Here is a 57671-nt window from a genome sequence, read left to right as displayed (position 1 = left end):
AGAGCATTTATTTTACTCATTAATTTCACCTCCAAAAGCTTTAACTACCCTCTGGTAGTTGTTTTTGTTTAGTATGTTCCAATCCATAAAGTTATCTAGCTTTGAGGTAGTAATTATCATATCATCCGCCTGTACATAATTTATAAGTCCTTGATTTTCTAAAAAATTAAGTATAGTATATATAAACCCTTCCTTAGTGGTTCTAGAAGTAGTTTGCTTGTCCGAACTTTTAAGTGCTTCAAAACGCTCTAAAATATTGGTATAGGCAATACCAGTTTTGATTTGCTCCTCTTCTAGGTTTTCTTTTTCCACGCTCTCTTTTAATCTATTACTTATTATGTTTAAAAGCTCCCCACCCTTTAAAAAGTCTCTAGATTTACTTGTTCTACCTTGAGAACCATAAAACTCGACTAGCATAGTAAGTATTACAAACTGTGATAAATAGTAGTCCTTATCATTGCAATTAGACTTACAAAGTTCTTTTTTAAGCGCGCCTTTAGAGTACCCTAAAAAATCGTTTTCCTCGCTGGGTATAAGATATATAACTCCACTGTACTTTTCTACCCTGCAGCCAGAGTTTTCTCCTTGTATTTTCACTAAATTCATTACCTGCTCACTTTCAGAATACATTCTAAAAAGATCTTTTTCCTTTTCCTCTGAAAGTTCTCCACTTTGAATTAAGTAATAAAATATTTTGTTGCTAGTATTTATATCATCTATATTGTACATAACTTGTCCTCACTACCTTTCTACTTTAAAACACACATCTGAGCATATAACAGTTTTAACTATACCTTTATCACTTGGAAGTCCGTAAAACTTAATCTTTTCCACACTATCCACTATTTTAGAAATATAAATATTTTTAATATCACTAAGTTCTATTTGACCGCATACTAAATCTAGTATAGTTTCATTTAACTCAAATTCGAATTTTTCTTTTTCTGATATGGTTTCTTCTTTTTCTTTTTTAAGCTCTGCTATATCAATATGTTTATACTTTAAAAGTTCAATTATTATTTCTCTAAATATCTCAACAGTTGGTATTAATACTTCCTTACTATTACTATCATTTTTGATTTTTTCTGATATTTCTTTAAGAGATATTTCTTCTTTTTCGCTAGCAAATTCTAAAATCACTTTTAAGGAGCTTCTGTATTTCGCTAGCTTTGCTCTTGCTTTTTCTCTTTTTTCCTCTATAAAATGACCTTCTTCAAAAGATACTACCTCATCTTCTTCAAGTTCTTTTGCCTTTATGGTTTTCTGATACTGAAGGCACTTATTAAGGTTATATATTTTAGTAATAGGTGATCTATATAACGGCCTTAAAATGTAATCTATAGTATCCAGCTTTGAGCTGTCCTCCATAATCTTGTCATATATATCCGTCCCTATATTAAATCTCTTTATAAGCGACATTGAAGCCATTTCCTCTAATTCTTTTGAGTAAACACTTTTAAAATCAAAATGAGTGTTTAATATCTTTTGCTGCTCTTCAATTGCGCGACCAAGATACTGCTCAATTATTCCTAAGAATTTCAGATTTTCTAGTTCCTTGCCACTAAGCTTTTTAACGTTAATATCCTGCTCTCTAATCTCTTGTATTTTAAGGTTAACCATATTTCTATATTCATTAAATTTCTTTCTTGTTGTATTTAAAGAATCCATATTACCTTCTAATAATTGTCTATATTCTTCTACAGAATAGTTAAGAGCATTTTGCCTAATTCTACGTATGGCATCATGCATTTTTTGAAGCTGTATTCTAAGAAGATTAAATATATTCTTAACATCATCTACAGCCTTATCATAACTAGCTTTTTCAAGATGAAGCTTAAATATCATTTCATGTATGGTGAGCTTCATATTGCTTTCAATTTCTAAGGTAGACAAAAGCAGTGAATAACCATCATCCGTTAAATAATAAGAGGTTCTTTTTACCACATCATCAACATAAACTATCTTATTAGAAACAAAACTTATATATATATCCGTGTATTCCCCTTCTTTAAAATCAAAGCCCTTAAAATACATTGCACGTCCTTCATCACATAGCACTACATTTACTATAAATTCCCCTAGTTCCTTGCATTCTTCATAACTTAGAGACTTTTTAAAGTACTTCATATTAACATCATCAATAAAGCTACCTATGCTATCCATAGTGCAGTATTCATCCTTTAGTGACTCCTCCATTATGTAAAGCATAACTGCAAAAATTAAATTTATATATTCATGAGTTTCCTCAAAACCATAATTCTTCCATACATTCTTAAACATACTATTTTTACAAAGCAGAACATAGGCTCCAACTTTCTTCATTCTTACATCAAAGTCTTTAAGAAAATCTACTCGCATTTTTTTAATTCCCCCTATTCAGCCTTCTAAAAATCCCCAATATTCAATATTTCCTGAGGGATATACTTATTTGAGCTAAGTATATTCATTATAACATCTCTATACTCCTGCGTAAATTCCCTTAAAAATACTCCACTTATATTTCTATTTTGACCTTCTTTTGTATTTGGTAAGCTTATATTTTCTTCAATAAATTTATCTAGCATAAATTCATATCCTTTAACAAAAGGTTTTATATTAAAACTTCCTTTAAAGATTTCATATAGCCCCTCATAAATTATTATACCTTCATAATCCAAATCTCCAAGATATAAAATTTCATTATCTCTATGTAAAAGGTAGGGCTCAGCGCAAAGCTCAAAGTCTCTAAAGGTCTTATATATATTTTTTCCTCCACCGTATATTAGTGTAAAGATTTGCTCATTAAATATGCCTTTACCTTCTTTTATAAGGTGTTTTCTCATACTATAAAATGTATCTTTATTTTCAATTATTAAAATCTTTTGTGGTGAGTTTTTATTGTAAGAATAATATGAAAGGGGCTGGGTAGTGTCGTAGATATTTAAAAACTCTTCTGGTAAGTTAAGATTTTTCAGTATCCTTTTCCCACCTTCTCTGTTAAGGAACTTTTCTCTTTCCCAAATTTGAAAACTTCTTTCATTAGCTGCTACTTGTGTACTAAGTAAATTTAACCTTTCATCAAGAAATTTACTCAAAGAAAGAATAAATTTCCTGTCTTCTTTATATTTATCAATGTTTTTCAAGTAATAAGTTTTGTCCAGCTTAATATTAATACCATAGGATAACTCCAATACAAACTTAGTATTATCTTCCTTCTCTCCTACAATGGTATATCTATTATATAAAGCTGGTTTTTTACCATTTAACTTGCTGCTTTTTATAGGTATTATTACTTCCTCGTTAATTAAGTTTATTACTACATTCACAAGTTCCATATAATTGCTTATATTAAGATATTGTTGCAACTCATCAATATCTATTCTTTTTTTGTTGAGGTTTTTTAAATCCTTCATGGTTTTCTCCTTATATAATCCGGCCTAGCATTTACATGTGCCTAACACTCTAAATAAGCCCTAGCTATTCTTTCTAGAGCTTCCTTCAATATGCTTCTTTGACAAGCTATATTAACTCTTTGGAACTGTTCTCCCTCTTCTCCAAACATAATTCCATCATTAAACCCAACTTTAGCTTTCTTAACAAAAAACTCTTTAAGTCCTTGTGATGTCATATTTAATGCTGAGCAATCCAGCCAAACAAGGTATGTACCTTGTGGTTTTACTATTTTTATTTTAGGTATATGTTCTTCAAAGAAATTAATTAGGAAATTTAAGTTTCCTTCTAAATATTCAAGAAGCTGCGTAAGCCATTCTTCACCTTCATTATACGCTGCTACTAATGCTGTAGATGCAAAGGTGTTTACTTCACTTACGGCGTTATTTTCTAAAGTTATCTTAAACAAGCTTCTTAATCTATCATTAGGAATAATCACATTAGACACTTGGAGTCCTGCCAAGTTAAAAGTTTTACTTGGTGCTGTGCATATAATGGAATTTTGTGAAAATTCTTCTGAAATAGATGCAAATACTGTATGAGAGTTGCCTTTGTAAATAAGATCAAAGTGTATTTCGTCAGAAACTATTAATATATTATTCTTTATACATATTTGTCCTAGCTCAATGAGCTCCTCTTTATACCATACTCTTCCTACTGGATTATGCGGATTACATAAAATAAGCATTCTCGTTCTAGGAGTAATTTTCTTTTTAAGATCCTCTAAATCCATTTTATAGCTACCATTTTGATATTGTAATGGATTTTTAACTATGGTGCATCCATTATTTTTTATTGTACTATAAAAAGGATGGTATACAGGTGTTTGAATAATAATTTCATCCCCTGGTTGTGCAAAAGTTCTTACTATGTGACTTAGTGCTGGAACTATACCTGGAGTATAACTTATCCACTCCTTTTTTATATCCCAATTATGGCGTTTTTTCATCCAATTTATAACTGCATCATAATATCCGCTACCTTTTGTAGAGTATCCATATATAGAATGCTCCACTCTCTTTTTTATAGCATCAGATATAGGTTTGGCTACCTCAAAATCCATGTCTGCTACCCACATAGGTATCACATCTTTGTCCTCAAATATTTCTTCTAATTTGTCCCACTTTACAGACTCGGTATTTCCTCTATCTATTACTTTATCAAAATCGTATTTCATAATATCCCTCTTTCTTATATATAATTTTAACAACTTTCTAACTTGTAGGTTTACAATACTAGTCCACTTATAATTATAATGCTATTTTAACTCCCTTGTAAAATATTTTCGTGTGAATAGATTATTTTTGGTTTACTAATATTATGTTCATCTTTTAATATATTTGCATTATTTGTTATAGTTGCTTTTATCTCATCAAATCCCCAATTACTGTGCGCTTGCTTTATAAGTGCTATGGTGCCCCTTATATAGGGTGCTGCCATACTTGTACCTGTGTTATTTATATAACCAATATCATTTAATAAATCATCATCTGCCATGCTGTAACATTAGCGACTTTAGAAAAAAATACTCCCACTTATATATGGAGAGTATTTTCTTCTAGAATATTCTTAAATATTCAATTTTTCAAATAACCTTTTTAAGATATTATATGCTTAAGGATTTACAACTTCAACATTAACAAGCTTAACTCCATCCTTTTCTATATCCCATGTTCCCTTAACATATCCAAGTGTTTCAGCATTACTTGTTCCAATTACCCTTTGAGAACTTATTAATTGATATTTACCAGGAGTAGCTTTAACCTCAACATTACTTATTGGATTTCTCATACCAGAAGTGTTCTGCATAAGCTTTCCATTTTTGTTGTATACATTTAAATCTATATATACATCTTTCATACTACTTATATCTAATGAATAGGTTTTATTGCTTTCTTTAACATTAACATCAACTTTGAATCCATCTTTAAATTGAACATCATATTCTAAACCATAGTTAAATTTCTCTTGATCAAATAAATTAGTAACCTTATTATCTTTTAATGATATTAAGCTATATGCTTGCATACCACCACTTCCGCCACTTGGAATAGTAATAAGTAATTCGCAAGCTTTATCATTATTTAAATCAGCTACAACCATTGTTGGAGTATATCCAGAATTGTTTTTGCTAACAGGAATTTGAGTAGCTTTGTTAGTTTTAGAATCATAAACCTCAAGACATATATTATCTACATACAGACCTGATAAATTAAGATCAGAAGTGCCTGTTAAGCTAATAAACTCTTTTATTCCATCACCATTAACATCGCCCTCAGTTTGAGCGAAAATACGTTGGAACTTTACTTTATCAGCCTCTAATTTTATATTTTTGCCATCCCATTTCCACTCTGATTGTAAATACCCAAGTGTATCTGCGTTACATGTTCCCACGATGCGTTGAGAACCAATCAGTTCATATATCCCATCCTTATCCGTGTCTACTGGGGTTAGTTCACCAAATCCATTCATCCATGGTTCAATATTTTCTTTCAATTTTTCATCTTTATCATATATATTTAATTCTGTATACTGCTCTTTATTAGGCGATAAATCAATTTGAATAGTTTTATTTAATCTTTTACTACTTAGACTGGCCATAAAGTTATCTTCAAACTTACCTGTTAAATCTATTTCACTACCATTTTTTTTGCTATCCCAAAGTACGCTTGCGTTATTTCCCTTAAGATTAATAATAGAATATTCGATTATTCCGCCACTTCCACCAGTTGGCATTTTTACAAATATATCTGGCATTTTATCACCATTAAAATCCCCTAAAAATATTGTAGGTTCGTATCCACCATTATCTTTTCCTAAAGATGATTTTATAAATTTTTTAGTCTTTCCATTTTGAACTATTACATTTAAATTCTGAAAATATATATCATCCTTATTTGTTTTTGTTCCTGTTAAAATTACATTGTCTTTTATATTATCGGAAGTTATATCAACATACTTATAATCTGCAATATAAGTATTTTTACTTAATTTTAGTTCAGGTATTGCTATAGGTGAACCTATTTTATAGGTTGGTTGTTTCGGCGACGTAATACCTTGAGCGCTTATTGTAGATCCTGCAAGAATAAGTGAACCTAATATTATGGTTGATAGGGTTAATTTTTTATTTTTCATAATTATTCCTCCATTAAGATAAATTAGTTTATAAATTAATTATATCTCATGTGCTTTTATGAATGTTTACAAATTAGGTATAATTCAGTTACAAAATAGCAACAGTTCTTATAATGTATATTGTAATAATATTAACTTTGTTACACCGTTCCTTTACTCACCAAAAGCATTAAGAATAGCATTACCTGAGGTTGTATCTATTTTTATTGTTTTATTTCCATTACCAACAGTTCCTTTAATTTCATGCTTATCCGTTTCTTCTGTTATTTTTATAGGAAAGTCATTTTTAAGATCACCTGATGTACTATCAAAATCTAATTTAAACTCTGATTTTTTAGGAAGTTTTAATTCCACATCTCCAGAAGTAGTGTCTATATTAATATCATTTCCAAAGTCTTTATAATTAAACTTAAATGAGCCTGAAACTGATCCGCCTAATATATCTCCTGAAGTTGTATCAAATTTGAATTTATCTAATTGTAGGTTTCCTATAATAGCATCCCCTGATGTTGTATCTATTTTTAAATTGTTTTTATACCTTTCCGGAATATATATATATATCTAAATTTGCTTTCATACTTCCGTTTAGACTTAACATAAAAACAGGATACTTTATTAATATATCTAAATTATCCCCATTTAGATTGGTTTCTAAATATGCTACTGTTTTTTTTCGATTTTGTATTACCATAAAAATGAACTTTTATTTTATCTTCTTTTGTAGTGATAATATTTACATCTGTGCTTACAGTTTCTACATTTATAGTTTTAATATTTTCTTTGCTAAATTCCTTTGTAGTATTCATATTAAATTTATCATTAGATGAATTAGTATTTTCCTGTGCTATTTCATTACCGGATTTTATAATTCCGAGTTTATACTCAAGTACATACCCTATGACCCCTAGTATTATTGAACACATCACTATAATTATTAATCCCTTTATAGTCTTTTTCTCATTAAATTCTTTCATAGTTTTGCCCCTCTTTCCCATTAATTATTTTGATATTTGTTTTTAAATATTTAATAGTCTCTTTATATAGCCATCTGCTTAGATTTTTACAACCCATAAACATTAAATCACCTAAAGCAATGAAACCTATACCCATTGACATACTTATTACCCAGTTTACATCCATGGATATATACTGTGGAAATATTGATTTAAGAAATGTCCCTAAAACTGCTCCTACTCCACTTATGGTGAATCCAAAAGCTGTCGCATATAATGCTATAAGTATTCCAACAATAGCTATAAAGGGTCCTAATAATATTATATTAAAAAATCCTAAGCCAACTCCTGCAATAACAGCTCTACCAATATTTCTTGAAGATTTTGTGCTTTGTGCTTTCTCAATCATATAGTTTGCTCTTAACTGTTTTGCAATAGTTTTAGGTTCTCCAAGCGATAATGCTATGTTTTCTTCACTTCTCCCTTGTTCTATACCTATTGCAAAATATTCATCATAATCCGTTGAAATATCTTGTTTTTCCTCTTCTGGAACATTACTTAAATTCCTTGAAAGTTCTTTCATAAATTCATTTTTATTCATATTCTCGCCCCCATTATTATTCTATTTTTAAAACTTTACTAACTATGATTACAAAATCTAACCACTCATCTTTTAAATCTTCTTTTGTATTCTTCCCCAGCTGCGTAATGCTATAATATTTCCTTGGTGGTCCTTCTTGTGATTCTTGAAGATAAGTAGTTACAAACCCATCAGATTTTAATCTCCTAAGCAAAGGATATATGGTTCCTTCTGATATATCTATATCTTGTGAAATTTCATTTACAAGCTCATATCCGTAGCAATCTCTACCATCAAGTACGGATAACACACATAATTCAAGAACGCCCTTTTTAAATTGTACATTCATTAATTCACCTTCTTTTGAAATTTTTCCCTTAATTGTATAATAGCACAGGCTATTATACATTGCAAGATACTGATTAAAGTTTATTAGCCCTTTATACTTAGTTTAGATTTTTATTGTATTGCTTTTATTTTTTTATTATATCTATGTCACTTAACACTTAATTTCATATACTATAATTAATATATGTTTTTAGGGGGTCTTTATTATATTAAAAACAATAAATTTAAGTTACCCCAGACAATCTGTAGTAAATATCATTAATAATTCTATCTTTAAATCAAAACTAAAAGATATTAAATTTAATAAAACCCCAACTATAATAGGTTGTATAATGGGCGGTGTATTACTAAACCAAAATTGCGTATATGCTAAAGTTGTTACGCAGGAAGGTACGGAAGTTATTAATTTTTTATCTATATTAGGACCAGCAACATTACTTACTGCAGCAGAAATCTACAAGGTAAGGTCTTCTATAAAAATCTACACGAACAATTTAAAATTAATTGCAAGAAAAAACGACAAGTAATGAAACTTGTCGTTTTTTTCTATATTTATTATATTGTTGTACTATTTTATTCCGATAAGAGAAGTCAATCCATGTTTAAATCAACGTTATAGTTTTTCAGTTCCATATTTCCTGCATTTCTTTACATTCTGCTAATAAATCCATTAAGCTCCCTTGAGCTTCAATGTTTCCACCTTTCATTAATATAATGTTATCTGCTTGCTCCATTGCAAATCTTTTATTGGATACAATTATACAAGTCCGTAGATTATCTTTAAAAAGTCTCTTCCAAAGTGTTTTTTCTGTTTCTCTATCTAATGCACTAGATATATCATCAACCACAATTAATTGCGCATTACGTACAAACATACGAGCTACTGCAACTCTTTGTAATTGTCCCCCTGATAGTTTTACTCCCTTAGAACCTATCACTGTGTCTAATCCATTTTCTAATTGCTTTGTGTCTTTTTCTAAAACTGCTAAATTTATAGCCCCCCTTAAATCTACCTCATCTTCTGACAGTCCAAGTAGTATATTATTTCTTACTGTAGCACTAAACAAATTAGGTACTTGTGAAGTATATGCACTTATTGGTGGAACAAAAAAACTCTGTAGATTTTTAATTATTTCTCCATTCCAGTAAACTTCACCGGAATCAGCTGGTAAAAGTCCTAATAGAGTTTTAAGTACTGTACTTTTACCCGAACCTGTTCGTCCACAAATAACCGTTACCTCCCCTTTATTTAATGAAAAATTTATGTTGCTTATCCCCTTTTGAGAATTTTCATAACAAAAATTCAAACTTTTTACTTCTAAGCTACTTAATTCTATTAAACTATCTTTGATTTTTCCAGACCTATTTCCATTACTTTTTTTAATAATTCCTTCTTTTAAATGTATTGGTTTATGCTTTACTAACTCATCACTATCTTTACTTTGAATAAGATTTGCCATGCGTTTAAATGCTACCCCTGTCTGTTTGTAATGTACTAGGAAATTCCCTAAGGATTCTATGCTATCTGTTACAAAGGCTAAGTAATATATAAATAGTGCAAAGTCTCCTACAGTAAAACTTCCAGATCTTATTACCTGCGCGGCTAATAGCAAAATTAATCCTGTTCCCAAAGTTACTGCGTTGTTATATACTGAATCAATTAGCTGAGTTAAAAGAGAATCTTTAAGCATTAAATGATGTCTTTCTTCATTTAGATTCTTCAAATTATTAATTACAGATTTTTCTTCTCCTGAAACCTTAATTGCTAGTACTGATTCAAATATTTCTCCAACTGCACCTGTTACATTTCCTGTTGCCTGTCTTGATTTTTCTCTGTTTTTCTCAACTTTTTTTTCTGACTTTTGAGCTAATACTATTACTGCTGTTAAAGGAACAAAAACTAATAGTGTTATTTTTGTATTTATTCTGATCATAATAATAAGCGCAATAAGTGAAAATACTATTTGTCCTATAAGCCATGATAACCAACCTATTGAAGATTCAACCTGCTCTACATCATCTCTAAAGGAATTTATAACTTCTCCAATAGAAGTTTGTATTGCTTTTGAACCTGGTTTTTTAAGTATACAATTTAATATATTTCCTCTAAGTAATGCGCTCATTAAAAATTTATTGCTCACATCTGTTCTGAATCCAAGCTGTATTATTAAAATACGTATTAATGTAATTATTACTATTAAAAACAGCAAGCCATCTATACCAATCTTTAAAGAAGGTTTTCCCTCAATAATGTCAAAAAAACCTTTTACCATAATTCCCTGTATTAATGGTATAATGCCTGATGCTGTCCATGATATAACAGTGATTAAATATAACCAAGGCTTATATTTTATTAACTCCCACACATAATTAAAGGTTTTTATATTCTTTGAATTTGACTCCATTATTTTGCCTCCTCTATACCCATTTGAAGTAAGTTGTAATAGTTAGATTGAGAATTTTTTAGCAGTTTTTCTCTACTCCCAAATTCTATTACCCTTCCATTTTGGAGAACTAAAATATCATCTGCCCTCTGGAGCGTCCAAAGTCTGTGAGCAATTATAATGCCTGTCCTATTTTTAAGGAGTTTATTTAATGCCCTTTCTATTAATTGCTCTGTTATAGGATCTATTCTTGAGGTGGCTTCATCCAGTATAATAAGTCTTGGGTTTTTAAGAAATGCTCTAACAAAAGCTAGTAGTTGTGCTTCGCCTGCTGATAGATTTCTACCACCTGCGTAAAGCATGGTATCAAGTCCCTTTGAGAACTTCTCATACCACTGCATTAAGTCTAAATCCTTTATTATATTTAAAATAGTTTCATCTTCAACATTTTTATTAAACATAGTTATATTATCTCTAACTGAAGCGGTAAAAATTTGAACATTTTGTGTTACATAAGCTATGTTTTTGGTTAACTCCTCTGGTGAAATAGTATTTATGTTTTTACTATTTAATAAAATCTCTCCACTTGTAACATCATAAAGTCTTACAAGAAGCCTTGCCAAGGTAGTTTTCCCACAAGCTGTATGTCCTAATATTCCAAGTACTTTGCCTTCTTTTACATTTAGTGAAACATTAGTTAATACATCTACACCAGCTTCATATTCAAAAGAAATATTTTTAACTTCTACTGCTAATGATTTAGATACATCGAAAGTATCCCTTCCGTATTTTATCTTTGATTTAATGTCAAACAATTCCTTTATTCGTACTATACTGGCACTTGATACTTGTAATTCCTGAAGGTTTACTCTAATTTGCTCAATAGGTCTTCGCAAAAGTTCAGTATAGCTAAAAATTAAATATACAGTTCCAATTGTTATCAAACCCTTTTTCCACAGGTATGCTGATAAACCAAATGCCATAACATTTCCTAATGCAAATATTATAAAAGTAGCTGACCACATAGTTGCCCAAGTTAAATTGGCTTTATTAATTATAGGAAACATTTTTCTCATGGTATTATAAAATTGACTCATTATATATTTTCTTGCCCCACTGGAAGCAATGTCCTCAGCACTTGAAATTTGCTCTCCTAAAAATCCATAAAACTCTGCATTTACTTTACTTGCTTTTATCCAATGTCCCTGTGTTTTTGTTTTTACATACCATAAAAAACAAATAGAAACTACAGCAAATATGGTCATGCCTATGCCTATTATTAAACCCTCTCTGAAAAGCAACATCAAAATACCTATTAGTAACAATATATTATTTAGTATATTTAAGGCTACATTTGAAAATAAATTAAATAATTCAGATACATCTCCATCTACCCTTTCTATTAGTTCCCCTGATTGATGTTCCTTATGAAATGACATATCTAAATTCATACAATGCTTTACTAAATCTATTCTTATGTCGTTGGTAGCTCTCCAAGCAACATTTTGTCCTAGATAAGTAGACGCTATATTAAATAACTGTTGTGCAAAAGCTATTCCAATAAACATAAGTGCAACCATAGTTAAATCTTTTACCGCTGCACCCTTTTTAGCTTCATCTATAAAATAACAGGAAATTTGTGGATTTATTAGTTGCACTCCTATATTTCCAACTAAAACTAATGCAAGTAATATTACGTTTAACTTCTGTGTTCTTAAATACTTGGATAATAAGTTTTTATATCCTCCCAATTCTAATTTCATTTTATTTACATTCCTCTCATATGCCTTATATAAGCCCTTTCTCAATTTCCAGTATCCACTTTTCCATAGGCTTTATAATTGATTCTACACTACCCTTTACAAATGGATTTTTCAAACCTCCTATTTCAACCACCTCTAAAAAAGACTTACTTCCACCAACTCTACATACTTTCATATAGTCTTCCCAAGCATTTTCTCTATCTTCTCTAGCTTTATTCCAAAAGTTGAAAGCACATATTTGAGCTAGTCCATAATCAATATAGTAGAAGGGTCCCCAGAATATATGTGACTGACGAAGCCAATATCCACCATTATTTAAAAAATCATTATCCTCATAATCTTTATAAGGAAAATATTTTTTCTCTATCTCGCGCCAATGTTTTTTTCTTTGCTCATGTGAAATATTTGGATTTTCATAAATATAATGTTGAAACTCATCCACAACTGCTATATATGAGATTAATGACAAAGCATCACAAACATGAGAAAACTTATACTTATCTGCATCTTCCCCAAAGAAATCCTTAAACCAAGGCTCTGTAAGTAATTCCATAGTCATAGAATGTATCTCTGCAACATCCTCACATGCCGTAACGTATTCAGGCATACTATAGTCACTACATATATAATTCTGAAAAGCATGTCCAGCTTCATGTGTAAACACGCCAAAATCTTCTACCGTTCCTCTATATACTGTGTATATGAATGGCGACTTGTATTTAGGTATGTATTCACAATATCCTCCCCCCTCTTTTCCCTCTCTATTTTCAACATCAAATAATTCATTTTCAACCATCATCTTAAAGAATCCTTTAGTCTCCTCTGATAATTCCTCATACATCTTCAAGGTGCTCTTTATAATAGTATCTACATCACCTTTTATTTCAGCATTTCCATTTAAAAAGTGAACAGGCTCATCATAATATTTAACTGTTCCTACTCTTAATCGTTTAGCTTGTAGCTCCACAAGTTTTTTATTTAGCGGAACAATATGTTCTAGTACCTCATTTCGAAAACTAGCTACCATTTCCTTGTTGTACCCTATTCTATTCATACGTGCATAACCCATATCTACAAAATTTTCATATCCCATTTTTAATGCCATCCGATGTCTTACCTTTACAAATCTATCAAAAAGATTGCCATACTTATCATCATTTTTTTCAAATATTTCTGTTTGCGCCTCATAAGCCCGCTTTCGCATAGTTCTATCCTTAGAATTAAAGTATGAATCAAACTCATACCTCTTAAGTGTTTCTCCCTCAAATTCAGTTGTTATTTCTTGTCCAAGCTTTAAATATTCTGATACTAATTTATTTTCTTGCTGAAGCTCCTCGATAATATCCTTTGATATACATCTCATTTTCATATCTGCTAAATTAAAAAGCTGCTCTCCAAACGTTTCTTTAAGCCTATCCTTAAATTTATATTCACTTAAATTTTTATAGTATTCACATACCAATGTATCCAGTATTGGCTCAGCTTCATCATAGTAATCAATTTCTTTTAAATAAAATTCTTTATCTACGCCCTGATTTTTTCTTATTTCAGCTATGCTCTTCATTGATGCAAATTCACTTCTAATTTCATTGATTTGCTTTATTATCTCAATTTGATTTTCATATGACTCACTGCTCTCAAATTTGCTTATTAACTGGTTAAATTCTTTTTCTATTTCTTTAATGTTTGCCCTTTTATATTCAAATTCACTAAATTTCATTAAATTATCCACCTTTTTCTATTCGAATCTTACATTTTGAAAGTTTTTAAGAAGCTTGTCTGATACATGATCCTTTGTAAAGGTATAAAATACATTAGGTAAAAGCTTTCTTTGACCTGGGGCTAAGGATACATTCTTTCTATTAAAGCACGCTAAGTCCTTAGTGCTTAAATAATTCCACTGAGCATATTCATTAAAATCCATATTTACTTGAATTTTATATTCTAAATCATCGCAACCAAAAAGAGGTGATGATTTTGGATATATATCATAAGTCCTTATACCAGCTCTGTACTTATTAATATCTCCTTGATAGTTTTTAACACTTACCCAGCTGTTTTTTATTTCCTCATCAGTTTTAAAAAATGCTACATTTGTAATTATATTACTATCCATGTATTTATTCATATTATTAATTAATTCAGTCATGATTAAAAGAATAGGAACTCCTGGCATCATTAAAAAGTATTGATTTATTCTAAGTCCCTTGTAGTCCTCTTCATGAGCAAAACACATGCTGGTTTTGATACCTTTCCATCTATTCCCTAGTGTATCAACTTTTAGGGCAAACTCCACTTCAATATTCTCCTTAAGGAGTATTCTTGCATTTTCGATTAAATCCTCTGGTAGGTTTTGAATTCCACCAAACCATGGATTATACCACGTTCTTGGTTCTGCACTGGGAAATGAATTATCAAGCCATTCCCTGCCCATAAATTGAAGAGAGAATATACCTGTTCCGAATTCAGGAGATGCCTTAATATTCATAACTCCATTACTTATTGAGTAAACCGTAAGTCCCTTTTCCTGTGTTACCTGAGATTTGAATTCCATATTTTTAACATAGAATACAGGTACTTTTCTTTCAAAACTAACTGTGCTAAAATTGCTCTGTACGTAAATCAGATCATTTTCAAATCCCTTTCCTGCATAAATTGGAATACTAATTTTGTTTACCTCATCTTGAAGTTTCACATGAACATCATCAAAGAAGTTATTTTTTGATTTAACAATTATTTCTCCATTATATGAAAGTTCTCTATTCTCAATAATATTTATATTAAAGTACTCATTTACAAATGGATTCTTATTGTTAACATCTATCTCAAAATCTTCAGCAGAACTTATATCATTTGCATCATTTGATTTTAGAGCAAATCTTCTTGCTTCATTCCTATTGCTAAATGTTGAAAAAGCTAAATAAACAGGCTCCGTAACCTTTACTTCACCACCTTTTATTTTACCAATACTATGTTTAAAATTTATAAACCATCCATCATACTCAAGCTTTAAATTCTGTGGCCATATTAAGCTTTCAGTTTTCTCTTCTCTATTTGAGAATATCCAATTTTCAGTGATTTTCTCACCATTATAATACCCAATATCATCCATACGAGGTTCTGTGTCATGTATAATCTTATTGTCATATGGAATTGATGCTCCTTCAATTCTATAGTGAAGAGTTTGCTTAATATATATATCCTCATGAGTTTCTTCAGTAGAAGTATTAATTATTTCATAAAAATGTTCAAATATACCGTTATTGGATATTCTAAATATAGTTCTAACTATTACATTATTAAAATTATTTGAAACATACTCACCACTCAAGACCATTTTCTCATTTTCGAAATACCATTTAACATTGCGAGCCAACATGCTACTAAACTCTTCAGAATATGGCATTCCAAGCTTTGGGTATACTATATACGTATTTTTTTTCTTTTCTCCTACAAATATTTCTACTTTATTATAATTTTTGTGGAGTGTTAGTTTATATACACCATTTACAATTACATATTTTCCATCAATTTCTCCACCAAATGAAGAGTTACGTCCTCTGAAAATTACTGCAACATTCTTTTTAAACTGAATATTCCCTCCTGATTCTAATGCTACCTTAATATCAAGTTCTACTCCATAAATAGATGGCTTTTTCAATATACACTCTACAGGTATTGAAGCTTTCTGGTTTTTTGTCATCTCAATTTTAAATATTCTTTTAGAGAACTCTATATCGCTACATTCAGGAAGCTCAAATTCAAATATTCCATTCTCATTAATATAGCTTTCAATGTCAATATACATATTGAAAGTTTCTTCACTGAACCTTTCTAAGTCATCACATGCTAAAGATATTTCTGCTGGGAATTTAGGAACTATTCCAAGCTTAAATAGCGCCTTCTTACCATTTATGAAAACCTCAGCTACAACTCCTGGATGAGTTTTAAAATCACCAAACTCCTCCACAATTTCTGATAAATAAAATTCTCCTTCAATTATTTCTTTTTCAATAACCTGAATTTTTTTATTTAATGAAAATTTAATGTTCTTATCATCCTTACCTATTATTTCAACATTTAATTGGTTACCTGTTTTATTAATAATTTCATAGGTAGCCTTGTAGCTCCTACCCAAAATCAGATGTTGTGAAGCCGCAGACAGGGAAATCATATAATCATCTGTTTCAATAAGTCTTAACCCTCTACCCCTTCTTTCAAATTCCATCCTAAGCTTTTCCCCATTCTTGTCCCAATAATACTCATAAAAATCAAAACCATTTTCCACTCTTCCATCTGGTTCTATATTCATCGTTCTTTTCATGTCATCGTACCAATCTACATCCTTAAAATAATCTTTCACTGCCTCTGTATGCATCACAGTCGGAATAAAATTCATAAGATGAGTAGTATCCTGCCTGTTTTCAAGGAAATATCCGCACCTTTTGTATAAAGGTATTGCTTTTGTGTTGGCTGCCCATGTATATATATCAAGACGAGGCCACTTAAGTTCAATGGTTCTTTCTACTGATTTCTTAACAAGTGCCTTTCCAATTCCCCTTCCATGATAATCATATCTAGCATTTAAGCACCTAATATGTAGAGCTCCCTCGTCCTTTACATACCTTGAAAATGCACAGTACCCAAGTACCTCATCCCCAAGTATAGCAAGATATGTATTTATGTCCGTTGAAAATGCATGCGCAGCCAGTACTGTTTCCTCTGTTTCGTTGCCATTTTCACCATTCCATCCTTCAGTACTTTTCTGCCACATTTCTGCAACAGCCTTTGCATAGGATGGAGTGTATTCTACAATTTTTAAACCTTCCATAATCTTCGCCCCCCTGTTGAAAACCTATAATATATGAAATTGTCGCCGTATTCTTTTTATAATTTCCCTTGTTAAATTATACCACCTGCATATTATTACTCAAAGCCCATAAACAGTTCTGTATTAAACTTAAGCATATAAAAAAAGAAAGAACTTTATCTAAATGATAAAATCCTTTCTTTTCACTATATTTATCTTATCCCATATATTATTTATGCGCATAATGCTTTTTCTTGACTTACTATTCTTCTTATACTTTTTTCTGAAAGATAATATTGATTGGCTAGCTCTATAAGACTAGCGCCCTCAATATGCTTATTGAAAATTTCAACATTTCTATGTTTAAGGCTCTTCCTTGTTCCATTTTTCTCGCCCCAAGCTTTTTCATTTCCATTTTTTCTAGGGATATATAAGTATTCCCCATCTACATATTCTTGAATTATTTTTACTATCTCCTCTGGCAACACATTTTGTGCTTTAGAATATCTCATTTCCTTGCTCCTCCTCATATTTTAATACTTGGAAAAAAGCAAAGACTACATAGGCACTTTAAAATGCTCTACTGTGTTAGTTATGTCTATTTTTTATTTAGTTTACTGAATTTTATTTAGCTTAATTCATATTGTTTTTTTAATTAAGCTCCAAGCAAAACATAACTTAATTTTAGTAGTCTTTGCTTGGAGCATTTGCAACAGAGTTAAAAAATGTATGAAACATATAAAGACTCATAATAGCACCTCCCCTTATAATAAACTTATATTTTACATTCTTTTTAACATTTTAACATATTTAGTTTTAATTGCAAATTATTAAACATACTTATCTATCAAGAGGCTTATTCAATTCTGATGTTCCTTCAAGTACGAATCTTCCATCTCTTATGATATCAATTTTATTTCCATCCTTTGTTATAACAGCTATAAACCCAATCTCTTCATATGGTATTGTTATATCCGTATGAACCCCTGTATAAGCCTTGTTTATATCTTCTTTTCTTAAGATAGATTTCTCATTATCCCTTGCAACAATCTCTTTTTTATCCAACATATTATAAACTGGTAAATCCTCTACCCAGCTAAAGCAAGTGTCACCAATTGCAAAATGCGGACCCATTTTTTCTATAATAAGTATTGGAAGAACCTCAATTATTCCATATTTTTGTGCCATTACGTATGCTTCTGTATTTGTTCCAATTGCAAACTCTCCAAGAGGAAGCTCCTTGTGACATTCCATTAAATTTTCCTTCACATATTCCCTATTATCCTTTTCATTATTAAAATTACTACAAGTATAATCAACCACATATCCATCTTTAAAGGTAAGCTTCAAATTCTTATATTTAAGTCCTAAAAATACATCTTGAAGATGAAGAAGTCCATTAGTTCCTTTAAGCTGTGGGGTTGTAAAAACTTCTCCCAGCGGTATATTTACATCTGCAACACAGTTTACAAAGTTAGTTTCACTTTGAGGATTTTTTATTTCTGGTAGCTTCACCTTAATATCTGTTTGATTTCCGTTTTTACCAACTACATGAACATATTCACCTTTATCAAGAATGTCAATTATTTTTTGCTGAATATCCTCATGATGTTTATTGTCCATCATATTAATTTTAAGGGTATCCTCAAATATATTTTCAAAATCTTCGCCTATTTCAGGATTTGGCAAAGCCACTATACAAAAACTAGTTTTATCATTAGGCTCATATTTCTCATATATTTGATCTAAATTATTTTCATGAGTTCTCTTTAATTCTTCCTGCTTTTCTGATAATTTAAGAGATTCCTTTTTATTTTCAGGTGAAAATGCTTTTTCTCCAAAGCTTTCAAATATCATTGGACCGCAACTCATATTAATATACTGTTCTGTTAGCTTAAATCCAATATCATAGGTTTCTTCCTTTAATTTTGTGTATACTTCATCTAAATATAAGGAATTATCGAATCTATGATCATAATGGTACTGCTTATTTGGACTTGTTGAATCTACTTCTTGAAGTACACATTCAAAACCTTGACCCTTGAACTGCGAAACAAGCTGTTTTATAATTACCTCCTGCCCTACTGAGTAAATCAATCTAACTACATTTCTATTTCCTCTATCTTTGTTTTCTACAATAAAGCCTCTTAAAAACGCCTCAACTACTGACTTTGAAAGTATTTCAATCTTATCCATTGGATATTTTATGAGAAATTCTGCCATTCTTATTTCATTTTCACTTATATATTTATCGAATCTAAATAAATATCTTAAGTCTTTAAGGTCTACACTTAACACAGTATCTGTATATAATGTAAATTTCGGATTCAAACCTTCTTCATTAAAATATCTTCTATCTCTTATTAATGCTTCCCTATCAAGAAATGGTTTTGTAATTATATTTTTTACTAGGTTATAATCAACACCATTTGCCTTTATGCTGTTAAAAACATCAATAAAAATCTGGTTATTCTCCTCTAAGCTAAATATTCTATTTTTAAAGGCAGAGGATATTCCATTCCTTATTCTTACGTAAAAAGATGATAAAAGCTGTCCTACTCCTTCTCCTAACATCTCAACTGCATATTTAGGATTAGCATAGCTTAAGTTATAATTTTCTCCAATAAGTTCCTTATATAAATCATAATTTTCATTTTTTAATTCATCAAAACTTTTGGATATAAAGTATTCTTCATCTAAATTTCTTTCCATGTCTGCAAGCTTTAATATAAATTTACCTACATGACTAAAAAAATTATTAACTTCCTTAGATTCTAAGCATTTTTCTGATTCTAAACATATTTCTTTGACTCTTTCAATCCCTTTTTCATAACCCTCTAATATTTTACTATTTTCTTCTTCATAAAATTTCTTTGTATATGTCATTCCAATCTCCCCCTAGTAAAAGTGTAATATATAACAATCATACCATATTATGTTTAAATTCACATGTTTAAATTATAACATCTGCATACCCTTATGCAAAGCCCATATACAGTTCTGTATTAAACTTAAGCATATAAAAAAAGAAAGAGCCTTATCTAAATGATAAAACCCCTTCTTCTAAAGACACTTATTTTATGACGTAATAAAAGTATTAAGTACATAATACTTTTTTGACTTACTATTTTTCTTTATCAGAACTCTTTTTCCCATAAAGCTTATGTAATATGGAATCGTATTGCCCTAACTTATCCGCTAACATATGCCAATTCTTATGTTCAGCATTTGCCACATTGCTTTGATTCTTTTCAACGTTCTCCAGCCTTAAACTAATATCCTTGATATCTTTTTGCATTTGTATTAACATTTCTTTTATTTCATTATCCATGATTATCTCCTTTTGAGCTTTATTTATAGTAAATCCATTATACATTACTTTTGTACAAATGGCATAATAGTAATAAATAAATTTAGTATTAAGGTAAAAACTCTACTGGCGCCTCCTCAGTGGTTCCGGTTAAATGATTGCAACCCTGCCTCAACTAACACTACAAGGGGATTTATACCTTAGTTTCATTATACTTACATCAAATTCTAATATCAACCTAATTATAGTTCTAATAACTTATATATATTTAATTTTATACCTTTCAAAACAAAAGAACATTCCATAATTAGTCAGACTAATTATGGAATGTTCTTTTGTTTAGGAAACTCTTAAAACATAAACTATATTCATGGGATTCCACTATTTTTTATAGAATTTCCTTATAGTTTCGCAAACAAATTCTACTTCTTCCACAGTTATCTCTGGATATATAGGAAGTGCAATGATATTATCTGCGGTTCTTTCAGCTACTGGGAAATCACCTTTTTTGTATCCTAAATATTCAAAGCATTTTTGCAGATGAAGTGGTATTGGATAATAAATGCTAGTTCCTATTTCATTTGATTTTAAGTATTCTGATAGCTCATCTCTTCTTTCAGCTAATACATTAAATACATAATAAACTGATTTTTGATTTCCACTAATTTTAGGTATTTTAATAAACTCACAATCTTGTAATCTATCTATATATAATTTTGCAATCTGATCTCTTTTTTGAATTGCTTCATTTATATATTTTATTTTTACTTGTAATATAGCAGCTTGCATTGAATCCAATCTTGAATTATACCCAATGAAATCATAATGATACTTCCTAGATGCTCCATGAACCCTGTACATCTTAGTAATACGTGCTAAGTTTTCATCATTAGTTACAATCATACCTGCATCGCCATAAGCTCCTAGAGTCTTTGTAGGGAAGAATGAGAATACACCAAGGTCTCCTATAGTACCTGCATGTTTGTATTCTGATCCATTACCTTTGTATCTCATACCGAAAGATTCTGCAGCGTCTTCTAAAACCCTTAGATTATTCCTACTAGATATATCCATGATTTTGTCCATATCACCCATTTGTGAAAATAAATGAATTGGAATAATTCCTGCTGTATCCTTTGTTATTTTTTCTTCTATTTTATTTGCATCTATGCTAAAAGTTTCTTCATCAATATCTACAAATACAGGTTTTGCTCTATGCTTCGCAATGCAAGATGTAGAAGCGAGGAAAGTAAATGGTGATGTTATTACTTCTCTTCCATCTTTAAAACCTAATATATCAGAAGCCATTACTAAAGCATCTGTACCTGATGCCACACCAATTGCATATTTTGCTCCAGTAAATTCTTTAACTGCACTTTCAAAGTTAGTTACCTCGTTGCCAAGAATGAATGTTCCTCTTTCCATAACTCCTAGAACAGCATTATCAAATTCCGCTTTTTTCTCATTATATTCTCTTGTAGATGTATAAAATTTAACTTCCATTATTTAACCTCCGTTTTAATATAAAAATTTTTATTACTTAGCCTTTATCTCATCAGCACATCTTATTACTTCATTAATCACATACTCTGCATCTTCTAATTTAAGTGTTGAATATACTGGAAGTGTTATTTCATTTGCATACTGATTATATGCATTTGGATAATCCTCTATAGAATATCCAAGGTTTTTATAAAGTGTAAACATTGGTAGAGGCGTAAAATGAACATTAGTAGCTATACCTAATTCCGCAACTTTTTGTATTAATTCATCCCGCTGCATCTCAGTAAATCCTTTTAATCTTAGTGCATATAGATGATAAGAAGTTTCGCTATTTTCATCTTTTGTAAAAGGAATTATGGCCCAAGGTTTAGTCCTAAGAGCTGTGGTATATATATCAAAAATAGCTCTTCTTTTTGTGAGCATTCCTTCATATCTTGCAAGTTGTGCAAGCCCTATAGCTGCATTAATATCTGTCATATTACATTTAAAGCCATCTGTAATAATATCATATTTCCAAGCTCCTGCTTTCATCTTAGACAAAGCATCCTTTGACTGACCATGAAGAGAATTAATTTTAAGCTCTTTCTTTAAATCTTCCTTACCCTTGTAATTATTATCATTAAAGGTAATAGCTCCACCTTCAGCTGTTATTAAATTTTTAACCGCATGGAAGGAGTAAACATGAAAATCAGCTTGTGTTCCAACTTTGTTTCCTTTATATGTTGCTCCAAAGGAATGAGCTGAATCTGATATAAATATAATATCTTCTCTGTTTTTTTGTTTAAGCACTGCTTTTATAGCATCATAATCTACAGGGACTCCTGCAAAATCTACAGTGATTATTGCTTTTGTTTTAGGCGTAATTGCCATAGCTATCTTTTGCTCATCTATTAAAAAACTATCTTTTTTAACATCTACAAAAGTTGGTTTAATTCCTCTATGGACTATTACACTTGCTGTAGCTGTATAAGTATAAGGTGTTGTAATAACTTCGTCACCCTCTGAAATGTTATAAACCTTTAATATAAGTTCTAAACCCGCAGTTGCACTTGATAGCGCTACTGCATTATTAGCATCACAATATTTCGCGATTTTATCTTCAAACTCAATGGTCTTCGGTCCTGTTGTAATCCAACCTGAATCTAAAACCTCCATTACAAGTTTTTTCTCTGCTTCTGTTATGTCTGGTGGTGAAAAAGGAATATTTTTGATTTTCATATATATCCTACCCTTCAAATTAAATTTTATTTTTAAATTAAACTATTTATAATTTATTTTTTACTTAAATCTTATAATTAACCAACAATAGTCAAAAATTATAGCATAAATGAAAATTGGGGTTATAGACTCTTTTGTGCCTTAAAGAAGCCTGTATCCTTAGTTATGTAAATTCCACCTTCTGTAGTAATTTTATCTTTCAAATATTTATTGAGTTCTTGAAGTCTTTCATTATTAAAACTTTCACGTACATTCCCTGGCATTGAGAACATATAATCAATAATAGGTGCTTTCTCTGTTACAATTAAATTATCCTCATATCTTTTCATTCCTATATTATTAAACCATTTTTTTAATTTTTCAGCACCGTTTTCTAGCCTAAATCTAGAAGTAATATCTGAGCTTTTAATATCCATTGTTTCTGATTTAAACTTAGACATAATATCTCTAATTTCCATCATATGGCTTTGTCCAACAGTTGAACAGTAAAGATATCCACCAGGCTTTAATACCCTACATATTTCTGACAGTGCCTTTTGAATGTTGTTTACATGATAAAGCATATGGTTTGCTATTACAACGTCAAAGCTACAATCATCATAGGGTATATTCTCTGCGTCTATAATTTGAAACTTAAAATTCTCTGATTTTTTTCCTAAATTTGCCTTAGCATCACTTAGCATTCCTCTTGAAAAATCACTTAACGTAATATCTAGGTCATTCGGAATTCTATCTTTATTTTTATCCCACAAATTGGCATCACCACATCCAAGCTCAAGAATGGTGCATTGTTTAGGTAGATTTAGTTCATCAAAATACCATCTCATCCATCCATATTTGTTTACACTAAACATCTCATGAATGTTTATCCTGGCCCTTAAATTTGATGCATTTTCATATTGCTCAATTAACCTTTTGTCTGAATTAATTACATTTATAATATTGGTGAATTTATCCCAACTTACATTCTGCTTATTCTCCATGTCAATGGCTTCATCAATAGCCTTTATTACCAGGAAAGTATGCGCAGCTCTTTGTTTCATAATTTTCTTTTGTATTTCTAAGGATTTTACAAAATTTTCATCAGTAACATCATTTTCAGTTATTTTCTTAATTTCGTCTAAAGAGAATCCAATAAATTTCAATGTTAAAATTTGTTGAAGCCTTGCAAAGTCTTGATTACTATACAATCTATGCCCTGCTGCGCTGTAAGAACTAGGCTTCATTAAACTAATTTTATCATAATATCTAAGTGTTCTTAAGGTAACACCCGCTTTTTCTGCAAATTCACCAATTGTAAAAAAATGCGATTCATTATTTTTCAATGTTATCACCCCTTATGGAACATAGACCTTAAATATGTTTAAATTTATCCTTCTATTGTATATTAACACATTACGTTACGTCATGCGCAATAGTTTTTTTCGAAAAAAATAAAAAAAATTAAGGACAACTGTAAAAATAGTTGTCCTTAATTTTTTATTATATCCGGCTCTTTCTTTTCAACATTAGAATTATATAATAATCCTAAGAGAATTAATAATCCACCAATAATTTTACCTTTTGAAATGAAACCCACTCTGAAATAATCAATGAGTATTCCTGTAAATAGTTGACCTATAAATATAAGCAAAGTAGTATATATTGTGGGAATTTTAGGGAGTACAATATTAGAACTTGCAACCACCATTACTCCAAGTAAACCACCTAAAAGAGCCCACCATGGTATTTTAGTAAAACTACTATAAGAGAGGCTTACAGAGCTTTTCACTATAATCATGAGTAATATAGTGCTAGTTAATCCTACAATATAGTTTATAAGTGTTCCTTGAAGCGTCCCTATCTTTTTAGCTAGATGTGAATTTATAATCATAGATATTATAGTAATACAACCACATAAAACAGCTAACATTATATATAACATATTTTTCCTCCCCTATTTAATATTTTATCATTGTTAATAAACCAGATAATATTATAAGAAAACCAATAATTTTTTTCTTATTAAACTTATAAATATTGAGGCCAAATAGGCCATAATGATCTATAAAGCAGGCTAATACTAGTTGCCCAAAAATCCCTAAGGATAGTGTTAAAGAAGCCCCAAGGGAATTGAAACATAAATTATTTAAAAAAACCACAAAAACTCCTATTAAACCCCCACTAAACAAGTAAAAGGGAATATTTTTTTTAAGGTTAAGCTTCTCTTTTTTTAATAATAAAATAATAATTACAGCAATAAGCCCCACTATATGAATTATTAATATTGCTCTATATTGATCTGTATAGTTTGCCAAAACTCCGTTAAACGTTACCATTATGGCAATTAATATTCCTATTAATACTGCAGATACTTTATACATTTAATTTCCTCCATTCTTTAATGGTTCATTATACTTATTTGATAAGACTAACATATAAATTTCTAGTTCTATAGGACACATGTCATATTTTCATTAAGTTTATTATACAAAACTAAAATAAACAATTATAATAAGACTTAGATACATTATGAATTTTTTTTCTAGATTACTACAAGGAGGCTAATTAAATGAAACGTATATATAATCAAACTAAATTAGATAATTACATAGAAAAATATAGTATTGAAGGTTTCTTTGGTGTAGATATGAAAAAATATATGGAGCTACAGGTCTTTGATAAAGGAAGTCACCTTGTAAAAACTAATGAGCCTATGGACTATTTTTATTTTTTTGTCGAAGGGAAAGTAAAGGTATACACTGTACTTAAAAATGGCAAATCTCTACTTTTTAGATTATATAAACCTATGATTATAATTGGAGATTTAGAATTTATTGATTGTGATACAGCTAATTCAAATATTGAAGCGATAAGTGAATGCTTGTGCATTGGAATATCAATGAGTAATATAAGAAAATACGCTGTTAACGATTCTACTTTTCTAAAGTGTATGTGTACAAGCCTTGGCAAGAAGTTTATTAGCTCCTCCATCGCCTCATCAATCAATATCCTTTATCCCTTAGAAAATAGATTAGCAAGTTATCTACTTGCTATTACACCAGAAAATACTCAGAATTCAACTTTAGATGGTGGAATTATAACAGATAAGTTTACAGAAATGGCTGATTTACTTGGTACAAGCTATAGACATTTAATTAGAACCATAAATAAATTATGCCATGAAAACATAATAAAAAAAGAAAAAAATTCTATTGTCATTTTAAATATAAATGCACTGGAAAAGCTTGCAGGTGATTTGTATGAGTAAAGGGTATCTATTGTTATAAGCTCATCTGCCTATAATAATAGATACCCTTTTTTTATTATTCCAAAATAGCAATGCTATTTCATACCATTCATTTTACCCTTTAGTGCCTTAACTCGCCCATTCACATAATTGATAAGTTCCCTTTTGTTCTCTTTTATCTCGTTTGGAGCGCTAGTAACCATACTAATTATATCTAATTTATTACCTTTTATTTCTTTTGCAACTTCATAAGCTAAGTACTTATTTTTCATCTTCCAATATGTAATGTTAAATTGATCTGCTTGACGTTTATTATAATGCCCTTTTTCAATGCCAAACTGAAATAAGTCTGCTGCTGATTCTAATTCCTCTAAATCCTCAACTTCTAAAGTCTCATTAACTAATTCCTGAAATGTTTTCATTTTAGCTCTCCTTTTTAACAGGTAATATTATGATTTATTATATTATCATTGATATACTTAATATCACCTACTTGTTTGTTTTAAGAAAGTCACTCTTTACTAAATCTTTCCCACAACTTTTATATTTTAACACATATTAAAGAATATTTAAATTATGTTTATAAACAAATTTATAATTCCCTAGTTAATAAAATATATTCCAGTGTGCCATTATTTTATACTTTTTTATTTTATTATGCCTAATATTTTTTATAATATGTGGCTTACTTATTGGTATTACTCATGCTACTAGTACTAGTAAAAGAGACTTACTGCAGATTAATATTTTATACTAAGTTGCAGTAAGTCTCTTTTCTAGTATCCACTAAAGCTACCTAACAATTACTATTTATTTGCTTTTTCTACTCTAATAGCTTTTCCCTTTATTGTTCCATTTTTAAGGGCTTCTAACACTAACTTGCCCTTTCCGCCCATAATATCTACATGAGAAAAATTATCTTGAATATCTATAATGCCTATATCCTCAGAACTAACCCCTTCAATATTGCAAATAGTTCCTACAATATCTACAGTCCTTATTTTTTTCTTTTTACCTGCACTGAGATATAATTTCATTATATCACTACTAAAATTAGATGCTTTAGTCTTTTTAAGAATAGGCTTAGCATCATGTTTTTCGTAAAATGCTTGTCTGAACGGTTCTGATTCTTCTTTTGTTGGAACTTCTGCTTTAGGTATCTCCATACCAATATACTGCTCTATGGCTTGTAAAAATTTATTTTCATAGTGAGTTGCAAAGGTTATAGCTTTTCCTTTTTTTCCTGCACGTCCTGTTCTACCTATTCTATGTACATAGTTACCTTTTTCTAGTGGTAAATCATAATTTATAATATGAGTTATGCTTTCCACATCAATACCTCTTGCAGCAACGTCTGTTGCCACTAAAAATCTAAACTCACCTTTTTTAAATCTTTCCATGGCATCTAATCTATCATTTTGAAGCATGCCTCCATGTATCTTAATACATGAATAATAACGATTTTTCATTTGATCCGTTATTGAATCAACGTTTTCTTTTGTTCTGCAAAATACTATGCAAGAATCTGGACTCTCAATATAAAGTATTCTCTTAAGCGCACTGAATTTCTTATCTTCTTCTACTTCATAGCAAACTTGATCTATTTTATCAACGGTTAAATTTTCAGGGTTTATTTCTATTTTAACGGGATTTACCATGTATTTAACACAAATTGCTTCAATAGATTCTGGTATTGTAGCTGAAAACAGCATAGTAACTCTATTTTTAGGTACAGCCTTAATAACCTCTTCTACTTGTTCTATAAATCCCATACTAAGCATTTCATCTGCTTCGTCTAATATTAAATATTTTACTTTGGCTAAATTAATAGTGCCTCTTTCAATATGATCCAGGGTTCTTCCAGGAGTACCAACTACTACGTGCACCCTTTGTTTTAACTGTTTTACTTGCATTGCTATAGGTTGCTTACCAAAAACAGCTACAGCTCTAATTTTTTTATACCTACCTATTTGTGTTATGTCTTGGCTTACTTGAAGTGCTAGTTCTCTAGTAGGTGTTAATACTAGTGCTTGAGGCTCTGTTTCCTCTATATCTGCACTTTCACAAAGTGGAATAGCAAAAGCTGCTGTTTTTCCGCTACCTGTTTGTGATTTTACTATTATATCACTACCTTTTAGAGCTATAGGTATTACCGCCGCTTGAACCTCTGAAGGGTTTTTATATCCTAAATTAACAATTGCTTTTAATATTTCTTCGCTAATACTAAATTCCTCAAATTTTATGTTACTCATTTTAACTTCCTCTCTTGTTTCATATATAATTTTTAAGCATAACTTAAATATATTTTTAACTCATAAGTTTATATTATACCATGTTTAGACACATAATTTCTATTACAAATTTTAATATATGATAAATTTATTTATTTACATGTGCCTAGTTTCAATAAAAAAGGGATAATGAATGTCCTCACTATCCCTTTATATAGGTACCTAATTGGTTTAGTCACATGGATATATATAATTGGCTGCAGAGCGAACGTCTAATTCTTCAGGGTCTTCAATATCGGCTGGAAGTACAAATACTAGTTTACGGCGAATAGTACCACATGCATTGCATCCATCATCTTTACATAATGTTGTACAAAAACCTCTAAAAGCGAGTATTTTGTGGCAATTATTATATATAATACATGCAACACATACTTGTTTTCCAAAACATACGTTATTTACTTGTATTCTTACAGTTAATAATTTAGCACCGTGTTTTTCCATATCTATCGGATCTACATTAACTGTATGACATAAATCACAATCACATTGGTTATTATTATTTGAACAATTTGGTTTATAATCTTTTTCATCTCTACTCATTTTATAAAACTCCTTTTTGTATAAATTTTAAATGAGACAGTACATATTAATACTGATATATAAGTTATTTATTATTTTATGGTTACATATATCACTTACATATATTAACAATATAAGTTTTATACATTGATATATGTACTAATATACCAGCTTAATAGTTGAGATGACCTTTATTATGAATTTATAATTAGTTTTATTAATGGGTAAGTATAATCTAAGATATATATATTATATTGTATTCAACAGTAAAGGAATTTGTTAATAATTATTATTGGATTTTACTAGATTATTAATTCTTGCTTTTTTAGCAGTATCCTCAACATAAAACTATGTACAAATCATAGCTTTTAAAATAAATTTATGAATGCTATAATTAAAATATATAGTAAAATTAATAACCTTTGAAAGAGGTGTAGTAAATTGGATAGATGCGATTGGTGTGGAAATGATCCACTGTATATGAAATACCATGATGAAGAATGGGGAGTACCAGTCCACAAAGATAGAAAGCATTTTGAATTTCTTATTCTTGAATCTGCTCAAGCAGGTCTCAGCTGGATTACCATACTTAGAAAAAGAGAAAACTATAGAAAAGCCTACGATGATTTTGATTTTATTAAAGTAGCACAATACGATGATGAAAAAGTTATTGAGCTTATTCAAAATAAAGGCATTATTAGGAATAAACTTAAAATAGCAGCTTCCATAAATAATGCTGTGATGTTTATTAAAATCCAAGAGGAGTTTGGTAGCTTTGACGCTTACATATGGGCTTTCGTGGATAATAGCCCTATAATTAACCATTGGGACAGTATTGCAAATGTGCCCGCAACCTCTGAATTATCAGATAAGGTTAGCAAGGATTTAAAAAAACGTGGTTTTAAGTTCTTAGGTTCCACTATAACTTATGCTCATCTTCAAGCTACAGGCATAATAAATGACCATATTAAAAGCTGCTTTAGATGCACTGAAGAGGCTACAGTTTAGAATTGAAACTTGAGAGTGAAGGTAATTTTCCTTAACATAAAAACAGTAAAATAGTTCTTAATAAGACCTTAGTGTCTTATTAAGAACTATTTTGTTATTACAAAACTTATTTATTAAGCAAGATAATTCTAGCTATATTTTCACAAGTTCTTTCAATATTTTCTGGACCTTTTTTAAGTGCTTTTTCAATTGTGTCAGCTTCTGATAATATGCCTATTATAGAATTTATTCCATGCTCATATAATGCCTCTACTCCATCACCTATACGTCCTGCAAAGGCTATAACAGGTATATTATATTCTTTTGCTATTAAGGCCACTCCAAGGGGTGTTTTACCATAAAGTGTTTGTGCATCTATACTTCCTTCTCCAGTAAACACATAATCCGCATATTGCATTTTTTCTTTAAGTTTAGTATGTTCTGTAATTAATTCTATTCCCCTTTTAAGTTCTGCAGGAAAGAAAGCAAGAAGTCCTGCGCCTAGCCCACCCGCAGCTCCCGCTCCAGGAATACTTTCAATATCTATACCTAACTGCTGTTTTATAATTTTTGCATAGTGACTTAAATTATCATCTAAAATTTTCACCATTTCGAGAGTGGCTCCCTTTTGCGGCCCAAAAACATAAGACGCACCATTTTTTCCTGTTAAGGGGTTGGTAACATCACAAGCTACTTCAATCTTAGTACCTTTAAGTCTTTTATCTAGTCCATCTAAATCTATCTTATGAAGAAGCTTTAAATATCCGCCACCTAAATTGATTTCTTCATTATCCAATGTTAACAGCTTTCCACCAAGTGCTTGTATCATTCCTGCTCCGCCATCATTTGTAGCACTACCACCTATTCCTATGATCAAATGATTAACGCCCTTATCCAGGGCAGCTTTAATCAATTGTCCTGTACCATAAGTTGTAGTTAAAAGAGGATTTCTTTTCCCCCTAGGCACAAGGTGTAACCCACTAGCGCTAGCCATCTCAATTACTGCTGTTTTTTTATCTCCAAGTACTCCAAATGTAGCCTCAACTTCATCACCAAGAGGCCCTTTAACTAGCACTTTATATAGTTCACCTTCTGTTGCGTCTACAAGGGACTGTACTGTTCCTTCTCCACCATCAGCCATTGGAACCTTAATGCATTCTGCATAGGGAATAACCTTTCTAATCCCTCTTTCCATAGCATCCGCTGCCTCTTTTGCTGTCATACTTTCCTTAAAGGAATCTGGTGCTAACAAAAATTTCATATTTATCTATCCTTTCCAAAGTAAGTCTATAATTTGTGCCTTGAGATATATTTTATTATTAATATAAATACTTAGTTTTCTAACGCATTATTCCAAATATCACTGTTGACACTAAAGTCATAGTTAAACCAACTAATGATTCATAGGGTATAAGTTTTAATCTTTCTTTCATATCCATAAATATACTTCCACCTGTAGCATGAAAAAAACTTCCATGTGGGAGATGATCTAAAACTGTTGCTCCACTATGAATCATTGCTGCTGCGGAAAGAGGTGAAACTCCAAGGTCCAATATGGTTCCACCAAATACTGTACTTGCTACTGCAGTACCCGATGTAGTGGATGCCGTAGCCGCCGACATTAATATTCCTGCTATTGGCGCTAATGCATATACAGGAAGTCCTGAAGCAACAAGTCCTTGAATAATTACGTCTTTTAAACCAGAATTCGCTATAATTCCTGCAAGAGTTCCTGTACCAATAAGTAAAATAGCCACTCCACTCATTTTGCTTAATCCAACAACTGAGTATTTATTTAAGTTTTTTATTTTTCCCATGGCAAGGGCCCCTATAGCTCCTCCAACTGGCAACGCTATTAATGGATCTATGCTAATCTTAAATAATGGTCTAAGAGAAAGTAATACTATGGCGACTATTGGCCCCACAATTGCTGAACCAAAACTTGGTTTTTGCTTAACTGCACAAGCAACTTCATCTTCTGCAATAAAACTTCCCTTTTTAACTAGCTTTTTAGCTATTATGCATGTAACAATAAGTCCAAATATTGCTGGCACTATCCCTGCTGCCATAACTGATGTTAAGGGTATTTTAAATGCATCTGCTGCAGCTATTGCATTAGGATTAGGGGACATAATATTTCCTGCCTTTCCGCCTCCTATCATAGCAATAAGTATGGATGTTTTCGACAATTTGGCACGACTAGCAATAGACAATGCTATTGGTGCTACTGTAATAACTGCTACATCTACGAAGACACCTACAGATGTCAGTACTAACGTTGCTAGTGCCAGTGCTACTAGAGAATTATTTTCTCCTATTTTATCTACAATAGTTTCTGCAATCTTTGCAGCAGCGCCTGATTCTATAAGCACACCTGCTAAAACTCCAGCAGTAAGTATTCTTAAGATGGCTGGCATAATGCCTTTTGCACCCTCAATCATAATTTTAACAGTGTCTGTTAGTCCTGCTCCACCTACTAACCCACCAATTAATGCACCTAATATAAGTGCATATGCTGGATGAACCTTTTTAATTATTAAAATAATTGCTAATGTAAGTGCGATAATTGCGCCTAATGCTGTTATTTGCATATTTGTTCCTCCCTTGTTTGTTCCTTTTCTATATTGTAAACGAATTCAAATATATAAACATTAGGCAATTGTTTAAGATTTACTCCATATTTTTTGTGCATTTGAACAATTAAATCATTACCATTTTATATAAGTGTGGGACTATCCCTCTGAAATGTCATTAAATCTGGGATAAAATATATGCAGTATATAATTGAAACAGATCAATTAAGTTCTTGGGATTTTTTCCAGTAACCTCTTCAACCTTTTCTAACCTATAATTCAATGTATTTCTATGAATATAAAGTGCCTCAGCAGTCTTGTTTGATTGTCCATTCATATTTATATATGTAATCAGTGTTGTTAATAAGTCTAATTTATTCTCAGTTTCTAAATTTACAATTATCTTTTCCATCTCACTATTTCCTTTAAAACTTGCTATAAGTGAAATAAATTCTATATCTTTATATAGATGGATTTTTCTTTCTACTTGAAGCTTTTTACCAATTTCAAGGGCCTTGGTTGCTTGTTTAAATGATACGCCAAAAACATTTTCGCTTAAACCTACCCCTACTTCAATGTAATACTCTTCTTTTTTGAATAAAAACCTTTCTAATCTTTTAGTAACAAGACTGTCATAATACATATAAATAACAATAGTTAATGGGTTAAGTTTTAAAAAGAACTCATCGCTCCTTATAAAATTCAACAAGTTACCCTTTACTTTTTCAATAAAGCTCTCATTAAAAGTTAATACCACAGCCACCCTAGGAATAGATACATCGATTCCCAAAGCATCTCCACGTTCTTTAAAATCTTGATTATAGTCGATTTTTCGGTAAGTTAATTCATATAAAAACTCATCTTTTAACTGTTCACTAATTTTTCTTTGAAATAGAACATACTCCTGATTCACTAAAAGTTCAGCAGTTATCCTAACTAGTTCAACAAAAGGTTTAACCTCCTCTGGTTTACCTGTAATCCCTATAACCCCAACAACTTTATTTTGAAAAAGTATAGGTGTATTTACCCCTGGCTTTGTGTCTAATCCACCTTGCAAAATTTCAATCATATTTTTCTTAGCTATAGCTTCCATAGCTCCTTCATGTAGCTTATATAATCTATTTTTATCTCCACTTCCAATAATAATTCCCTTTTCATTCATGATATTAACATTATATGGTATTACATTCATCATTCTATCTACTATGCTTTGTGCTTGCTGTTCTGTTAATGTGATCATATATATCACTCCATTTCTCACTTTAAATATATCACTCTTATTAATCTCATGGGAAAAAAATTCTAATGCAATTCTAATCTTCTACTAATAATGCCTTAATACTTACATTATATAATAAAAACATAGAAAACAAATAATTCTTACACAACCCAAATAAAAATTAGGAGGAGTTTAAATGTCAATAAATTTAGAACAAATTGATGAGTTAAGAAAAAGAGCTAATGTAAGTTATGAGGATGCTAAAGCCGCCTTAGAGCAAAATGACGGAGACCTTCTTTGTGCACTAGTATATCTTGAAAAACAAAATAAGATTAAACCCGACGAGATCCCTTCTAGCGAAAGTAAATTCTTTAAGAAAGTAAAAAAACTTATTAAAAAAGGGAACGAAACAAAAATAATAGTTAAAAAGGATGATGCTGTAGTATTAAATATCTGCGTAACTCTAGGAGTTATAATAACTATAGTAGCTACACCTATTGTAATCACAGCATTAATATTAGCCCTCGCAACTAACCATAAAATAAGAATTCAAAAGAAAAACAATGAAGATTTAGAAGTAAATAGTATTTTTGATAAGATGTCCCTTGCTGTTAATAAAGTAACTACAAAAATCACAGAAGAAATGAAAAGTGAATAAACCCTCATAACCTACATTTAATCTATGTAGGTTGTTTTTTTAATAAAAAAATATAAATCTGATTGTCTGCAATTATATATAAAGTAATATATAATAAAAGTATGGTTATTAACTCAACTTTCGCACATAACTTCTCTATGTTATTATGTGCGAAAATTTGGTGATTAATATAATATATTTTGGGGGTTAAATTATATATGAGTGGACAAAAAATTTTAATAATTGAGGATGAAATAAAAATAGCACGATTTCTTGAATTAGAATTAACTTATGAGGGGTATAGCGTTTATCAATGCCATGACGGACGTGAGGGTTTAGATAAAGCCCTTAACGAAACTTTTGATATAATAATTCTTGATGTTATGCTACCATCTTTAAACGGTCTAGAAGTATTAAGACGCCTAAGACAAGTGTCTGCAGTTCCCATTATAATGCTTACTGCTAAAGATGAGATAATGGATAAAGTTATGGGTCTTGACATAGGCGCTGATGACTATATGACTAAGCCTTTTGCTATTGAAGAATTACTAGCAAGAATAAGAACAGCATTAAAAAAAGTACCTGTATTTAAAGAAATCACTAATATATTATCTGCTGGAGAATTGTCTATAGACTTAGATGCCCATATGGTTAGCTTTAAAAATAGTTCTATAGAACTAACTAAAACGGAATTCGATTTACTTAAATACCTAATTGAAAATAAAAATATTGTGCTTACAAGAAATAAAATTATTGATATAGTATGGGGTTATGAATATATGGGTGATACTAATGTAGTTGATGTTTACATTAGATATTTAAGAAGTAAAATAGATGATAGATTCAACAAGAAATTTATTTATACTATTCGGGGGGTGGGATACCTTTTAAAAGATGAATAATTTAAAATTTTTCTCTAAGTTTATGTTACAATACTTTCGTTTTCTTTCGCAATGCTTAGGATTTCTCTACAAGGCAATATCAATCATATTGAGTTTTATACCAAAGTTATTAAAACAATTAATTTACAAAATTCATAAAAGATTAAGATTTTCCATTAGTTTTAAAATGACTGCAGTATATACACTTATTTTTTCTACTACACTGCTTCTATTAAGCCTTGCTTTAATTATAGGCTTTAGATTTTTTCTACTACATGAAGTTCAGGGTGAACTTACTAGATACAGTTCAGTAGCTGTTAATTATGCTAAATTAGACAAAGATCTTCAAAGCTTTAATGTTAATATTTTTTCTAATATAGAGTACATAACCTTTAATGTTTTTGATAAAAGTGAAAATCTTGTTTATTCTACCCAAAAGAATAAAAGTGAGATATATTTCCATAAAGATGCCTCAACTTACCCTGTTATTAATGAAATAAACCAACAACTTGTTTTTATTACTACTAAACTCGATCAAAATAATAAAATCTTTTATCTTCAGCTTTCTAAAAACCTTAAAAAGGAAAATGAGTATTGGGGCATTTTTTCTTTAATTATTTTTTTCGTAAATATATTCTCTCTAATGTTTACCTTAGGTGTGGGTTCTAAAGCCAGTAAGAAAATGCTTCTACCTATAAAAGACATGACAAAAACCACAAAAGCTATTTCGATTAATGCTTTAGAAACTAGATTAAATGTTAGTGTTTCCCAGGATGAGCTAAAAGATTTAGCTGAAACTATTAATAAAATGTTAGATGGTATTCAAACTTCCTATGAACAACAAAACCAATTTGTATCAGATGCTTCTCATGAGCTTCGAACACCAATCGCTGTAATTCAAGGCTATGCAAATATGCTGTACCGCTGGGGAAAAGATGATAAGGAAGTATTAGAGGAATCTATAACTGCTATAAGGAGTGAAGCCTGCGATATGCAACAGTTAGTAGAAAAACTTTTATTTCTTGCAAGAAGTGATAAGAACACTCAAAAAATCGAAAAAACTAGTTTTTATATTAATGAATTAGTAGATGAAATTATAAAGGAAACAAAACTAATTGATGCTTTACATGAAATTAAAACTGATGTAAATCAGCAGGTTTCTGTTTATGCAGATAAAAAATTACTTAAGCAAGCATTAAGAGTTTTCATAGATAATAGTATAAAGTACACCCCTAGTTATGGACGTATTGTGTTAAATAGTTATATTAAAAAGAAGAATCTAATTCTTGAAATTATAGATACAGGAATAGGTATTTCTAAAGAAGATCTTCCCCATATTTTCAATAGATTTTATAGATGTGATAAATCAAGAACAAAAGAAAGTGGTGGAACCGGACTTGGTTTATCTATAGCAAAATGGATTATTGGAAGGCATAACGGCTCCATCATAGTTGAAAGCAGACTTGAAATTGGAACAACCATAAGGATTGGACTTCCTATGGAAAATAAACTATAATCATATTTTGAAATTAAGATCTTTTCTTATATTATGCTAGCAATATATACTTGACCTTATAGCATAATATAAGAAAAATGCTGAATAATTCAAAAGCATCACTGCATTTTCATGCAATGATGCTTTTTTGTATATAAGTTGAATAAACTTCTCAAGAATAAATTTTAAAGTTTATCAAATTAACTGATTTATTTTTCAAAAACATTTATATACATTTGCTTAAGTTCACTGATTAATGGATATCTTGGATTAGCACCTGTACATTGGTCATCAAAAGCTTGCTCACTCATATGGTCTAACGTAGCATAGAATTTCACTTTAGACACTCCTGCTTCACTTATTGTCATAGGAATGTTAATCTTAGCTTTTAGTTCATCAATAGCTTTAATTAATAATTCTATTTTTTCATCTTCTGTGTTTCCACCTAATTGTAAATAGTCAGCAATTCTTGTATATCTCCACTTAGCATTTGGATATTTATATTGTGGGAAGGCTGCTTGTTTTGTTGGGTTGTTTACAGCGTTGAATCTTATAACCTCATTGATTAATAATGCATTAGCAATGCCATGTGGTACATGATGCTCTGCTCCTAATTTGTGTGCCATTGAGTGACATACTCCTAGGAAAGAATTAGCAAATGCCATACCAGCCATTGTTGAAGCATGAGCCATTTTTTCTCTTGCTTTTATATTAGTGGTACCCTCATTGTAAGCTTGTGGTAAATACTTAAATATTAATCGCATTGATTCTAAAGCAAGTCCATTAGTATATTCTGAAGCAAGTACTGATACATAAGCTTCTATAGCATGAGTTAAAGCATCTATACCGGAAGCTGCTGTAAGTCCCTTTGGCATATTCATCATAAGCTCTGCATCTACTATAGCCATATCTGGAGTTAACTCATAATCAGCTAATGGATATTTAACTCCTGTTTTTTCATCAGTAATTACTGCAAATGGAGTAACTTCTGAACCTGTACCTGCTGAAGTTGGCACAGAAATCATCATAGCTTTTTCACCCATCTTAGGGAATGGATATACTCTCTTTCTAATATCCATAAATCTCATAGCTAAATCTTCAAATCTTACTTCTGGATGCTCATACATTACCCACATGATTTTTGCTGCATCCATTGGTGATCCACCACCAAGTGCTATAATTGTATCTGGCTTAAATATTGCCATTTCTTCAGCACCTTTTTTTGCTATAGCAATGGTTGGGTCTGGTTCTACGTCATAGAATATCTTATATTCTACTCCAATTTCCTCTAAAACATGAGTAACTTTATCTACATATCCTAGGTCATAAAGAATCTTATCAGTTACTATAAATGCTTTCTTCTTGTTCATATCCTTTAATTCTTTTAAAGCTACTCCTAGGCTACCGTATTTAAAATAAATTTTTTCTGGAACTCTAAACCAAAGCATATTTTCTCTCCTCTCAGCTACACTCTTCACATTTAATAAATGCTTAACTCCAACGTTTTCTGATACGGAGTTTCCACCCCATGAACCACACCCTAGTGTTAATGAAGGAGCTAGCTTAAAGTTGTATAAATCTCCTATAGCTCCTTGAGCTGCTGGCATATTTACTATAACTCTCCCTGTTTTCATGGTTGCACCAAACTTAGCTATTCTATCTGTAGACTTAGTTCTGTGCGTGTACAATGATGATGTATGACCAAAGCCACCAAGTTCAACAAGTCTTTCTGCCTTTTCTAGTGCTTCATCGAAAGTTTTAACCTTATACATAGCAAGTACTGGAGATAATTTTTCGTGTGAAAATGCTTCTTCAAGTTCTACAGATTCAACTTCTCCTATAATAACCTTTGTTTCTTCTGGAACTTTAACTCCTGCCATTTCTGCTATCTTAAAGGCAGATTGGCCTACTATATTTGCATTTAATGATCCATTAGTTAAAATTATTTTCCTTACTTTATCTACTTCTGCTTTTTTGAGAATATAAGCTCCTCTTTCAGAAAATTCTTTCCTAACTTCATCATATATTTCTTCCATAACTAATACTGATTGTTCTGAAGCACATATTACTCCGTTGTCAAAGCTCTTAGAAAGTAAAATTGAATTTACAGCCATTTTAATTTCTGCTGTTTCATCAATAATTGCAGGTGTATTTCCTGCACCAACTCCAATAGCTGGTTTTCCTGATGAATAAGCAGCTTTAACCATTCCTGGTCCACCTGTTGCAAGTATTATATCTGCTTCTCTCATAACAATCTGCGAAAGTTCTACTGAAGGTTCATCTATCCAGGCTATTATACCTTTCGGTGCGCCAGCTTTAACTGCTGCATCTAGTATTATTTTAGCTGCTGCAATAGTAGACTTTTTCCCTCTTGGATGTGGAGAAAAAATGATACCATTTCTAGTTTTTAATGATATAAGCGCCTTAAATATTGCTGTAGATGTTGGATTTGTAGTTGGCACAATAGCTGCTACAACTCCTATTGGTTCTGCAATTTTTGTAATACCAAAAGATTTATCTGTATCGATAATTCCACAAGTTTTTTCATCTTTATATTGATTATATATATATTCTGAAGCAAAATGGTTTTTTATAACCTTGTCTTCTACAATTCCCATACCCGTTTCTTCCACTGCCATCTTTGCTAAATCAATTCTTGAATTATTTGCAGCCATTGCTGCTTGTCTAAATATTTCATCTACCTGTTCTTGAGTATAAGTAGAAAACTCCTTTTGAGCACTTCTAACCTCTTTTATTCTAATCATTAATTCTTCTACGTTTGTTACTTTCATATGCTACACCTCTTTCATAATAATAGATTACATTAATGGTCAACTTTGCATAATAATATTTTATTTATTGATTTGAAGTAATTTTTTATTTAATATTTAAAACATTTTTTTATTTTGAATGTTTGCTCCTTGTTTATGTGTTAATTATATCACAATGTTTTTATAATTGTAAACAGTTATTTTATTATTTTTATCATATTTCATTATTCATTAGCAATCATTAGATGGTTGCAAACCTTTACATATAGGCAAATACAAGCTTGTTTGCATCATTTTTTTTATTTACCTTTTATCATTATTAATACAAAGCAAGGATGAAAGTATGTTATTTTTTAAACGATATAGCTTTTATGTTTAACTTTCAGATAGGACGTTGCAATTTTCCATATAAAAAAAACAAGGGATGGCAAAATTACCACACCTTGTTTTCATGTAACTTAATACTTGTTACAAATTTATCTCATTAAGCAATGCTTTAAGTTTTATAAGCTCTTCTTTAGATAAGGTTACCCCTTTCCCCATTTTTTCATGTTCTGGAGACCAATCTCTAATATCGTATTTTGCCTCTTTATCATTCCAGCTTATAAGATTTAATTCTTTTCTCCATGTTTTACCAGATTCTGATAATTCTCCTAATGTTTCTTTTATTTCGTATTTTATATCTGCCATGTTATACCTCCACTAATAATTTTAACTACTACATTAATATTATATGATTTTCACATAAAAAGCTATAATTTAGATATTTTATAGCAATAAAGCCTTTTTTCATTCTATATTTCATATTTTTGCAATGATTCTATTGAAATTATAGAAATATTTATTTGATTATTTGTATATTATTTTACACACACTATAGTTATGTGATATGATTAAACAAGGGTTTATTCTAACATCTATTCAAGTATTATATTTATTTAGTAAGATGTTTTTAACAAACATTTTAAATATTGTTATAGCTTTTATTATATAGCGATTTATAAGTAACTCTTTTATTAGTAATTTTTATGCCCTGACTTAAAATATTTCCTACAATGTTTATAAGTTAACTTCATTATGGGGAGTATTATAAAAATATACTTATTAAAGGATATTAAAATTTCAATATGATTGAGCAATAATTAGAATATATTAAAGAATATCAGTTAGTAGAAATGTTTTAACGTCATTTCAGAAGGAGTTCCCCCTATCTTCCATGAGTGAGCCTATTACTCTAAAAAGGATAAAACTTTAGGTGGAATATATCATTCATTCTGAAGTCGTTAATGTTGCAGCTTTGAAAATTAAAAAGCTTGCGCAAATGATGATTTAATTTATTGGTATAACTATATTATATGAGGAGTGATATTATGCAAATAAGATTAGGCTACGTGGCTACTGCTTTAAAAGCAGCAAAAATAACTTCTGCTAGCACAGTAACTTTTTCTACATATACGAAACAATCGACGGACAGAGATAAACTTGAAAAACTACAAAAGGTAGCAGTATCAAACGTCAATGATTTGTATAAAATTCTAGAATACACTGTAAAAAACGATGTTCACTTTTATAGGATAACTTCCGCTTTAATACCTCTAGCAACTCACCCTGAAGTTACAGATTGGGAGTTCAGAAGAATTTTAAAAATGGATTTTGATTGGCTTGGAAATTATATAAACAATAATAATTTAAGAGTTGATACTCATCCTGATGAATCTAATGTTATAAATAGTTCTAAGGAAGAAGTAATAAAATCTACTGAAAAGAATCTTATGTTCCATGCAAATCTTTTCCAAGATATTAATTACCCTTTAGGAAAAATGATATTACACATTGGAGGTAAAGAAGGTGGCAAACTTGCTGCTACGGAAAGATTCTTTAAGAATTATAATAATCTGCCAAAAGAAATAACAAAATCAGTAGTGTTTGAAAATGATGACAAAAGCTTTACTACAAAAGAAGTATTAAACATATGCAAGGAAATAAATGTACCTATGGTACTAGATGTACATCATCATAACTGCAACAATGGTGGCGATGACCTAGAACCTATGTTAAAAGATATATTCTCCACTTGGGAAAACGAACTTCTACCAGTAAAAGTACATTTTTCGAGCCCAAAAACTGGAGAAAAAGATAAAAAGCATGCTGATAACATTGATGCAGAAGCTTTCATTGAGTTTATTGAAAAATGTATTCCACTAGGAATTGACTTAGATATAATGCTAGAGGCAAAACTAGCTGATTTGGCATTATTCAAACTTGTAGATGATGTTAAAATTTTAAAACCTGAATGGACTTGGCTTGATACTAGTACTTTAGAATTTAATTAGAATTTATTATATAAATAAAAGGCTCCAAGAATTTTATATTCTTGGAGTCTTTTATTTATATTAATTTATTCTACTTGTTTAGGTAATTCAATAATTTTCACAAAATTTCTTTTACCACATTGAATTACATCTCCATCACTTAAATCAAATACATTATCTATGGATATTTTTTCTCCATTTATTTTCACTGCTCCTTGCTGAATTAGACGGCTTGCTTCCCTATTGCTTTTAGCAAACTCCATATCAGTTATTATTTTTAAAATAGTACTTTGTTTATTCCTGGCAGAATTCTTTATAACCTCTATTTGTTTAATATTCTGTGGAATATCCTTCTTTTGAAATACTTTTTTAAAATACTCCTGGGCCTCATCAGACGCTACTTTTCCATGATATAATTCAACAATCTCCTTAGAAAGTTTCATCTTTATATCCCTTGGATTAATTTTTCCACTTTCTAATTGTCTCACAATTTCTTGTACTTCATCTGGATGAGTATCTGTTACCAAATCGTAGTATTTTATAATTAATTCATCTGGAATAGACATAACTTTACTATACATATTATTACAGTTTTCATTTATTCCAATGTAATTTCCAAGACTTTTACTCATCTTTAAGGTTCCATCTGTTCCTTCTAAAAGAGGCATAAATATTGAAACTTGCTTGTTTTCACCATATTCCTTTTGAAGAGTTCTTCCCATTAAAATATTAAACCGTTGATCTGTTCCACCAAGTTCAATATCTGCTTTTATTGCTATGGAATCATATCCTTGCATTAAGGGGTACATAAACTCATGAATTGCAATTGACTGCTGTGCTTTAAATCTATTTTTAAAATCTTCCCTTTCTAGCATCCTAGTTATTGTGTATTTTGATGCTAATTCTATAACATCTTTAAAATTCAATTTTGATAGCCACTCACTATTAAATTTAACCTCCGTTTTATCTGGATCAAGTATTTTAAACATTTGTTTTTTATAAGTTTCAGCATTTATCAATACTTCTTCGCGGGTTAACTCTTTTCTTGTTTTTGATCTTCCTGAAGGATCTCCTATCATCCCAGTAAAATCTCCAATAATTCTATTTTTACATATTTTACATTGTTTTTTTACTATAAATGCAAGTTTACTTTATATGAATTTTATAAAATATAGCAAAAAATATATTTTATAAAATTATATGAAAACAAAGGCTTATCTCTTGAATTGGCAATATTTAAACGTTATCATTGGCTTAAGGCCTCAAATCATACTTTTCTTATAAGTGGAAAAATGGTATTATACCTCAGTAAGACAAAAATGTCCTAATTGCAACATTTTTGTCTTGATTTTTACAAGTTAGAATCCTATAAATCATTTTGCAAAATATACTTGTAGCTTAATGAAAATATATTTAATGGAGGAAAAGTAATGATTGAATTATCTACAAAAAAAAAGGTTAAAAATGCTCCTAAAACTACTGTAAACAAAAGTTTACTAATATTTTTATTGTTGTTTTTTATAGTAGCTGCTCTTATTTTGATACCTAGCATAAATCATAACGTATCAACCAGTATCTCAGCAATTAATGCTGAGAGTAGTACCATGCAACAAACTACCCTAGAAAACAGTACAATTTTTGACACGTTAAAATATGAGCGTTCTATTCATATTTTAGCAATGCTGCTTGTTGGTTTTGGTTTCCTTATGGTTTTCATAAGAAATCATGGTTATACTTCAATCACTGCAACATTTCTTGCAGTAAGTATAGCTATCCCAATGTATATGATTATAAAAAGTTTCGGTGGAGAAGGTTTCACTATGTCAACCATAAGCATCGATACACTTCTATTTGCAGAATTTGCTGCTGCAAGTTTGCTTATAGCAATTGGGGCTCCTCTTGGACGTTTAAAAATGGATCAATATATTATAATGGGATTATTATTCGTACCAGCTTACATATTTAATGAATGGCTTATACTTGAAAGTGGTATGTTTAAGGGTTTCCTTGATACAGGTGGTTCAATTGTTATACATGCTTTTGGTGCATATTTTGGACTGGGAGTTATATCAAATACCTTTTCTAAATTTAAAGATGATGCTGCTTGCGAAAATAATCCAAGCTCTAACCAACTTTGTCTACTTGGAAGTATGGTATTATGGCTTTTCTGGCCCTCATTTACAAGTGCTATAGTAGCTCCAGAAAGAGTTGTATTAACTGCAATAAACACAATTTTTGCCTTATGTGGTGCAACACTTTCAACATACATATTCTCAAAAATAATCAGAGGTAAACTTGAGATAGAAGACATAGCAAATGCTGCTCTTGCTGGTGGAGTGGCAATTGGTTCTACTTGTGATAAGACAACACCAGGATATGCTATGCTTATAGGAATTGCTGCAGGAGCGCTTAGTGTAATTGGCTACAGCATTATTGCTCCTAAGGTACAAAGACTTATAAAAGGAACTGATACCTGTGGAATTAATAATTTACATGGAATGCCTGGAATCCTTGGAGGCGTAGTAGCGATATTTATAACTGGAAATGCTGGTACTCAATTACTTGGAATAATTGTTACTGTATGTGTAGCTTTCATATTCGGAAAAATTACTGGTACTATTATAAGCTTGCTTGGCAAAAAAGAAATTCTATATAGTGACGAAGATGAATTTTTCGTTGAGGGATAGAATTAGTTTTAAATAAAACAAAAACTCGCCTCCTCTATAGAATATAGAGGAGGCGAGTAAAATTCATCGTTTGTATTCCAAGTTATAAATTTGGCATTAAAAATTAGAATTATATGCACACAGCTTTTCTCATACACTAAAAACATATAATCACTATTACATCTTATATTACTACATTTTCCATTTCATTACCATATATATCCAATGGTTTTTCAAAACATTCAATAGTTGCTCTATATATTGCTCTATTAAAATAATCACTATTATATAAATCAAAATCCTCAGTAGAATATCCAATAAGATTTTGTACAATATATACAAGTTGTTTTCCGTATAAATCCATGCAAGCCTCTGGTTTAACTCCCGGCCAGGCATTACAGCTTACTACTGTTCTTTGATTGTGTGATTGTAAACACTTTGGCACAGTGTTATACTCATCATCACCAGGGTAAATAACATTTTTATCCAATGTACCATGTGGCATACCTTCTACTGCCTTTATCTGAAGAGAACTTGCACTAGTTAAATATGGATCTGCTGTTAAATCTAAAATTATAGAATGATCTTTTAAATACCCTATTAGTTCATTACTGACAACATATTTTGTTGCATCACCTCTAGTGGTTGCATCTACTAAAATATCTGTCTTTTTAAGGATTTTTATCATCTGCTTTTTATCATGGGTTATATTTCTAGGTAACATCTTAACAATTACTCCACTAGTTTTCTCTTGAAGTATAGCTTCGGTAACTTTGTTATTTCCATATTTACCAGCCATTCTTGCTGCTGTTAAACCAACTCGTCCCATACCCATTATACTCACAATTATAGGTTTTCTTTCTTCAATACAGATATTTTCATAATTTTTAGCCAGCTCAGTAAATGCTACATTAATCCCATTTTCTGAAGTTCCCTCATAATTTACAACCATTCTTTCAAAAAAATCATTTCTAATAGAATCCATAGAAACAGCAAATATACCTTTTTCTTTAAGCTTCTCAACTCTAGTAGCTCTAGTTGCATAATGAAGCATACTAAGTAGGGTACTGCCTCGTTTCATATATTCAATTTGTTCAAACTCCGGTGACCTTAAAACCACAACTATATCTTTTTCATAGCATTCTCTATTACTTACAAATTGTATTTTTTTATTGTTTTTTAAATAATCTTCTTTTGTATAACCTAAAGCTGAGCCATATCCTTCTTCAAGAAATATATGTACTCTATCCATTTTAATCATGTCAAAAAAAGATGGCAAAAAATCTCTTCTCTCGTTTATTTCTTTATGCATTCTTGGAAAACCTATAGTTTTCATTATATCATCCTCCCCATATTTGTTTAGTTTACAAAATAGTTATCAATTGATAACTTCATTAAGCTATTTAATTTTAAATTCTTTTCATTTGAAAATTAGATATAACGAAAAAGATTTTTTGAAATGCTTAAAAACTCGAGTGTATTTATCTTTAAATTGTATTGCAGAGCAGTGAAACGTTGATTATTAGTAACTTTTGACAAGTAGCAATTTGAATTGTATAATAAGTTGTTACTTGCTACAATTGATTATACAATGCAAATTGTAAATTAGCAATGCTATATTAGGAGGTTGTGTGGATTTATGGAATATTTTCTTGATAATTATATTAAAAAACCAAATTTTGATTTTATTTTAACTATTGATTGCGAAGGATATAATTTTGATAAAAACTTAAAAAATAATGTACTAAACTTAGAGAGGCTATTAAAATTAAATTCTGAAAACAATATATATACCCTTTTATTTATAACTCCATTTTTTGCAAAAATGATGAATGAGTTAAATCTGATAGAAAATATAAAGAGAAATTACAAAGTTATATTTGGCCTTCATATTCATCCAAATAATTTACCAGAATCTATAGAAAAGCTGTGTCCATTCATAGAAAAAAATGAAGATTTAATAGCTAATTACTCTTATGATGAACAAAAAACTATAATAAAGCACTGCTACGAATATATTTCGAAATTAGGAATTGAGCCAATTGAAGCTTTCCGCGGAGGGTATTTTTCAATAGACGATAATACCGAAAAAATATTAGCAGAGTTAACTCCCATAAAGTATGAATCTCACAATATTTACAGACCACAGTACAAAGTAACCAAAAATATATTAACTTCTTTACCTGTTTACGCCGAAAATGAAAATGAAGAGTTAAGGTTGGAATACTTTAATATTGAAAAGCTTTCAAAAATCCTAAATAAAGGAATCTTGGAAAATAAAAAACTTTTTGGAATAACTCATAGTTACTTGTTAGATCCAAATGATTTTCATTATAAACGCGATAAAATAGAGCTGGATATTCATGAAAGAATGAATCTATTAATAAGCATTATTAATAAATACAGATAATATTAGTACAAATTTATTACTTTAAAATAAATAGTTTTTTTAAATTACTATTTACATTTAATTATTTTAATGCTACAATCATTCTTATATTATAAATTCGTAGAACAGGAAGAGTAGTTAAAGCAATGCAATTCCAGAGAGCTGAGGATAGTGCGATCTCAGTATTGATAACTTTAGTGAATGGACCTGCTAGAAGTAACCCGAAATCAAATTTTGAGAGTAGTAGTTACCGGATGCCCACTGTTAAAAGGGCTAGAGCATTTTAGTGCTTGAAGATTAAATATGCACAGTTTTTTGTAGCATAATTTAGGTGGTACAGCGAATATCCTTCGCCCTAATATAGGGCGGGGGTTTTTTTTAGTTTAAATAATAAATTGAAAGGTGGTGTCTAATTTGATGCACTGAAAGATAATTGCTTTTAAAAAGATAACAAAACCAATAAATCTAAATTATTTTGAAAAGGAGCTAATTTTTATGAAAACAAATAAAATTATAATAACTTCACTCTTCCTTGCAATAGGTCTTATATTGCATCAAATCACACCAGGTATATTCTTTGGAATAAAACCAGATTTCTTATTGGTATTTATGATTTTGTCCGTAATCTTAACCAAAGATTTTAAAATTGCCTTTATTACAGGAATAGTGGCAGGTGTTTTATGTGCCTTATCAACCACATTTCCTGGTGGTCAATTGCCTAACATTATAGACAAAATGATAACTTCAATAATTGTATATGCTATATATAAAAACTCCAATGCTAATTCTCCAATTAAATTAACATGTATTTATTTTCTAGGAACTGTAATAAGTGGAAGCGTTTTTCTAGGTTCAGCTCTTATTTTGTTTGGTTTACCAGCACCTTTTTTAATACTCTTTGTATCCATAGTACTTCCTACTTCAGTGCTTAATTCACTTATAGGATTTTTCCTGCATAAGCTTATTATAACTAACCCAGCAATCAAGAGTAAATTCATAAACTATTAAATCATCACCTGTAAAGGTCCACTATTAAGGACTTCAGAAGGATATAAAAACTCCCACTGAAGTTTTTTCTATATTGTTCCATTTAATTAAAAGTGTTACAATATAGTTATATATAGAAAGGAGCTGAAGATATGAAATTTAAACTAAAAAAATCAGTGAACATTTTATTATGTTTTATCCTCACATTAACTATTAATCTTGGACTTAACACAAAAGCAAATGCACTAGTTGAAAAAGCACCACCTAAAATATCCAGTTGTGAAATTACAGATAACAGACAATTACTTGTTACTACCAAAGGCTATAAAGGTATGATTCAGTATCAAATATTTTATAGTCAGCAAAACTCTTCCAATATAAATTGGAATTTAGTAACAACACCAGATATGGTAGATGGGTGGACACTCCCTATAGGTGGAGTAAATTTAACTAAAATTGACTTATCTCATCTAAAACTAGAATCTTCACAATACCGTTTTGCCATACGAGTAAAACGTTCAGGTGAAAAAGGAAAGTATTCTAACAAATATGGAGAATATGATGATGCCTATTCATTAAATGCTAAACTAGAAGAAGCCGCTTCAAAAACACCTCAAATATTAAATGCTAGTCTAAACTCTGAGCCAAGAACTCTAGATGTTTCATTTTCTACTGATACTTACAGTAAGCAAATATTAAATGAAATTTATGAGGGACTTACTAGAATAGATCACACAGCTGATGGAACAAATTATATTGCTCCTGCTGGTGCTTCTAAATGGGAATGTAACCAAAAGGGTGACGTATGGACCTTTTTCCTAAGAGATAACTATTGGTCAGATGGTGTAAAGGTTACAGCACAGCATTATGTGGATAGTATACTTAGAAGTCTTGACCCTATAACTAGTCCTGTTTATTCATTCCTATTATTACCAATAAAAAATGCTACTGAATTCAATACTAGCAAAATAAAAGATAAAAATCAAGTGGGTATACATGCTATTGATGCTAGTACAATTCAAATAACACTAGAAAAACCATGTCCTTATTTTTTGGAACTAACTTATATGAATGTTATGAAGCCTCAAAGATTAGACCTTATAGAAAAATATAAGGATACCTATGGTACAGATATTAAATCTATTGTTTCAAATGGACCTTTCTTATTAAAAGATTGGCTTACTCAAAACAAGATTACATTAGAAAAAAATCCTTATTATTGGGATAAAAATAAAGTTAAATTACAGCAAATAAATTTTAATATTATGCGAAATATCGATACAAGAATGAATGAACTTTACCTTGGAAATATAGATTTTGCTGCCAGCCTGAAACCTGAATGGAGCGAAAAACTCCAAAATACTAATAAATTTAATTTAATGACTGCTGATAAGGCAACAACCTCCTATACTATGTTTAATCAGAATGATAAATATTTTAAAAATTCAAAAATAAGAAAAGCATTTATACTAGCTGAAAATAGAACTGAAAAAATTAAAGATATATATAAAGGTGTAGGTGAGCCTGCTTATAGCTTCTGCCCTACTTCAATACCAATATATCAAGGTACTCCCATAAAAAAAGCAATTAAATCTCCTGTTATAAAACTTATGGAAGAGAATAAAGACCCTAAAGCATTACTTATGGAGGGATTAAAAGAAATTGGCGAAGATGTTAATCCCTCAAATATGAATATAACCTTACTACAAAGTGGAACTTCCCCAATGGATATTGAATCTGCAGAATTCATGAAAAAAAGCTATAAGGATATATTAGGTGTGGAACTTAAAATCCAATATGAAGAATGGGCTGTATGTATGAAGAACACGGATGATGGAAAATATCAAATAACTCAATCTACCTGGGTTGGTGATTACAATTCCCCTTTATCTTATTTAGAAATGTGGACCAGTTCTGCTGGAACTTTTAATACAGGTTTTATTAACAAAAAATATGATGAACTTATTTCAAAAGCAAAGGTAACTATGAATCCTGCTGAGAGTTTTGAATATTTAAAAAAGGCAGAAGATATCCTAATATATGAAGAAGGTGTAATTTCACCAAGTGTATTTACAAAGCACAATTTCTTCTACAGAAAAGAAGTTAAAAATTTAATGTATAACCCTTTTACTGAATTTGAATTTAAATATGTGGAGATCAGCCCGGCTTTATAAAAAACCAAAGGACCAAGCTCTAATGTAGAGCTTGGTCCTTTGGTTTGAAACATTTAATTATAGTCTAGTATAATTAAATAATATTAATTGTTATTTCTTTATTCTATTTTAAACATACCTACTTTATTTTTCAAGTTTTGTGATGCCTCATCAACCTTTGTTGCAAACTCTGCTACTTCTTCACAAGAAGATAACATTTCTTCTGAGGAGGCTGCAATTTGTTCTGAGGATGCTGAAACTTCTTGCGCTACTGCTGATATATTTTCAATTTTATTTATTACAACTGTTTTAGAATCATCTACCCTTCTTAAGGATACATTGGTTTCTTCCATAAGTGGTGCTATTTCAACTACTGAATTTATAATATTCTCAAAAGATATTATAGTTTCGCTAGCAAGTCCTTCTTGCTTTGTTATAAGTTCATTAACACTAGCAGTAGTATCAATAACGTCATCTGTTTCTTTTGATATTGACTTAACAAGACTTAAAATTTCTTCTGAAGAGTTTTTAGATTCTTCTGCAAGCTTTCTGATTTCATCTGCAACCACTGCAAATCCTCTTCCTTGTTCTCCTGCTCTAGCAGCCTCAATAGCTGCATTCAAAGCCAAAAGATTAGTTTGTTCTGAAACTTCATTTATTACATCAGTTATATTACCGATTTTTGAAACTGTACCTGAAAGTCCTGTAACCTTATTCACCACTACTTCAAAAGAAGCTTTTATCTGCTTTATTGAATTTACAAGACTGTCTATTTGACCTTTACCATTAACTGCCCTTACTTGTGTGTCATTAGCTTTATTGTTTACATTAATAAGTTTATCCTCTACTAATGTTAGTTGTCTTGTAAAATCATTAAGCAAACTAACTACATCTGAAATTTCACTAGCTTGCTCTGAAGCCCCTTTTGCCACCTCTTGAATTGCAGATGCAACTTCATTTGCTACATCAGTCATTTGCCTAGATGTAGATGAAAGTGTAACTGCCGATGTCCCCACTTCATTGGATGTATCTTTTACACCCTTTATAGATTCTTTCAAACTTACTAAAGTTTTATTTAGTTTACCTGACATTTGGGCTATCTCATCTTTTCCTTTTTCATTTACTGTAATTGTAAAGTCCCCTTCAGCTATTTTACTCATAGCTCCTGAAACTTTTTCAATTGGTTTTGAAATACCTTTTGCTATTATTATAGCTATAGCTGTAGCCATAATAATGGTTAACAAAATTATACACGCCAGCACTATAATAACAAGACTAGCTGTTTTAGTAAGCTCATTCACTGGTATATTTGCCACAAAAGTCCAACCAAGTTCCTTGTTAGTATCATAGGCTAGCAGTTTATTCACTCCCTTATAGGTGTATTGTCCTATACCTTGCTTATTTTCAAGGATTTCTTTACCTATATCTAGTTTAAGTATATTCTTCTGCAGAATTTCCTTTTCATTTATATGTGCTACGGCCGTTCCGTCACTTTCGATTATGTATATGCTTCCTGTATCTCCTATCTTAATACCATTTATTATTTTTGATACGCCACTTAATGATACTGAAGTTAATATAGATCCCCTTACTTCATTATTAGCATCTAAAATAGGTACAGATACTATAACTATATTATTCCCACTAGAAGAACTTTTTAAAACTTTAGAAATTTGCGTTTTTTTTGCTTCTTTCATTCGCAAATAATATTCCCTACTACTTAAGCTCTTTCCATCTGTGGTTCCAAGTGCACTAATCATAATTGTTCCATTTTTATCTAAGAGTAGAATATTATCATAAATTCCATATGTTTTCATGGTTGACTTAAATCCATTTACAATTTGATTTTTCAGTTGCAAGTCTGTTTTTCCAGTTTGTAAGATATTTAAATAACTATTTATTGATGGGTTATTAGACATATCTTGTCCACTTTTAATTATTAATGATATAGATTCACTAATTGAAGTCATTGCAGATTGTTCCTGTTGCTGTAAACTAGACCTTGCTTCTTTCATACTTGAGTTTTGCATTATTAGCATTATTGTTGCTCCTGCAGTTAATACAGGAATCAACGCAAATGCTATGAACATTGAAATAAACTTACCTCTTAATTTCATTGATGAGTCCCCCTTTTCATAAGTATTATTTTTATTTAAAATACATTTTAACATCCTATTATTTTGTAAAAAATTACACTCTTTTACTCTATATCTATATATTTATATCATATATTAGATATTATTGTCAAACAATTCTTTATTTTTTGTTATTTTAGTTTAATTTAACTAATTTTTATATAAAAATCAAAGCCCTCACTTTTACGTGAGGGCAAATTAAAAAATACATATATATAAATTTAAAGACTTTATTTTTGCTGCGGATAATATTTTTTAAAAGCATCTTCATACCCTTCAGGCCTTTGAAATTCTTGAACTTCACTTATAAAAGTTTTTTCACCTTCCTTATGTTTTTCTTTTCTTACTTCTTTGTTCTTTTCATTATTCAAAATAAAACCTCCTGTCTCATTTTTTCTTTGAAAAATGGTAGCCCATAACTTGTTTAACTAATAGCATTTCCAACATTAGAAAAAGCATGCATTAAAAATCAAAAAGATACCCTAGGTTGTTCTCTTTGTAGTCTTTCTTTACTTTCCAACATATAATAATATTTAAATTTTATTTATAATAAATTTCGCTTAACTTGTTATATCTTTCTCTATTTAATCCCATATCAGAATATCCAATCCTTGAAGCTGATCTAATTTGAATAAGTTTTTTACTCTCATCAAAGTAAAATTCTACATCATCATGATATTTCATTATTCCAGTCACAAAGACCACATATACATAATTTGTCTCATTTTTAATTATTTTAAAATTACCGTAGTTTTCAATTGCTTTTATAACATTTTCCTTTGAATCCTTTAAATTCCCTTTAAAATGGAGTGCCTGAACTTTCTTATCTTTTTCTTCTGTTTCAGATGAAACCGCATTAGGTTTGTTTGGCATTTCTGCTAATTTACCATTATTAACCCCTAAATTCTTTGGAGTTAAATTGTTTTTTACCAACATGTAAATTACAATTATTGCCATAACACTTATTACTGCACTTAAAATTTTCACGTTACACATCTCCTATATCATATTCAAAATTTAACTAGTTATAATTCTATGAGTTCTTTACTAATACCTATAATTTTCAATTTCATCTAATTTTTCCAATAGTTCATCAAATTCCCTCATATACTTCACATATTCATCCATTTTAATTTGCGCTCTACAACTAATTTCTCCAGGAACATTAGAAGCTTCATACTTAAGCTTTTCACCCTTTGAAGTAATATGAATATAAACCTTTCTTTCATCCTCTTCATCCTTAACTCTACATAACTGTCCCTGGCTTTCTAATTTGTTTAATATAGGAGTCAAAGTTCCTGTTTTCATCTTTAAATTATTACTCATATCTTTAAATGATATCTTTTCATGTTCCCATAGAATTAACATAACCAAATATTGTGGATAAGTTAAATTTAAACTATCCAGTATTGGTTTATATAACCTAGTCATAGCCTTAGACACAGAGTATATTTTAAAACAAAGCTGATTACTTAGTTTTAAATTATCTATCTCCATAACCTTAACCTCCTTCATGTCTTAATATTGTGGTATTAGATTTATATGTAAAACTATTTTCTCCTAAATAGTTTTACAAAAGGATTATTTAATATGTTATCTAAATAAACCTTCTTACTTATCTTAAGTAATATCTCTCCATAAGTAGGATATGGATGTATAACCTTTGTTAATTTCCCAAAGTTTATTCCCAACGTCTTTACTACCTGTACCTCAGAAATCATCTCTCCAGCTCTCTCCCCCAAAATGCTAGCTCCAAGTACTTTTCCCTTTTTATCACATATTATCTTAACAAGACCTTCATCATCTTCTTTTGTTTTTGCCCTATCTAAATTTTTATAATCTTGCTCATATACCCTAATTGAATCACCATACTTTTCTCTAGCTTCCTGCTCTGTTAATCCTGCCCTTGCAAGTTCCGGTTCTGAAAATGTACACCAAGCTACATGTGCGTAATCAATCTTCTTCTTTATAGGCAACAATGCATTTTTCACTGCTGTAATTCCTTGCACATTTGCCATATGTGAGAAAAGATATGGGCCAGCAACATCTCCTATTGCAAATATACCTTTTGTGCTTGTTTCTAAAAACTTGTTAACCTCTATAGCCTTTTGGTTATATCTAATACTAACTTTTTCTAAATCTAATCCCTTTATATTAGGAACTCTACCAAGGCATACCAATATTTTGTCCGCATTTATAATTTCAAGGATTCCATCTTTAATTACAGACAAGGAAATCTTACCATCTTTTTCTGAAACCTTTTCTGCTTTATATGAAGTATATATCTTAACGCCCTCCAATATAAGCTTTCTCTCTAGGATAGTTACAAGTTTTGGTTCTTCTCTATTTAAAATAGTATCCATCATCTCTACTAATGATACTTTAACGCCTAATCTATTCATAGCCTGTGATAATTCTACCCCTATAGCTCCTCCTCCTAAAACAATTATACTCTCCGGAAGTCTTTTTTCTATGAAAATATTTTCATTTGTAAGATAATTTATATCCTTTAAACCCTCAATGGGTGGCACCATTGGTGATGACCCAGTGGAAATAATTATCTTCTTAGCCTTGATTTTTTCTCCATTAACACTCAAAGTATTTATATCAATAAATTTTGCAAATCCATTAATATAATCAATGCCATCTCTTTTCAAAACTTCAAGGCTTTCTTCTTCATAAACATTATGAATTACTTTTCTGACTTTTTCTAAAACCTCAGAAGTATCAACCAATAAATCTGAATACTTCTTTGCTACATGTACTTCTTTTGCAATATTTATTAAAGCCTTACTTGGAATGCAACCAGACCAAGTACACTCTCCGCCAGGCTTATTTTTATCAATTAAAATAACTTTTTTCGAAAATCCTTTTGCAGTGTATGCAGCTGTTAAGCCGCCCGAACCTGCTCCTATTATGGCAATATCATATTCTTTCAATCTAACCCCTCCAGTAAATAAACTATTGTAAACTAAATCGTATTCGATTAATCTTATAAGATTATTATATATTATAGAATAAATTTGTCAACCATATTTATATTGTTGAAGATACCTTAGCCCCCTAATTTTAGTTTTGCTAAAAATATTAAATACTTATATATCGTAATTTAACCATTTTTTAACATCGATTAATTTGTCGTTTTATGTTACAATATAGGAATTGCATTGCCGAATCTCCTAAATGGAGAACGGGGGATTTCTCATGGGGTGAATCTCTTATTTTAGAGTAGGGTGCCTTTAACCCGAATCCGTCAACTAACCTCGCAGGCTTATAAAGGAGGACTCGTTATTATTAAATTAAATTTGAAAACTACTCTGCTTGCTTTAACCTTAGCTCTAGTTAGTAGTAGCTCCGTATATGCTGCTACATATACAGTTAAATCAGGTGATACATTAGGTGGTATAAGCAAAGCTTATAACACAACTACTAATTATTTAATGAAAAATAATAAATTATCAAACTACAACATATATTCTGGACAAGTACTCGCTGTTCCAACTAATACTCATAATGTAGCTCGCGGTGACACCTTATATTTCATAGCAAAAAAATATAATATAACTTTAGATAAATTAAGAATTGCAAATGATAAGTGGGATGATAATATTTATCCTGGGGATGTCTTTAAAATTCCAACTGCTTCAACAAATGTAAAAGCTACACCTCTTAATAGCTCTAAAGTTATCTCCTATTCAAATAGCGATGTAAAGCTATTATCTAGACTAATCAATGCTGAAGCTGGTGGTGAGAGTTATGATACTATGCTTTCTGTAGGAGCTGTAGTTGTAAATAGAGTTCAAAGTTCCCAGTTTCCAAGTAATATTAGTGGAGTAATTAACGAAAAAAGTAATGGCTACTATCAATTTACTCCAGTAATGAATGGAATGATTAATAAAGCTCCAACTGATATAGCAACTAAGGCAGCCTATGAATCACTAAAAGGTTCAGATCCAACTAATGGAGCCTTGTATTTTTTTGAAAATACTGTAACGAACAAGTGGTTAACTTCAAAAACCGTAGCCGCTGTTAAAGGTAATTTAACCTTTGCTTATTAATTTACGTTGAGTATTTTCAAACTAAAAAAAAACAAACTTCTACTGTTTTATAGAAGTTTGTTTTTTTTATACTTTTATAATAGTTTTTTAACATATGTATTAAAGGTATAATATATATCCTCTTTAAATTGTTGTTTTTCACTTGTTGATTTTTTTTGCCATTGATTATTATTATCTAAATTTGCTAATACCTTATTGTGTACATACTCCTTATATATTTTAGTTATGTATGCCTTATCACAATGTGGCATTAATTGAGCATAAATCGATTGACCTCCTATAATGAATATATCTTCCTCATTATACTTTTTCAATTCTTTAAAAAGTTCCTCCAAGGAATAACATAAAACAACACCTTCACAGTTATAGCTTCTGTTTTTGGTAAGCACTATATTAACTCTTTGTTCTAATGGCTTTTTATCTGGTAGTGATTCAAGTGTATTCCTACCCATTACAATAACTTTTCCAAGGGTTTTTTCTTTGAAGTACTTCATGTCTTCAGGTATTTTCACTAACAATTTAGTGTTGTATCCTATTCCCCAATTTAAATCAACAGCTGCTATTAAATTCATTTGTACCTCCTTTAAATCATCACCTGCTGTGCTGAAATATTAACCACTTCAGAAGGAGGTTTAGACTCCCACTAAAGTTTTATCTATAATCATTATAACAAAATATTAATAAGATAATCAAAAAAATAATAAGCATTCTAAACACTATGTAGTGATTAAAACACTTATTATTTTTTTGACTATTAGTCTCTCAAAATTAAACAGAGAATAGGTTACGAGTAATTACAGTAGATGTTTTGAAGAATAATTAAATTCTTCTTGTTGCATTGACCGAAGTCTTTGCATCTACTCCCTAGAAAGGAGGTGATCCAGCCGCAGGTTCTCCTACGGCTACCTTGTTACGACTTCACCCCAATCATCA

At 30.3% G+C, this 57671-nt stretch carries 50 protein-coding genes, 1 rRNA gene, 1 pseudogene, 1 riboswitch and 1 other annotated feature (1 of these 54 running past the window's edge); of the genes and pseudogenes, 12 read left to right on the top strand and 40 right to left on the bottom strand.

Annotation, left to right across the window (positions count from 1 at the left end; all coding sequences use genetic code 11):
• From Ctaglu_RS09740 to Ctaglu_RS09690, 11 genes are all read right to left on the bottom strand, one after another.
• Nucleotides 1-20: the start of a coiled-coil domain-containing protein gene (locus Ctaglu_RS09740; RefSeq protein ID WP_125000657.1), read on the bottom strand. It extends 4381 nt beyond the left edge of the window; only the first 20 of its 4401 coding nucleotides appear in the window; it begins with the start codon at nt 18-20; its stop codon lies beyond the left edge, outside the window.
• On the bottom strand, nt 13-729 hold the full coding sequence (locus Ctaglu_RS09735) for a DUF6063 family protein (RefSeq protein ID WP_125000655.1): 717 nt from the start codon (nt 727-729) through the stop codon (nt 13-15). Before Ctaglu_RS09735 ends, Ctaglu_RS09740 begins: the two co-directional genes overlap by 8 nt.
• A gap of 12 nt (nt 730-741) precedes the next feature.
• The gene (locus Ctaglu_RS09730) at nt 742-2358 is read right to left on the bottom strand and encodes a hypothetical protein (RefSeq protein WP_125000652.1); all 1617 of its coding nucleotides are present in this window, start codon (nt 2356-2358) and stop codon (nt 742-744) included.
• A gap of 26 nt (nt 2359-2384) precedes the next feature.
• Nucleotides 2385-3392: a Wadjet anti-phage system protein JetD domain-containing protein gene (locus Ctaglu_RS09725; RefSeq protein ID WP_125000649.1), complete on the bottom strand. Its 1008-nt coding sequence runs from the start codon at nt 3390-3392 to the stop codon at nt 2385-2387.
• A 41-nt stretch (nt 3393-3433) separates the two neighbouring features.
• Nucleotides 3434-4606 (bottom strand): MalY/PatB family protein, encoded by a 1173-nt coding sequence (locus Ctaglu_RS09720; RefSeq protein ID WP_125000646.1) that lies wholly within the window; start codon nt 4604-4606, stop codon nt 3434-3436.
• 86 nt (nt 4607-4692) lie between these two features.
• Nucleotides 4693-4926 (bottom strand): S8 family serine peptidase, encoded by a 234-nt coding sequence (locus Ctaglu_RS09715; RefSeq protein WP_125000643.1) that lies wholly within the window; start codon nt 4924-4926, stop codon nt 4693-4695.
• Between the two features lie 117 nt (nt 4927-5043).
• A complete protein-coding gene (locus Ctaglu_RS09710) occupies nt 5044-6564 on the bottom strand; it encodes a YybI family spore inner coat protein (RefSeq protein ID WP_125000640.1) in 1521 nt (506 codons plus the stop codon).
• Nucleotides 6565-6717: 153 nt separating this feature from the next.
• Nucleotides 6718-7113: a DUF4097 family beta strand repeat-containing protein gene (locus Ctaglu_RS25900; protein ID WP_507762482.1), complete on the bottom strand. Its 396-nt coding sequence runs from the start codon at nt 7111-7113 to the stop codon at nt 6718-6720.
• Nucleotides 7114-7193: 80 nt separating this feature from the next.
• Nucleotides 7194-7538 (bottom strand): hypothetical protein, encoded by a 345-nt coding sequence (locus tag Ctaglu_RS09700; RefSeq protein ID WP_125000635.1) that lies wholly within the window; start codon nt 7536-7538, stop codon nt 7194-7196.
• Nucleotides 7525-8118 (bottom strand): HAAS signaling domain-containing protein, encoded by a 594-nt coding sequence (locus Ctaglu_RS09695; RefSeq protein WP_125000632.1) that lies wholly within the window; start codon nt 8116-8118, stop codon nt 7525-7527. The genes Ctaglu_RS09700 and Ctaglu_RS09695 overlap by 14 nt, the downstream gene beginning before the upstream one ends.
• A gap of 16 nt (nt 8119-8134) precedes the next feature.
• Nucleotides 8135-8446 (bottom strand): PadR family transcriptional regulator, encoded by a 312-nt coding sequence (locus Ctaglu_RS09690; protein WP_125000629.1) that lies wholly within the window; start codon nt 8444-8446, stop codon nt 8135-8137.
• A gap of 331 nt (nt 8447-8777) precedes the next feature.
• Between Ctaglu_RS09690 and Ctaglu_RS09685 the strand changes: the two genes are divergently transcribed.
• Nucleotides 8778-8972 carry a hypothetical protein gene (locus Ctaglu_RS09685; RefSeq protein WP_125000626.1) on the top strand — a complete coding sequence of 65 codons (195 nt, stop codon included), beginning with the start codon at nt 8778-8780 and terminating at the stop codon, nt 8970-8972.
• 96 nt (nt 8973-9068) lie between these two features.
• On the opposite strand, the gene Ctaglu_RS09680 is transcribed toward Ctaglu_RS09685, so the two are convergent.
• The 12 genes from Ctaglu_RS09680 to Ctaglu_RS09625 all read right to left on the bottom strand — a co-directional run bounded on the left by Ctaglu_RS09680 (nt 9069) and on the right by Ctaglu_RS09625 (nt 25796).
• Complete coding sequence (locus tag Ctaglu_RS09680) at nt 9069-10850, bottom strand: ABC transporter ATP-binding protein (protein ID WP_125000623.1); 1782 nt, start codon at nt 10848-10850, stop codon at nt 9069-9071.
• Nucleotides 10850-12592 carry an ABC transporter ATP-binding protein gene (locus tag Ctaglu_RS09675; protein ID WP_125000620.1) on the bottom strand — a complete coding sequence of 581 codons (1743 nt, stop codon included), beginning with the start codon at nt 12590-12592 and terminating at the stop codon, nt 10850-10852. Before Ctaglu_RS09675 ends, Ctaglu_RS09680 begins: the two co-directional genes overlap by 1 nt.
• Before the next feature lie 25 nt (nt 12593-12617).
• On the bottom strand, nt 12618-14312 hold the full coding sequence (locus Ctaglu_RS09670; RefSeq protein ID WP_125000617.1) for a M3 family oligoendopeptidase: 1695 nt from the start codon (nt 14310-14312) through the stop codon (nt 12618-12620).
• An 18-nt stretch (nt 14313-14330) separates the two neighbouring features.
• The gene (locus Ctaglu_RS09665; RefSeq protein ID WP_125000614.1) at nt 14331-17423 is read right to left on the bottom strand and encodes a GNAT family N-acetyltransferase; all 3093 of its coding nucleotides are present in this window, start codon (nt 17421-17423) and stop codon (nt 14331-14333) included.
• A gap of 212 nt (nt 17424-17635) precedes the next feature.
• Nucleotides 17636-17914 carry a CD3324 family protein gene (locus Ctaglu_RS09660; RefSeq protein WP_125000612.1) on the bottom strand — a complete coding sequence of 93 codons (279 nt, stop codon included), beginning with the start codon at nt 17912-17914 and terminating at the stop codon, nt 17636-17638.
• Between the two features lie 328 nt (nt 17915-18242).
• Nucleotides 18243-20288, bottom strand: coding sequence for an aminopeptidase (locus Ctaglu_RS09655; RefSeq protein ID WP_125000610.1), 2046 nt, complete (start codon nt 20286-20288; stop codon nt 18243-18245).
• 238 nt (nt 20289-20526) lie between these two features.
• Nucleotides 20527-20733, bottom strand: a complete 207-nt coding sequence (locus Ctaglu_RS09650; protein WP_207669458.1) for a hypothetical protein — start codon at nt 20731-20733, stop codon at nt 20527-20529.
• A gap of 360 nt (nt 20734-21093) precedes the next feature.
• Complete coding sequence (locus Ctaglu_RS09645) at nt 21094-22215, bottom strand: DegT/DnrJ/EryC1/StrS family aminotransferase (protein WP_125000601.1); 1122 nt, start codon at nt 22213-22215, stop codon at nt 21094-21096.
• 33 nt (nt 22216-22248) lie between these two features.
• Complete coding sequence (locus Ctaglu_RS09640) at nt 22249-23427, bottom strand: DegT/DnrJ/EryC1/StrS family aminotransferase (protein ID WP_125000965.1); 1179 nt, start codon at nt 23425-23427, stop codon at nt 22249-22251.
• A 128-nt stretch (nt 23428-23555) separates the two neighbouring features.
• On the bottom strand, nt 23556-24758 hold the full coding sequence (locus Ctaglu_RS09635; protein WP_125000598.1) for a MerR family transcriptional regulator: 1203 nt from the start codon (nt 24756-24758) through the stop codon (nt 23556-23558).
• A 146-nt stretch (nt 24759-24904) separates the two neighbouring features.
• Nucleotides 24905-25357 carry a DMT family transporter gene (locus tag Ctaglu_RS09630; protein WP_125000595.1) on the bottom strand — a complete coding sequence of 151 codons (453 nt, stop codon included), beginning with the start codon at nt 25355-25357 and terminating at the stop codon, nt 24905-24907.
• Between the two features lie 16 nt (nt 25358-25373).
• A complete protein-coding gene (locus tag Ctaglu_RS09625; protein ID WP_125000591.1) occupies nt 25374-25796 on the bottom strand; it encodes a DMT family transporter in 423 nt (140 codons plus the stop codon).
• A 188-nt stretch (nt 25797-25984) separates the two neighbouring features.
• Between Ctaglu_RS09625 and Ctaglu_RS09620 the strand changes: the two genes are divergently transcribed.
• A complete protein-coding gene (locus Ctaglu_RS09620) occupies nt 25985-26683 on the top strand; it encodes a cyclic nucleotide-binding domain-containing protein (protein ID WP_125000588.1) in 699 nt (232 codons plus the stop codon).
• A 74-nt stretch (nt 26684-26757) separates the two neighbouring features.
• Here the strand turns inward: Ctaglu_RS09620 and Ctaglu_RS09615 are convergent, their stop codons facing one another.
• The 3 genes from Ctaglu_RS09615 to Ctaglu_RS09605 all read right to left on the bottom strand — a co-directional run bounded on the left by Ctaglu_RS09615 (nt 26758) and on the right by Ctaglu_RS09605 (nt 29496).
• Nucleotides 26758-27084 carry a hypothetical protein gene (locus tag Ctaglu_RS09615; RefSeq protein ID WP_125000585.1) on the bottom strand — a complete coding sequence of 109 codons (327 nt, stop codon included), beginning with the start codon at nt 27082-27084 and terminating at the stop codon, nt 26758-26760.
• A 384-nt stretch (nt 27085-27468) separates the two neighbouring features.
• Nucleotides 27469-28914: a DEAD/DEAH box helicase gene (locus Ctaglu_RS09610; protein ID WP_125000582.1), complete on the bottom strand. Its 1446-nt coding sequence runs from the start codon at nt 28912-28914 to the stop codon at nt 27469-27471.
• 210 nt (nt 28915-29124) lie between these two features.
• Nucleotides 29125-29496, bottom strand: coding sequence for a hypothetical protein (locus Ctaglu_RS09605; RefSeq protein ID WP_125000579.1), 372 nt, complete (start codon nt 29494-29496; stop codon nt 29125-29127).
• Between the two features lie 420 nt (nt 29497-29916).
• Between Ctaglu_RS09605 and Ctaglu_RS09600 the strand changes: the two genes are divergently transcribed.
• On the top strand, nt 29917-30483 hold the full coding sequence (locus Ctaglu_RS09600) for a DNA-3-methyladenine glycosylase I (RefSeq protein WP_125000576.1): 567 nt from the start codon (nt 29917-29919) through the stop codon (nt 30481-30483).
• A 106-nt stretch (nt 30484-30589) separates the two neighbouring features.
• On the opposite strand, the gene Ctaglu_RS09595 is transcribed toward Ctaglu_RS09600, so the two are convergent.
• The 3 genes from Ctaglu_RS09595 to Ctaglu_RS09585 form a co-directional block, all read right to left on the bottom strand.
• Complete coding sequence (locus Ctaglu_RS09595; RefSeq protein ID WP_125000573.1) at nt 30590-31723, bottom strand: glycerate kinase; 1134 nt, start codon at nt 31721-31723, stop codon at nt 30590-30592.
• Nucleotides 31724-31802: 79 nt separating this feature from the next.
• Nucleotides 31803-33053 (bottom strand): GntP family permease, encoded by a 1251-nt coding sequence (locus Ctaglu_RS09590; protein ID WP_125000570.1) that lies wholly within the window; start codon nt 33051-33053, stop codon nt 31803-31805.
• Between the two features lie 160 nt (nt 33054-33213).
• On the bottom strand, nt 33214-34275 hold the full coding sequence (locus Ctaglu_RS09585) for a CdaR family transcriptional regulator (RefSeq protein WP_125000567.1): 1062 nt from the start codon (nt 34273-34275) through the stop codon (nt 33214-33216).
• A 175-nt stretch (nt 34276-34450) separates the two neighbouring features.
• On the opposite strand from Ctaglu_RS09585, the gene Ctaglu_RS09580 reads away from it, so the two are divergent.
• The 3 genes from Ctaglu_RS09580 to Ctaglu_RS09570 all read left to right on the top strand — a co-directional run bounded on the left by Ctaglu_RS09580 (nt 34451) and on the right by Ctaglu_RS09570 (nt 37288).
• Nucleotides 34451-34912, top strand: coding sequence for a DUF4342 domain-containing protein (locus Ctaglu_RS09580; RefSeq protein ID WP_125000563.1), 462 nt, complete (start codon nt 34451-34453; stop codon nt 34910-34912).
• Between the two features lie 197 nt (nt 34913-35109).
• The gene (locus Ctaglu_RS09575; RefSeq protein ID WP_125000560.1) at nt 35110-35793 is read left to right on the top strand and encodes a response regulator transcription factor; all 684 of its coding nucleotides are present in this window, start codon (nt 35110-35112) and stop codon (nt 35791-35793) included.
• Nucleotides 35786-37288 carry a sensor histidine kinase gene (locus Ctaglu_RS09570; protein WP_233439735.1) on the top strand — a complete coding sequence of 501 codons (1503 nt, stop codon included), beginning with the start codon at nt 35786-35788 and terminating at the stop codon, nt 37286-37288. The genes Ctaglu_RS09575 and Ctaglu_RS09570 overlap by 8 nt, the downstream gene beginning before the upstream one ends.
• Before the next feature lie 188 nt (nt 37289-37476).
• Here the strand turns inward: Ctaglu_RS09570 and adhE are convergent, their stop codons facing one another.
• Nucleotides 37477-40059, bottom strand: a complete 2583-nt coding sequence (adhE, locus tag Ctaglu_RS09565; RefSeq protein WP_125000557.1) for a bifunctional acetaldehyde-CoA/alcohol dehydrogenase — start codon at nt 40057-40059, stop codon at nt 37477-37479.
• Nucleotides 40060-40506: 447 nt separating this feature from the next.
• Nucleotides 40507-40728 carry a YdbC family protein gene (locus Ctaglu_RS09560; protein WP_125000554.1) on the bottom strand — a complete coding sequence of 74 codons (222 nt, stop codon included), beginning with the start codon at nt 40726-40728 and terminating at the stop codon, nt 40507-40509.
• 680 nt (nt 40729-41408) lie between these two features.
• Between Ctaglu_RS09560 and uvsE the strand changes: the two genes are divergently transcribed.
• Nucleotides 41409-42371: a UV DNA damage repair endonuclease UvsE gene (gene uvsE, locus Ctaglu_RS09555; RefSeq protein ID WP_125000551.1), complete on the top strand. Its 963-nt coding sequence runs from the start codon at nt 41409-41411 to the stop codon at nt 42369-42371.
• Nucleotides 42372-42436: 65 nt separating this feature from the next.
• On the opposite strand, the pseudogene tyrS reads toward uvsE, so the two are convergent.
• Nucleotides 42437-43450 (bottom strand): annotated as a pseudogene (gene tyrS / locus Ctaglu_RS09550) (tyrosine--tRNA ligase); the annotation flags it as partial.
• A gap of 330 nt (nt 43451-43780) precedes the next feature.
• Here tyrS and Ctaglu_RS09545 point away from each other — a divergent pair.
• On the top strand, nt 43781-45037 hold the full coding sequence (locus tag Ctaglu_RS09545) for an ammonium transporter family protein (protein WP_125000545.1): 1257 nt from the start codon (nt 43781-43783) through the stop codon (nt 45035-45037).
• A gap of 163 nt (nt 45038-45200) precedes the next feature.
• On the opposite strand, the gene Ctaglu_RS09540 is transcribed toward Ctaglu_RS09545, so the two are convergent.
• Nucleotides 45201-46352 carry a Rossmann-fold NAD(P)-binding domain-containing protein gene (locus Ctaglu_RS09540; RefSeq protein WP_125000542.1) on the bottom strand — a complete coding sequence of 384 codons (1152 nt, stop codon included), beginning with the start codon at nt 46350-46352 and terminating at the stop codon, nt 45201-45203.
• 303 nt (nt 46353-46655) lie between these two features.
• Between Ctaglu_RS09540 and Ctaglu_RS09535 the strand changes: the two genes are divergently transcribed.
• From Ctaglu_RS09535 to Ctaglu_RS09525, 3 genes are all read left to right on the top strand, one after another.
• Complete coding sequence (locus Ctaglu_RS09535) at nt 46656-47426, top strand: polysaccharide deacetylase family protein (protein ID WP_125000539.1); 771 nt, start codon at nt 46656-46658, stop codon at nt 47424-47426.
• A 91-nt stretch (nt 47427-47517) separates the two neighbouring features.
• Nucleotides 47518-47766 (top strand) — a binding site (T-box leader).
• Nucleotides 47767-47900: 134 nt separating this feature from the next.
• Nucleotides 47901-48413, top strand: coding sequence for a tryptophan transporter (locus tag Ctaglu_RS09530; RefSeq protein ID WP_125000536.1), 513 nt, complete (start codon nt 47901-47903; stop codon nt 48411-48413).
• A gap of 131 nt (nt 48414-48544) precedes the next feature.
• Nucleotides 48545-50566: a peptide ABC transporter substrate-binding protein gene (locus Ctaglu_RS09525; protein WP_125000533.1), complete on the top strand. Its 2022-nt coding sequence runs from the start codon at nt 48545-48547 to the stop codon at nt 50564-50566.
• Between the two features lie 98 nt (nt 50567-50664).
• Here the strand turns inward: Ctaglu_RS09525 and Ctaglu_RS09520 are convergent, their stop codons facing one another.
• From Ctaglu_RS09520 to Ctaglu_RS09505, 5 genes are all read right to left on the bottom strand, one after another.
• Entirely contained in the window at nt 50665-52662 is a 1998-nt protein-coding gene (locus tag Ctaglu_RS09520; protein ID WP_185732647.1) for a methyl-accepting chemotaxis protein, read from the bottom strand.
• 248 nt (nt 52663-52910) lie between these two features.
• Nucleotides 52911-53051 carry a hypothetical protein gene (locus Ctaglu_RS25100; RefSeq protein ID WP_164951172.1) on the bottom strand — a complete coding sequence of 47 codons (141 nt, stop codon included), beginning with the start codon at nt 53049-53051 and terminating at the stop codon, nt 52911-52913.
• A gap of 169 nt (nt 53052-53220) precedes the next feature.
• A complete protein-coding gene (locus Ctaglu_RS09515; RefSeq protein WP_185732646.1) occupies nt 53221-53667 on the bottom strand; it encodes a DUF1499 domain-containing protein in 447 nt (148 codons plus the stop codon).
• Between the two features lie 60 nt (nt 53668-53727).
• Nucleotides 53728-54177 (bottom strand): MarR family winged helix-turn-helix transcriptional regulator, encoded by a 450-nt coding sequence (locus Ctaglu_RS09510; protein ID WP_185732645.1) that lies wholly within the window; start codon nt 54175-54177, stop codon nt 53728-53730.
• A 53-nt stretch (nt 54178-54230) separates the two neighbouring features.
• Complete coding sequence (locus Ctaglu_RS09505) at nt 54231-55619, bottom strand: dihydrolipoyl dehydrogenase family protein (RefSeq protein ID WP_125000521.1); 1389 nt, start codon at nt 55617-55619, stop codon at nt 54231-54233.
• A gap of 219 nt (nt 55620-55838) precedes the next feature.
• A riboswitch (cyclic di-AMP (ydaO/yuaA leader) is annotated at nt 55839-55967 on the top strand.
• 18 nt (nt 55968-55985) lie between these two features.
• On the opposite strand from Ctaglu_RS09505, the gene Ctaglu_RS09500 reads away from it, so the two are divergent.
• The gene (locus Ctaglu_RS09500; RefSeq protein WP_267901267.1) at nt 55986-56738 is read left to right on the top strand and encodes a cell wall hydrolase; all 753 of its coding nucleotides are present in this window, start codon (nt 55986-55988) and stop codon (nt 56736-56738) included.
• Between the two features lie 74 nt (nt 56739-56812).
• On the opposite strand, the gene Ctaglu_RS09495 is transcribed toward Ctaglu_RS09500, so the two are convergent.
• Nucleotides 56813-57310: a dihydrofolate reductase gene (locus tag Ctaglu_RS09495; RefSeq protein WP_125000518.1), complete on the bottom strand. Its 498-nt coding sequence runs from the start codon at nt 57308-57310 to the stop codon at nt 56813-56815.
• Between the two features lie 296 nt (nt 57311-57606).
• A 16S ribosomal RNA gene (locus tag Ctaglu_RS09490) occupies nt 57607-57671 on the bottom strand; the annotation flags it as partial.

The organism is Clostridium tagluense, from assembly GCF_003865095.1.
GTDB classification, from domain to species: domain Bacteria; phylum Bacillota; class Clostridia; order Clostridiales; family Clostridiaceae; genus Clostridium_AD; species Clostridium_AD tagluense.
The sequence above is the reverse complement of the archived record's forward strand: the minus strand, read 5'-3'. Positions and strand labels throughout refer to the sequence as shown.

Coding starts and splice junctions, on each gene's coding strand:
- Ctaglu_RS09670 (WP_125000617.1), bottom strand. CDS start 14,312: ATGAAATTTAGTGAATTTGAATATAAAAGGGCAAACATTAAAGAAATA.
- Ctaglu_RS09580 (WP_125000563.1), top strand. CDS start 34,451: ATGTCAATAAATTTAGAACAAATTGATGAGTTAAGAAAAAGAGCTAAT.
- Ctaglu_RS09510 (WP_185732645.1), bottom strand. CDS start 54,177: ATGGAGATAGATAATTTAAAACTAAGTAATCAGCTTTGTTTTAAAATA.
- Ctaglu_RS09660 (WP_125000612.1), bottom strand. CDS start 17,914: ATGAGATATTCTAAAGCACAAAATGTGTTGCCAGAGGAGATAGTAAAA.
- Ctaglu_RS09590 (WP_125000570.1), bottom strand. CDS start 33,053: ATGCAAATAACAGCATTAGGCGCAATTATCGCACTTACATTAGCAATT.
- Ctaglu_RS09620 (WP_125000588.1), top strand. CDS start 25,985: ATGAAACGTATATATAATCAAACTAAATTAGATAATTACATAGAAAAA.
- Ctaglu_RS09605 (WP_125000579.1), bottom strand. CDS start 29,496: ATGAGTAGAGATGAAAAAGATTATAAACCAAATTGTTCAAATAATAAT.
- Ctaglu_RS09680 (WP_125000623.1), bottom strand. CDS start 10,850: ATGGAGTCAAATTCAAAGAATATAAAAACCTTTAATTATGTGTGGGAG.
- Ctaglu_RS09715 (WP_125000643.1), bottom strand. CDS start 4,926: ATGGCAGATGATGATTTATTAAATGATATTGGTTATATAAATAACACA.
- Ctaglu_RS09525 (WP_125000533.1), top strand. CDS start 48,545: ATGAAATTTAAACTAAAAAAATCAGTGAACATTTTATTATGTTTTATC.
- uvsE (WP_125000551.1), top strand. CDS start 41,409: ATGCAAATAAGATTAGGCTACGTGGCTACTGCTTTAAAAGCAGCAAAA.
- Ctaglu_RS09530 (WP_125000536.1), top strand. CDS start 47,901: ATGAAAACAAATAAAATTATAATAACTTCACTCTTCCTTGCAATAGGT.
- Ctaglu_RS09690 (WP_125000629.1), bottom strand. CDS start 8,446: ATGAATGTACAATTTAAAAAGGGCGTTCTTGAATTATGTGTGTTATCC.
- Ctaglu_RS09650 (WP_207669458.1), bottom strand. CDS start 20,733: ATGGATAATGAAATAAAAGAAATGTTAATACAAATGCAAAAAGATATC.
- Ctaglu_RS09540 (WP_125000542.1), bottom strand. CDS start 46,352: ATGAAAACTATAGGTTTTCCAAGAATGCATAAAGAAATAAACGAGAGA.
- Ctaglu_RS09685 (WP_125000626.1), top strand. CDS start 8,778: ATGGGCGGTGTATTACTAAACCAAAATTGCGTATATGCTAAAGTTGTT.
- Ctaglu_RS09720 (WP_125000646.1), bottom strand. CDS start 4,606: ATGAAATACGATTTTGATAAAGTAATAGATAGAGGAAATACCGAGTCT.
- adhE (WP_125000557.1), bottom strand. CDS start 40,059: ATGAAAGTAACAAACGTAGAAGAATTAATGATTAGAATAAAAGAGGTT.
- Ctaglu_RS09585 (WP_125000567.1), bottom strand. CDS start 34,275: ATGATCACATTAACAGAACAGCAAGCACAAAGCATAGTAGATAGAATG.
- Ctaglu_RS09655 (WP_125000610.1), bottom strand. CDS start 20,288: ATGACATATACAAAGAAATTTTATGAAGAAGAAAATAGTAAAATATTA.
- Ctaglu_RS09575 (WP_125000560.1), top strand. CDS start 35,110: ATGAGTGGACAAAAAATTTTAATAATTGAGGATGAAATAAAAATAGCA.
- Ctaglu_RS09695 (WP_125000632.1), bottom strand. CDS start 8,118: ATGAATAAAAATGAATTTATGAAAGAACTTTCAAGGAATTTAAGTAAT.
- Ctaglu_RS09595 (WP_125000573.1), bottom strand. CDS start 31,723: ATGAAATTTTTGTTAGCACCAGATTCCTTTAAGGAAAGTATGACAGCA.
- Ctaglu_RS09625 (WP_125000591.1), bottom strand. CDS start 25,796: ATGTATAAAGTATCTGCAGTATTAATAGGAATATTAATTGCCATAATG.
- Ctaglu_RS09730 (WP_125000652.1), bottom strand. CDS start 2,358: ATGCGAGTAGATTTTCTTAAAGACTTTGATGTAAGAATGAAGAAAGTT.
- Ctaglu_RS09520 (WP_185732647.1), bottom strand. CDS start 52,662: ATGAAATTAAGAGGTAAGTTTATTTCAATGTTCATAGCATTTGCGTTG.
- Ctaglu_RS09610 (WP_125000582.1), bottom strand. CDS start 28,914: ATGAGTAACATAAAATTTGAGGAATTTAGTATTAGCGAAGAAATATTA.
- Ctaglu_RS09645 (WP_125000601.1), bottom strand. CDS start 22,215: ATGGAAGTTAAATTTTATACATCTACAAGAGAATATAATGAGAAAAAA.
- Ctaglu_RS09700 (WP_125000635.1), bottom strand. CDS start 7,538: ATGAAAGAATTTAATGAGAAAAAGACTATAAAGGGATTAATAATTATA.
- Ctaglu_RS09725 (WP_125000649.1), bottom strand. CDS start 3,392: ATGAAGGATTTAAAAAACCTCAACAAAAAAAGAATAGATATTGATGAG.
- Ctaglu_RS09560 (WP_125000554.1), bottom strand. CDS start 40,728: ATGGCAGATATAAAATACGAAATAAAAGAAACATTAGGAGAATTATCA.
- Ctaglu_RS09545 (WP_125000545.1), top strand. CDS start 43,781: ATGATTGAATTATCTACAAAAAAAAAGGTTAAAAATGCTCCTAAAACT.
- Ctaglu_RS09710 (WP_125000640.1), bottom strand. CDS start 6,564: ATGAAAAATAAAAAATTAACCCTATCAACCATAATATTAGGTTCACTT.
- Ctaglu_RS09495 (WP_125000518.1), bottom strand. CDS start 57,310: ATGAATTTAATAGCAGCTGTTGATTTAAATTGGGGAATAGGATACAAC.
- Ctaglu_RS09615 (WP_125000585.1), bottom strand. CDS start 27,084: ATGAAAACATTTCAGGAATTAGTTAATGAGACTTTAGAAGTTGAGGAT.
- Ctaglu_RS09535 (WP_125000539.1), top strand. CDS start 46,656: ATGGAATATTTTCTTGATAATTATATTAAAAAACCAAATTTTGATTTT.
- Ctaglu_RS09630 (WP_125000595.1), bottom strand. CDS start 25,357: ATGTTATATATAATGTTAGCTGTTTTATGTGGTTGTATTACTATAATA.
- Ctaglu_RS09665 (WP_125000614.1), bottom strand. CDS start 17,423: ATGGAAGGTTTAAAAATTGTAGAATACACTCCATCCTATGCAAAGGCT.
- Ctaglu_RS09735 (WP_125000655.1), bottom strand. CDS start 729: ATGTACAATATAGATGATATAAATACTAGCAACAAAATATTTTATTAC.
- Ctaglu_RS09570 (WP_233439735.1), top strand. CDS start 35,786: ATGAATAATTTAAAATTTTTCTCTAAGTTTATGTTACAATACTTTCGT.
- Ctaglu_RS09675 (WP_125000620.1), bottom strand. CDS start 12,592: ATGAAATTAGAATTGGGAGGATATAAAAACTTATTATCCAAGTATTTA.